Raw genomic sequence first — 43,663 nt, 5'->3', positions numbered from 1 at the left:
ATAGCTCTTTAAAAATGACGAAGCTTGCGCTTCATTCAAAAATTGTAAAACTTATTTTTGCCTCATCGTTCAGTTTTCAAAGTTCGTCTATCGCTCATTGGCGACTCTTAAAATAATACAAGTCATCGACACAGTTGTCAACCACTTTTTTTATTCTTTTCCGCTGCCATCAGCGGCAACGTTTATTACTTTACCGCATCCCTAAATAGAACGCAAGACTTTTTGCAAAAGTTTTTCTAAAAAAGTTTTTAGCCTCTTTAAATCGGCAACATTCTCCATAGAAAAACCTCTCGCTCGTAAGAGCGAGAGGTTAAAACGATTCTTTACTGTTGGTGTCTCATCGTCGGGAACAATAGAACATCACGAATCGATGGTGCATTCGTCAACAACATGACGAGGCGATCGATTCCGATTCCAAGACCGCCCGTTGGTGGCATTCCGTATTCGAGCGCCTCAAGGAAATCGTTGTCCAATTCATGGGCTTCGTCATTCCCTGCTTCTTTCTCAAGAAGTTGAGCTTCGAAACGCTCACGCTGATCAATCGGATCATTCAATTCCGTGAAGGCGTTCGCATGTTCACGACGAACGATGAACAATTCGAATCGATCCGTGAAGCGTGGATCTGTATCGTTCTTTTTCGCCAATGGCGATACTTCGACAGGGTGACCTGTGACAAACGTCGGTTGTAACAATGTTTCTTCGACTTTCTGCTCAAAGAATTCATTGACGATGTGACCGAACGTCATATGGTCTTGAATCTCGACACCGTGCTCTTTTGCAAGTGCACGTGCATCTTCATCAGACATCTGTTGCCAGAAATCGACGCCTGTTTCTTCTTTAACCAAGTCGACCATGTGCGCACGTTTCCAACCGACAGCCAAATGAATCGTATCTTCTCCATATTGAACGTCCGTCGTGCCAAGAACTTCTTGGGCTACGTGAGCTACGAGTTCTTCCGTCAAATCCATGATGTCATTATAGTCCGCATACGCTTCATACAATTCAATCATCGTGAACTCTGGGTTATGACGTGTTGAGATCCCCTCATTACGGAAGACACGGCCAATCTCATACACGCGCTCGAGACCACCGACAATCAAGCGCTTCAAATGAAGCTCGATGGCGATTCGCATATATAATTCCATATCAAGTGCATTATGGTGCGTCAAGAACGGACGGGCCGCCGCTCCACCTGCGATTGTATGCAACATCGGCGTTTCGACTTCCAAGTAACCGCGATGGTTCAAGAAATTCCGAATTTCCGAGATGATGCGGCTACGCAGAATAAACGTTTGACGCGAATCGTTATTCGTAATCAAATCCAAGTAGCGCTGGCGATAGCGTTGCTCCACATCTTTTAAACCATGATATTTATCAGGAAGCGGACGAAGTGCTTTTGTTAAGAGTTCAAACTCTTCAACATGAATCGACAATTCGCCGACGTTCGTCTTGAACAACTTCCCTTTCACACCGACGATGTCACCAAGGTCAGATGATTTGAATAAATCGAACGGTTCGTCACCTACGTCATTTTTACGAACGTAAATTTGGATTTGTCCTGTGACGTCTTGGATGTGGGCAAAGAAGACTTTCCCTTTTCCACGTTTCGTCATGATTCGTCCGGCAAGCGTCACTTCGACGTCTTGTTCGGCCAAGGCTTCTTTTTCAATCGCCTCATATTGTTCATGTAATTCACCGGCGTGGGCAGAACGTTCGAACCGACGTCCGAACGGGTCAAGCCCTTGTTCACGCATCTCGGTCATTTTTTCAAACCGAACCTGCATTTGGTCATTCATTTCCAACTCGTGACTCACTACTCCATTCACTCCTCTATACGTATTGGGGATGTCTAATAAAAAACTGTCAGCCTCACGGCCAACAGCACAGCCTAAACCGTTTGCTTGTGTGGTTCACTTTTTCGCCAAACAAGCTTACCACAAATCAATTTTTTTCACTAGTTCACACTTCTTGCATTTGTCGCTCGAGCTGTTCCACAAAATGATACAACACGATGCCAAAAGCATCTCGCGATTCCGTTTCGTTGATTTGCTTCCGAACCGGGCCGCTGCCTTTCAACCCTTTCAAGTACCACGCCGCATGTTGACGCATCTCGCGAACGGCCGTCACTTCTCCTTTGATGGCAATCAATCGATCGAGGTGCAACATACAGATGTCGATTTTTTCACGCGCCGCTGGTTCTGGCGGAAGTTCACCCGTCTCCAAATACTGCACCGTTTGATACAGCATCCATGGGTTACCAAGTGCTGCCCGCCCGATCATGACGGCATCGACACCGTAGTGATCAATCGCATGTTTTGCTTCTTGAGGTGTCGAGATATCGCCGTTACCGATAATCGGAACCGTCGCAATCTTCTTGGCTTCGCCAATCCAATCCCAGTTTGCAGTTCCTTCATATTGTTGAGACCGCGTACGACCATGAATCGCAATCGCCGCCGCTCCTCCAGATTGAGCCGCCCGAACATTGTCGAGAATATAAATATGGTCTTCGTCCCAACCGAGGCGCATTTTGACCGTGACCGGCTTATCCACCGCTTGCGACACGGCGTTCACCATCTCGTAAACTTTGTCCGGGTCAAGCAACCATTTGGCACCCGCCTCACACTTCGTGACTTTCGGGACTGGGCAACCCATATTGATATCGATGATGTCCGCATTCGTGTTTTGATCCACGTACTGGGCCGCTCTGACGAGTGTGTCTTTCGAACCGCCAAAAATCTGAAGGCTGAGCGGCTTTTCCCGTTCATCGACGTACAGCATCCGGAGCGTTCTTGCGTTCTCCAATAAAATCCCTTTATCGCTGACCATTTCAGCACAGACGAGTCCCGCGCCAAATTCTTTAGCGATCAGACGAAACGCAGGGTTTGTCACTCCGGCCATCGGGGCAAGGACGGCGCGGTTCTTTATATCGATGTTACCAATTTTGAACCCTGACACTTCTCCACTTCCTTTGCTAACGTTAAACCGAGCTGACCAATGATTGTAACGGCCCGAGACGGAAGACATCTTGTCGTTCCGACGCAGGAAGGGCTTCTAGCAACGCCCGCACCGTCATTCCCTTTACCTCGACCGCCGGAGCAATCTCCGCGAACGGGGCAAGGACAAAAGCGCGTTCATGCATCCGTGGATGCGGAACAGTTAACTGCTTCGATTGTATATCTTCGCTGTTATAGACCAAGATGTCAAGGTCGATTGTACGCGGTCCATTCTTGAATAGTCGTTCTCTCCCTAGGTCCCGTTCAATCTGTTGGAGTTGAAGCAAGGCTGCTTCCGCAGAAAGGGACGGCTCGACTTCGACGACCATATTATAGAAGGATGGCTGATCTGTGTATCCGACCGGTGCCGTCTCATATACGGATGACTCTTTCGTCACCTGAAGACCGTTTACCGCCATCGCTTGAATCGCTTCTGCCAGATAGTTGGCACGCTCCCCAATGTTCGAGCCCAGCGCTACGTACATCATACGTTCCGTCTCCGTGTCATCTCAATTGCGACTGAGTCATAATGACCCGGGATGGGCGGGTCCGGCTTAATCACTTTGACGGTGACGCTTTGAATCTTGTCGCTGTGGGCCAAAACAGCCGTCGTGATGCGCTCGCCCAGCGCCTCAAGTAGATTGACTGGCTCCCCGGTGACGATGTCTTCCGTCAATTGATAGAGACCGGCGTAGCTGACCCCGTCTGATAAATCATCCGATTGTCCCGCCGGCGCCAAATCCAACTCACACATCAAATCGATGTTAAACCGTTGACCGAGTCGATTCTCTTCTTCAAACACACCGTGATAGCCATAGAAACGCATCCCATTCACAAACATCTTATCCAATTTGTCCGCCTCCCAGCATCGCGTCCATCATGAGTGACGCTCGTTTATTCTCTCGTACGTCATGGACCCGAATCCACGCACAGCCTTTCATGATGCCTAGACACGTCGTCGCCAGTGTCCCTTCCAGTCGTTCTTCGGTCGGTAAATCAAGCGCTTGCCCGATAAATGATTTCCGCGACGTTCCGAGTAACACCGGATAACCGAGGTTCGTGATCACGTCGAGTCGATTCATCAACTCCATGTTTTGCGCATAGTCTTTCGCAAAGCCGATTCCCGGGTCTAACCAAATCATCTCATCCGGCACACCGGCCGCTTGGGCGATTTCAATCGATTCGTACAAGTCACCGACGACCTCCTCAATGAAATGGCCATAATTTCGATTGTCGCGATTGTGCATCAAGATGATGGGAACGTTAAACGCCCGTGCCACTTGTGCCATCGATTGATCGCCCCACTTCGAGCCCCAGACGTCATTGATGATATCGGCCCCGGCTTCTAATGCCGCCTTTGCCACCACCGGTTTGTACGTATCGATCGAGATGAGCACGTCGAGCTCTTGCTTCAGTTGACGAATGACAGGAACGACTCGCTCGATTTCTTCTTCCGCCGAGACGAACCGGGCTCCCGGCCGTGTCGATTCCCCGCCGATATCAATCGCGTCCGCTCCGTCTTGAACGAGTTGCTTGGCGTGAGCGACCGCCTGTTCGAGCGCCGTATACCGTCCTCCGTCCGAAAACGAATCCGGTGTCACATTTAAAATTCCCATGATTTTTGTCATCGCGTTTCTTCCCTTTCAATCGCATGCAACAAGACAGACCAACATGCTTTAAATTTTGCCCCGTCTTTTCCTGGATAGCTGTTCCCGGCATAGTCTGTGACCGGAGCAATCTGTTGAACCGAATTGGTCAACCAAATCTCGTCTGCCTGTGTAAGTTCCGCAAACGTCACATCACGTTCCTTCACATCAAACGTATCCATCACCCAACGTCGCGTGACCCCAGCCAGAGGTCCCGTCGCGAGCGGCGTCGTCCAAAGTTGGTCAGCTTCGACCCAGAAGATATTCGAGACAAGCCCTTCTACGACATGTCCTGAGTCATCGGCGAACAGTCCTTCCGCCTCCCGATCAACAAGCATGCGCTTCCCTAATATATTGTTCATATAATGATGGGATTTTAAGCGGAATGCCGCTTCGGGCCGACTTCTTGGAAACGGGATGGCTTCCAGCCGTTTTTCCGTGGGCTGGATCGATTCCGGTAACGGCTTGACGAGCAGTGTCACGTTTGGACGAGTGTAGCGTCCGTCGTAGAGTCCAAGTGGCGCCACCCCCGCGGACACGTTCAAGCGCACATACAGGTTCGGGGTCCCGTTTTGACGAACGACGTCTTGAATCGCCTGCTCCATCTCTTGTTTCGTATACGGTAAATCAATCCATAGTTCCGCTAAGCTCTTTTCGAGACGTTCCCAGTGAAGGCCAAACAAGAACGGGGTGCCATTGAACGTTCGAAACGTCTCGAATAGGCCCATCCCATATAAAAATCCGTGATCTTCCACCGGAATCGTTACTTCAGAGCTGCCCCGCAGTTCGCCGTTATGCCAAAGCCACATGACGATACACCTCGACGAAATTACGAATCATGTCTTTGCCGTGTTCTGTCAAAATCGCTTCTGGATGAAACTGGACCCCTTCAATCGGTAACGTTTCATGCCGGAGTGCCATAATTTCTCCCAGGCTCGTCTCGGCCGTGACTTTCAAGCACGGCGGTAACGCATCTCGTTCGACCGCGAGCGAATGGTAGCGTGTCACGATTGTCTGTTGCGGGATGCCGTTAAACAGCGTGTTTCCGTCATGTTGAATCGCTGACGTCTTGCCATGCATGAGCCGCTCGGCATGGACGACTTTCCCGCCGAGCGCTTGAGCAATCGCTTGATGTCCGAGACAGACGCCAAGAATTGGGATGCGACCGGCAAACGCCTGAATCGCGTCGATGCTGATACCCGCCTCACTCGGTGTGCACGGACCAGGCGAAATGACGAGATAACTTGGGGCGAGCGCTTCAATTTCCTCGATCGTGATGTCATCGTTACGACGGACGACGAGTTGTTCACCGAGCTCCCCAAAGTATTGAACTAAATTGTATGTGAACGAGTCATAGTTATCGATGAGTAAAATCATACTGTCGCCTCCGTCATTTCTTTCGCCGTCCATAGCGCTTTCGCCTTGGAAAGTGATTCGGCGTACTCCGCTTCAGGATCCGAATCAATCACAATCCCGGCACCAGCCTGAACATGGGCGATTCCGTCCTTCACGACCATCGTCCGAATCGTGATGTTGAACACGAGGTCATCATCCCAACTAAGCCAGCCGTATGAGCCGGTGTAAATCCCACGCCGGACCGGTTCGAGTTCCTCGATGATTTCCATCGTCCGGATTTTCGGCGCCCCGGTGATGGTGCCGCCCGGGAACATCGCGCCGAGTGCTTCGGCTCCCGATACGCCGTCCCGCATCAGACCGCGCACGTTCGAGACGATATGTTGGACGTGCGAGTACTTCTCGATGACCATCAGTTCATCGACATGCACTGTCCCGTAAGCCGCGACTTTGCCCAAGTCGTTTCGTTCCAGGTCGACGAGCATGACATGTTCGGCCCGCTCTTTCTCATTGTCGAGCAGCGTCCGAGCCAGTTCCAGATCCTCTGCCTCATCCCGGCCTCGCGGTCTCGTTCCGGCGATCGGGCGGGTCGAGATGGCGGCGCCATGTTTTTCAATCAACAGTTCTGGTGAAGCCGACACCATCGTGAGCGAGTCGTCAACGAAATAACCCATATACGGTGAAGGGTTCACTTTCCGGAGCGTGTCGTAGATGTGACGCGGGTGTGCGACAAGCGGTTCCGACTGCCGGACGCTCAAGTTCACTTGGAACACATCGCCCTCGACGATGTAGTCTTGAATCTTTTGCACGGCCGCAACGAATTCATCCTGTGACAGCGAACGGGATCGCTCGACCGTTCCACTCGTAAGCGGCGGAAACGCATAATGTGTTTCTGTTCGCCAGAGGGCGGCAAAGCGCTCGAGCTTCGCCTCCGCTTGCTCATCGGCCGTGACCATCACGTATAAAAGCGATTCTTCTTCATCGAAGACCGCTACTTCATCGAACAACAAGAACGAGACGTCCGGTGTTGCCAAATCGTCTTCCGCTTGCCGTGGTAAACGTTCGAGGGTACGGGCTACATCATAGCTCACATAACCGATCATCCCGCCGAAAAATGGGGGAGCACCTGCTGGCCGCTCGGTGGCGTACCGGGTCCGAATTGTTTCGACGATGTCGAGCGGGGCACCGTAAAGTGTTTCCGTCGCCTCTGATGTCTCGAGCGTTCCGATCCCATCTTTCACGTGAAGCGAAGCGAACGGCTCAATCCCGGCCATCGTATAGCGGCCGGCGCGTCCGCTCTCTAACCACGCATAGTGCTTCTTCCCTTCAGTTAATGTCATATACGTGTCGTACATCTTCTCTTTTGTCATGCGCATGGTTTTGAACGCTGTTTGTCTCACGCCACATTCCCCCGTTCCACTGATTCATGCCTTTAATTGTACACAAGAAAAGGCAGTTACCGAAAGAAGTTGTCTCCCGGTAACTGCCGTTTGTTTACGAGCGTACGCTATCTGATTCTTCATCGAATTGATAGAGCGGTGTGCTGAGGTAGCGTTCTCCGTTTGACGGGATAATCGCCAACACGTTTTTTCCTTTACCGAGACGTTTCGCCGTATCGACAGCGGCTGCGATCGCCGCCCCAGATGAGATGCCTCCGAGCACGCCGTTCGTTTTGGCCGCAAGACGTGCGTATTCGAACGCCTGATCGGTCGTGATTTGAAGGACACCTTCATAAATCTCCGTATCGAGAATCGACGGGATGAACCCGGCCCCGATCCCTTGGATTTTATGCGGGCCTGGTTTACCACCCGACAAGACCGGTGAATCGACCGGTTCGACCGCTAAGATTTGAACGTTCGGATAGTGGGCTTTCAACACTTTACCCGCTCCCGTGATTGTTCCGCCTGTCCCGACGCCGGCGATGAACGCATCGACTTGAAGGCCTGACGCATCGAACGCGTCGACGATTTCAGGTCCCGTCGTCATCTCGTGCACGTTCGGGTTGGCTTCATTGTTAAACTGCTGCGGGAGGAAATAACCGTTTTGTTCAGCCTCTTCCGTCGCACGGCGAATCGCTCCGCCCATCCCTTCAGGACCCGGCGTCAAAATAAGTTCGGCGCCGTAGCCACGAAGCAAATTGCGACGTTCCATGCTCATCGTTTCCGGCATGACCAAAATCGCTTTATAGCCTTTGGCCGCACTGACCATGGCGAGACCGATTCCCGTGTTCCCACTGGTCGGTTCGATAATCGTATCTCCTGGTTTCAAGACCCCTTCTCGTTCCGCCGCTTCAATCATAGCGAGCGCAATCCGGTCTTTTACGCTAGAGCCCGGGTTCATATACTCCAATTTTAAGTAAACCGTGGCATCTTCAGCGCCAGTCAATCCATTCAACTTCACAATCGGTGTCTTTCCAATCAAGTCTGTTACTGAATCTACGATACGCATTTTATTTCCTCCTCCATAATTCCGACTATTCCGATATTGTAATCATACCCTATCAGATTCAAAATATGCAATTTGGAGCAAAGCGGTCAGCGTGCTTGTTGTTTCATCGTTTCTAATTGTTCCGCCGAGAAGTGGTATTTCTCGCCACAGAAGTGACAAACCGCTTCAGCGCCGCCATCCTCTTCAATCATGTGACGAATCTCTTCGGCACCGAGCCCGATAATCGCGCTTTCCATACGGTCGCGACCACATGTGCAATTGAATTGGACCGGCTTTTGATCCAACACTTCGAGGCTGTCGCCAAGGAGCATATGGAGCATCTCTTCCGGTGTCTTCTCTTCTCCGATGAGCACCGACACTGGCGGGAACGTTTTGAGCGCCTGCTCAAGCGCTTGAATCGTCTCTTCTGACGCATCCGGCATCAATTGAACGATAATGCCACCGGCCGCAAGAATCGATTCATCTTCCGGGAGGACGAGCACACCCGCACCGACGACTGACGGCACTTGTTCTGACGTCGCGAAGTAGTACGTGAAGTCTTCGCTAATCTCACCCGTTTGAATCTCAGACGAGCCGCCGACAAAATCTTTTAAACCGAGGTCTTTAATCACCGAAATCGTCCCGCGTCCGACGGCTTCGCCAACTTTTAGCTTCGTCAAACCGTGATCATTCACGAACGTGCCGCCTTCGACACGAGGATGTGATACGTAACCGCGCACGTCTCCCGCCGTATCAGCATCGACGATGATTTTCCCGATTGGTCCATCGCCTTCGACTTTGAGCGTCACGCGAGCGGCGCCTTTTTGCATCGCACCGATCATCGTCCCGATCGTCATCGTGCGCCCGAGCGCTGCTGAAGCGACCGGTGTCGTCTGGTGACGGAGTTGCGTTTCAAAGATCGTTTTCGTCGTCCGGACGGCAAACGCGCGGACTTCCCCGTTGAACCCGAGGGCACGGACGAGGTAATCGGCTTTCATTTGGTCAAGTAATGCTTGTTGTTCTGGTTGAATCATATTGAGTAACTCCTTTAAGTTTATTTCTGGTTGCGCTCATAGATGAGACGAAGCCCATCGAGCGTTAAAAATGAATCGACGACATCAATCGTCTCGGCATGCTCGCTAATCAAACGTGCGAGACCGCCTGTGGCAATCACGGTCGCTTCTCCGACTTCACGCTTCATGCGGCCGACAATGCCATCGACTTGTGCGACATAGCCGTAATACGTCCCGGACTGCATCGCTTGAATTGTATTTTTCCCAACGACCGTAGGTGGCGTCGCGAGCTCGATACGAGGTAATTTAGCCGCCCGTTGGTAGAGCGCCTCGACCGAGATCATGATCCCCGGCGAGATAATTCCTCCGTGATAGCGGCGATTCTCATCGATATAGCAGTATGTCGTCGCCGTACCGAAATCGACGATGATGAGCGGTCCATCATACTTGGCGATTCCAGCGACCGCGTTAACGATGCGGTCCGCTCCGACTTCGCGCGGATTGTCGACATGAATGTCGAGACCGGTTTTCACGCCGGGACCGACGACGATTGGCCGGACGTTGAAATAACGTTGCGACATCTGCTCGAGCGGAAAGATGACCGGTGGGACGACCGAAGATAGAATCACGCCGTCAATCTGATCGAACGAAACGTTCGAATGATCGAACAGCGATTTCACGAGCATGCCGTATTCATCGGTCGTTTTCGTGCGGTCGGTCGAGATGCGCCAATGATGGACGAGCGTCTCGCCGTCATACATCCCAAGGACAATATTTGTATTCCCAACATCAATCACTAAAATCATGATAGCGTTCCTCACTTTGTTGTCAATTACAGTTCGCTCGAATTATAACACGAAAAAAGACGAATGCCTTGTTTAGGGCATTCGTCTCTTACACTTAGCGTGATTCGTTGTTCGGGCGTTCCGTCGGCGTCGCTTCCGGCTTATCACCTTCAGGGACAACGTCCGGCTTCGCTTCTTGAACGACTCCAGGCTGATCGATGACTTGTCCGTGCTTGACGGCCGCCTCATCTTTCTTCGCTTCGTCGCTTGCATCATCTTTCGATGGTTCAGACGGCTCTTCCGGTTCGTGCGGAAGGTATTCGCGCGTCTTGATCAAGTGACGAATCTGTTTCGAATCGAGCGTCTCGACTTCGAGCAACGTCTTCGCGACGAGCTCAAGATCGTCTTTACGATCCGTCAATATTTGTTTCGCTTTGGCGTAACAACGGTTGATGATATCACGAATCTCGAGGTCGATGTCTTGTGCAATCGCATCCGAGTAGTTCTGTTCCGTTTGGAAGTCACGGCCGAGGAAGACTTGTCCACCATGGTTCGACCCAAGTTGGAGCGGCCCGAGCTTATCGCTCATCCCGTAATCCATGACCATCTTCCGGGCGATACCAGTCGCACGTTGGAAGTCATTACTTGCTCCTGTTGACACTTCACCGAAGATGACGTCTTCCGCCACGCGGCCCCCGAGGAGACCGACGATTTTATCTTCAAGCTCAGGTTTCGTCATGAAGTAGCGATCTTCTTTTGGAAGCATGACGACATAGCCGCCTGCGTTACCGCGAGGAACGATCGTCACTTTATGCACTTCATCTGCATTCTCAAGTTCAATCCCGATAATCGTATGACCCGCTTCATGATAGGCGACGATTTGTCGTTCTTTCTCCGAGATGACACGGCTCTTCTTAGAAGGACCGGCGATGACGCGGTCAATCGCTTCCTCAACATCCACGACTGATACCGCTGAACGGTCAGACCGGGCTGCGACGAGCGCTGCTTCGTTCAATAAGTTTTCAAGGTCAGCACCTGAGAATCCAGGTGTCCGCTGCGCAATCGACTTCAAGTCGACTGTCGAGTCAAGTGGCTTGTTGCGGGCGTGAACTTTGAGTACCGCTTCACGGCCTTTCACATCCGGACGATCAACCGTGATTTGACGGTCAAAACGGCCTGGGCGAAGAAGGGCCGGGTCAAGAATATCCGGACGGTTCGTCGCGGCAATCATGATGATGCCTTCGTTGTCACTGAATCCATCCATCTCGACAAGAAGTTGGTTAAGCGTTTGTTCACGCTCGTCATGGCCACCACCGAGGCCGGCGCCACGTTGACGTCCGACCGCATCGATTTCATCGATAAAGATGATACACGGTGCGTTCTTTTTCGCATTCTCGAACAAGTCACGTACACGTGACGCCCCGACACCGACGAACATTTCGACGAAGTCAGAACCTGAGATTGAGAAGAACGGTACACCGGCTTCTCCTGCAGCTGCACGAGCGAGCAATGTTTTACCTGTTCCCGGAGGACCGACAAGCAAGACACCTTTCGGAATCCGTGCCCCGAGTTTCGAGAACTTACGTGGGTCTTTCAAGAATTCAACGACTTCGATGAGCTCTTGCTTCTCTTCATCCGCTCCGGCAACGTCTTCAAACGTCACACGGCGCTTCTCTTGATCGTATAATTTCGCCTTCGATTTCCCGAAGTTCATCACACGACCACCACCACCGCCACCTTGGGCTTGGTTGAGCAAGAAGAAGAATAAGATGAAGATGATGATGAACGGTAAGATCGCGAATACGATGCTGAACCAGCTACCACTCGACTCTGCTTCTTCGATTTGGATGTCGGTATCCGCGCGAAGTGACGAGAGCACTTCGGCGTATTCGGCCTCGTTGGCCGGGATATTCGTTTCAAAACGCTGATCTTCGTCTCCTGTTAGATCTCCTGTAATTGAGATGGCTCCCGGAATTTCTTGTACGGTTGCCGTTTCAATCCGACCTTCTTCCACATATTCCAAGAACTTCGAATACGTAAGCGTCTCGCTCTGGCTATTCGGGTTTTGTAAATATTGAAGGAACAAGATCAAGGCTAGGAAAATCACACCGAAAACTAAGGTGTTTTTCACTGCACGATTCATTCTCTGCCTCCTATTCCGAGAAACGATGTTCTCGCCCATTCAGTATATGTGTATACTTTGGGTATTTCTTTTATCTTAACACGACGCATTTTCAAAAGAAAAACGTTAGCCCCCGTAAATGCTCGGCTTGAGCACACCGACGTACGGAAGGTTACGATATTTCTCTTCGTAATCGAGACCATAGCCGACAACAAACTCGTGCGGAATAACGAAACCGCTATAATCTGCCGACAATCCGTTCTTGCGGCCCGTCGGTTTATCGAGAAGCGTCACGATTTTAACCGATTTGGCTTTGCGGTACTTGAGCAAGTCGACGAGATAGCCGAGCGTGAGTCCACTATCAATGATATCTTCTACAATCAAGATGTCGCGTCCTTCTACAGATGTATTTAAATCTTTCTCAATTTTAACTTCACCCGTCGATGACGTTCCGCCATGGTACGTCGACACGTCCATGAAATCCATTTCTAAATGGATGTCCATTTCTTTGACGAGGTCTGACATGAATGGCATCGCACCTTTTAACACGCAGACGAGGAGTGGGAACTCTTCTTTATATTCTTCGCTAAGTGTTGTAGCGAGTTCTTTCACTTTACCTTGAATCTCTTCGCTTGAAATCAGTACTTTCTCCATATCGTTCATTAATGACATCTTAAAATCCTCCTCTTTCTTATCCGACACAATCATCATTTTACCATTAATCGTGGGCACATCGCACCCGACTTATCCGGAAAATCGGAAACTCTTACCCCTACTATAGCGATAATCCGTCCCGTTGCGTCAACTACCAATGGGACAAAAGGCCGTTTTTCTCGCGGAATCTTCGCGTCAATGAAGATGCGGGCGACTTTTTTCGTCCCGACGGACAGTTTCATTGCGTCTCCAGCCTCGACAGAACGGATGATCAACGGCAACTCGATCGCCTCGAGCGGGATGCCATGTGCCTCTTCGACGATTTCAAGTGAAAATCGACTCTCACCGAACGTTACGCATGCTGGGAACGTCGTCACCACTAGTTCAGTCGGGAGAGGCAGCGGTCGATCGGTTGTCTGCAATGACAAGTTTCCACCTTGTTTCCAAAGTTGCCACGGACCTTCTAAATCAAAGTGTCCTGACCCTCGTGGATTCTCAAGAAGACGTTCCATCGCTTCTCCTACCTCTACCCCATATCGAGTAGAGAGCAATCGCCCCACGACGTGTCGCTCAAACCGATCTAAACCGAGCACGTCGTCTAGTTTCACATGAAACGCTTTCATCTCAAAATGAACTGAGGTATCCATCCACATCTCCATCCGTCGATAACGAGCGTCCCATAGTTCGCGCTGACGCCTTGCCGTCTCGCTCACGACGTAAACGAGATCCGGTCGAGCGGCGAGGAGTTGCGGGACGAGCTGATGCCGCAGCTTGTTTCGTAAGTAATCCGCTTCGGCATTGCTCGCATCTTCTCGCCATTCGAGACGATGTCGATTGGCGTAGACAATCAGTTCTCGTTTCGTTTCCGATAGGAGCGGGCGGACGAGCTCCCCTCCTGCGAACGGACGACACTCGGGAATTCCTGTTACTTCGACGACGTTACGGTGTAGTTGAATGAGAACCGTCTCGAGTTGGTCGTCCGCATGATGAGCCGTCATCAGTTGTGTATATCCGAACGTACGCATGACTTCTTCAAAGAATGCATAACGTGCTGTCCGGTAAGCAGCTTGTGAACCACCGTTCGGGAAAGCGAGCCGTTTGCCATGAAACGGCACGTCGTACGAGTCGGCCAGACGTCGCACAAATTCATACTCTTCATCCGACTCGAGACGCAATCCGTGATGGACATGGACCACCCCGATCTCAAGACCGCTCTGGACAGCACGGTCTAACAAGACGACCGAATCGACTCCACCTGACACAGCAATCAATACTTTCGTCATCCGTCGCCCTCCTTGATATAACAAAAGAAGCCATCTCGAGTGAGATGGCTTCTTTTCGCTTAGGTAAGTGACCCGTACGGGATTCGAACCCGTGTTACCGCCGTGAAAGGGCGGTGTCTTAACCGCTTGACCAACGGGCCTAAATAAAATGGTAGCGGCGGAGGGAGTCGAACCCACGACCTCACGGGTATGAACCGTACGCTCTAGCCAGCTGAGCTACACCGCCATGTTATTGTTGTGTCCTAAGCACATTTTCTATAATAACCAGTACCCACGCCAGTGTCAATTCTTTTTTAAAAGTTTTTTTACAAAAAAATCGTGTATAGTGTCGTCTTATCCACTATACACGATTTTCAGTTCGTTGTGCATCACGCTTCTGACGTCGTCAGCCGATATTTTTTCTTCCAGGCAATGTGGAAATAACCCCAAAGCAAGAAGAAACAAATAGCCGATACAAACGCTAGATATACGATAGCTTGTTGCAAATAACTCCAACCGTCCGCTGACAAAATCTCTTTATAACCAGCAACCGTATACGTCATCGGCAACCAGGCGTTGAATGGTTGTAACGCGCTCGGAATGAGTTCGAGCGGGAACGTTCCGGCCGACGTCGTCAGTTGCAGGATCAATAGGACGATGGCCACGAAACGACCTGGGTTCCCGAGTGTCGTGACGAGCAGTTGTACGATCAACAAGAAAGTGATGCTGACGAGCCAACTGAATCCGAAGAACTGCAGCGGTGCCTCGACTTCAAGTCCGAGTAGCATGACCATCGCCACATCTAAGACAAGCGCTTGAACAAAGCCGACCACGAGTAGGACACCCGATTTCGAGACGAGCCACGACAGGCTGCGTTTCGGCTTACCAGCCGGATCGTACAGCGGGTAGACGATCGAGAGCAAGAGCGCCCCGACGAATAGACCGAGTGACATGAAATACGGTGCAAAGCCCGTTCCGTAGTTCGGCACCTTATGAATCGAGTCGTTGACGACTGTGACCGGTCCGGCCATCATGTCAACGTTATCGTCTCGAATGTCGATTGCGGCTGCTTCGGCCCCATCGGCGAGCGCGTCCCGTAACTTGCTGTTGCCAGCCGCAAGTTCGGACACTCCGTCTGCGAGCTGGTCGCTACCTGACTGAAGGTCTTTACCGCCCTCTGCCAAACGTACAGCGCCGTCCGCAAGTGTGTCCGTTCCGTCACCCGCACTCTTCGCTCCGTCCGCGAGTTTTGAACTTCCTTCTGAAAGAGCTCCTGTCGCTTCGGTCAGACGGTCACTACCGGTCGCAAGTTCGGACGTCCCGTCTTTCAACTCTCCGACCCCGGCATTTATTCGGTTGCTCGCGGCAGCCAGCTCTTTCGAACTCGTAGCGGCCGTTTGAGCCCCTTGTTCCACTTGTGTCGACCCATCCGCCAACGCCTGTGCCCCGCTTGCGAGCTCGGCTTGTCCGTCACGTAACGTCACCAGTCCCGAAGCAAGTTCATTGGCACCGGCCTCTGCTTGCGTCAATCCGTCACCGAGCGCGGCCTGTCCTTCTTTCACACGCGTCGCTCCCGCTGCCAGTTCATCGAACCCGGCTGCGGTCGCTGTTTGACCTTCCGCCAATTGGGCTACGATTGCCTGTAGCATCTCTGGTGAAGCAGGTTGCCCTGCCTCGGCGAGTGCTGCCAGCTGGGTGATCAACTGATCTTGGCTGGCCAACATCTCCGTCTTCATCTGACCGATTCCGGCCACGAGTTCCGCCTCACCTGCCAATAGAGCAGCATTGCCTTCTTTCGCCGCTGTCATCGCGGCCGCCAACTCATTCGAACCGGCGCTTAGTTGAACACTGCCGTCCTTCGAGCGCTGAATCCCGGCCGCGAGTTGTTGAACGCCTTGATTGAGAGAAGCCGTCCCGCTGTGCAATTCCTCCAACTTCGAAGCGAATGTATCTGTCCCTTCGACGAGTTGGTTCGTCCCGTCTTGAAGGGCGGACGCCCCGTCATTTACTTGACGAGCCCCGTCCGATAAGGCGGCACTGCCATCATGTACTTGTCGGCTTCCGTTCGCCAACTCGGTCGTCCCTGCCTCGAGTTGCGCGACACCTTTATTCAGTTGACTCGCTCCGTCGGCCAACTCCTGTTGTTTCGAAGCGAGCAGCGCAGTCCCGTCGGCCAACTCGGTCGCGCCGTTCTCGGCCGTCTTCGAACCGTCTGCTAGTTTCGCGGCCCCGGTTGCGGCGTCATCGAGCCCAGAAGCGGCATCTTGAATTCCGTCACGCATCGCGCTGACGTACTGTTTGGCGACCTCGGTCGATAGTTCGCCTTTCACTTGTTCCATCGCCGAACCTCCGATTTGAGCCGCTAAAAAGTTATACGACTCATTGGCGATGTATTTCAGTTCGAGCTTCTCCGGCTCTTTATCGAGCGCGGTCGTCGCTTTTTCCGAGAAATCCGCCGGGATCTCAATCGCCATGTAATAGTCATGGTCGTCCAATCCTGACTCAGCCTCTCGTTTTGTCGTCTCGACAAATTCGAACGCATCAGATGTCTTTAATTTCTCCACGAGTTCATCACCGATAGTCAGTTGTTCCCCATCGAACGTTGCACCCTGGTCCTCATTCACGAGTGCCACCGGCAAGTCTTCCATTTGTCCATACGGGTCCCAAAAAGCCCATAAAAACATCCCGGCATACATGAGTGGCACGAGCGTGACCGCGAGAATCGGAATCCATACCCGTCGATCTTTCCCGATACTGCGCCATTCTGCTGTCCACAGTTTCCATCCATTCATTTCAACTCTCACCTTTCAATTATAAAACATAACTATTTTTTCATGTTCCCTATTGTGCTCGCTTCCTTTCAAAAATGCAACCCTTTTTAGTTATTTTTCATAACAAAAAAATAGACGACAAAAAAACCACAGACTGTGACAGTCTGTGGTTCGTCGTCTTTATTGTTACGAGTAGAAGCTGATGGTTTACGAAGGGTTACCCGCGCTTGGCTCCACGTCCACCGCGTTTTGAGTCGGTTTGACGTTTTAACGTTGTCAAGCGCTCGTCGCTATCTTTCAAGAACTTGCTCATCAACGTATCGAACGTTTCTGGTTCACGGCGTACTTCACGACGTCCGCCGCCACCACGTGGACCGCCACCGCGAGGACCGCCGCCACCGCGTGGGCCACCTTGTCCTGGACCACCTGGGCGTGGGCCGCCTTGACCCGGGCCACCTGGGCGTGGGCCACGAGAGAAACGCTCGCCGGCTGGGCGCTCTGGGCGTTCACTGACAGGACGATCGACGGCCTTTTTGATAGACAACCCGATTTTGCCATCGTTTTCGACGTTCAAGATTTTGACCGTCACTTCTTGACCGACCGTTAGAACCTCATTGATGTCTTTGACGTAAGAATCTGCCACTTCACTGATGTGCACCAAACCCGTTTTGCCATTTGGAAGCTCTACGAACGCTCCGAAATGCGTAATCCCTGTAACCTTACCTTGTACCTTGCTTCCTACTTCAATTGACATAAAATAATGTACTCCTTTTTTGATTGATTCCCTACAATTATACGAGTCGATTCGTCAACGGTCAACGAACCCACTTATTCCTCTGGTGAGAAGTAAAAAATAATCTCGCCATCTTTCGAGAACAACAACTCGTTGCGCGCTAGATTGGCGATGTATTCTTCGTCTTGTAAACGCTCGACCTGCTCTTTTAGTTCTGACTGTTCGTCCTTCGTTTCCCGAAGTTCGACTTGCGCTTCATTTTGTTTCCGTTCTTGCTCGGACACATATCCGACTTTCGAGAAGTAACTCTGACCGATGAAGACAATCATCAACAAAAAGAGAAGCGAGGCTGCAGCCAGGCGGCGTCGAAGATGGATACGTTGCCGGTTCTGTTCTTTTTCCAGCTGTTCTCTTCGTTCATCAAGAGCCCGAATCCGCTGTTTGCGTTCCATCGGGTTACGTCCATTCATCGAATCACCTTCCTCCTGTCCTGTTACGTTCAGTATACCTTTTTTTTACGCTTCCGTACCACTGTTCACCTTTTCTTCTTTGAGCAAGCGGTACATTTCTTTCGCGTCCTCTTTTCGAGCATGCTCGGCAATCGAGTCGATGACAACCGTGACGAGCTTGTTTCCGAAGCGAATTTGCAACTCGTCACCGACTTTGACGTCCGTGCTCGCTTTCGCCACTTGTCCGTTCAACTGAATTCGGCCTTGGTCGGCAACTTCTTTCGCCAATGTGCGCCGTTTAATCAAACGGGATACTTTCAAAAACTTGTCTAATCTCATAATCCCTTCTCCTTCGCTTCATCCCAGAGCCGATCCATCTCGTCGAGCGTCATCTCGTCGAGGGAGCCGTTCGCTTCAATGTATTCGAATCGTCTCTTAAATTTTTGGTTGGTCCGTTCGAGCGCCTGCTCAGCGTTCAACTTGAAATAGCGCGCCACGTTGACGATTGAGAACAGGACATCGCCAAGTTCTCGTTCATCTTCCGGCTGACTTCTCCACTCGCGGAGTTCTTCTTCCAACTTCTCGAACGCACCTTGAACATCGTCCCATTCGAAACCGACTTGTGCAGCTTTTTTCTGCAACTGCTCGGCCCGCATCAACCCGGGTTGAGTCATGAGGACACCATCTAGCTGCGATTTTCTTTTTTCCCCTTTTTCCACTTGTTTAATCGCATTCCAATTCGTCACGACGTCATCGGCATCGTTTACTGTCACGTCACCGAACACGTGGGGGTGACGGCGGACCATCTTCTCGCTGACGGCGCCAATGACGTCCCGGATATCGAAATAGCCTTCGTCCGCCCCGATTTGGGCGTGGAGCATGACTTGGAGCAAAACGTCACCGAGCTCTTCTACAATCGCATCATCGTCTTCCGCATCGATCGCTTCAATCAACTCATATGCTTCTTCAAGCAAATATTTGCGGAGCGACTCGTGCGTCTGCTTCCGATCCCATGGGCACCCGTCCGGTTCACGGAGCGTCGCAATAATATGCTTCAACGTCGAAAACTCGCGCGCCAAATGCGTCTCATCCATGAGCGGCGGCACATAGAGCGTCGTCAAGTTGTCGACTTCTGCCACGCGGTCCATCTCGTAGAGCGGGATTTCACTGACCCGCTCGCGTTTCGTCCCGGCGGCCGTCACGAGTTTAACGATGTGCTCATCTGGATAACGTTCCATCAACTGGACTTTCACGTCTCCGGCCACGAACCCATCATACACTTGGCCAATCAACACATGTTGGGTCACTTGAATCCGTTCCACATCGAGCGCGGTCGCATCAAGCAATTGGAAGCCGTTAATCGGATCGATGCGCAGGGCTTGGAACATGGCGTCCAAAAAGCTCTGACCGCCGAGAAACGTGACGTCCGCACCTTGCTCGACGAGCAGTTCGACGGTCCGCTCCGCTACGAACGGATGACCTGGTACAGCATAGGTGATGGCCAACTCCTCACTCTTGTCGAGCAACGTCTCAACGATTTTGGCATACACTTCCTCAAACGTATCGCACGACTCGTAAATCGAGTCGAACGATTCAAAGTGGACCCCTTCCGTCTCCAGCTCTTGAACGACCGGATGTTCTTTCGTACGCAACCAAACGAGAGGTTGCTGTTTCAAATGACGATAGACACCGAGCGGCAATTGCTCGAGTTCGCCGGACCCGAGGCCGACGACCGTAATTCCGTAACTCATATCAGTTCTCCTTTTTCTCTAGCAGATTGATGAGACGACCTCCGAACGGGATCATTTCCCACTCGTCTATCGTCAAGATTTGTTCTTTCCATAACCGCCAGACATAACTGCCAGCCCCGACTACGAGCATAAAGCCGAGCCAAGCGAGAGCATCGAGACGATTTGGCAGCCAGTTCATTATGATGACATTCAAACCGAACAAGACACCCCCCATTGGCGCCACCGTTTTGATGAGACGCCCATAGTGTCGAAATCGGAGCATGCCAAGCGGAATGATTTGATCGAGCCGATTGAAATTGAAGGCGGCCATCGTTAAAAAGGCAAGGGATGTCCCGAGGGCAGCCCCTTCGATGCCATAGGGAGGGACGAGCCACAGATTGCTGACGAGTTTGACACCGATCGCGAGGATCATACCGACAGCGGCCGTCCGTTCCCGGTCAATCGCCTGTAGGCACGTCATACTCGCCACGGCAAGCGAAGCAGCAAACGTACTTGTCGCCAACAGAACGAGTGCCATTGTCCCAGCGGCATTTTCGAATAAGGCAATGTTTAATGGAAGCATGACACCCATCAAGCCGATGGTCGCCGCTGCGGCGACTGTCGTCGTCACACGGATCATCGAGCTGAGTCCGGATGACGTCGCCTCGACACGACCAGCCCGGTAATGGCGCACCAAATTTGGCACGTTCGCCATCCCGAGAGCCGTCGTGAAAAGAATCGCAAATTGAACGAGCGGATAACCTCGGTCAAATACCCCTTTCCCGACTTTCGCGGCGTAGTCTCCACCCATCAGATTGACAATCGTGAATGAGTCGACGAGCTGCATCCATAAAATCCCGAGCGAGGCGAAGCCAACGGCAAAGCCGGTCGTCAGCAAAATACGAAGGACAGACCGCAACGTCGCACGTTGGACCGGGACGACCCGCAGCTTCTTCGTCCACAACGATAAGATGATAATCGCAACCACACCTCCGACGAGCGTCGCCGCGTACGCGTACCGGCTCAGCGTATAGGCGTCTTGTCCAAAGCGGACACCAATCAACAGAGCGACGAGCAGAACTGTGACACGGACAAGGTTCTCGAGCACTTGCGAGATGGCGCTCGGCCTTAAGTCATCGACCGATTGGAACGAACCGCGGAGCACCGCCAACGCGGGCATAAGCAAATAGCTGAGGCTGATCACGCGTAACGTCGGTGCGAGCTGCATGTCACCGAGAAGACGGGCAATCGCCGGTGCGAGCATCCACATCGCGACGACAAGGGCGAAGCCGAGGCCGAGTAAGACATAAAAACTCCCCCACAACACCTCGAGCTTGCGTCTCGGCCCTTGGGCCCCGACACCAATTTTCGCAATCACGACCGGCATCGCATACATGCCGAGCGAGGCGACGATCGCAGCAAACGGGTATACCGTCTGATAGGCGTATAAGCCAAAGTCTCCCGCGATGTTTTGGTACGGGACCCGATAAGCGAAGCTGATGAATTTTGAAAGATAGCCCGCAAGCGCAAATAAGATGACCCCGGTCGCAAATTTACTTGGCGACCGCATGGGCCAACCTCTTCACAAGCTCCTCAAGTACCGTATCGGCATCGTTCAACAGTTCGATGACCGGCATCCTGCCGCTAAGCGACAACTTGAGAGCACCGTTGTCTTGACCGACGCCAAGTTTCCGACCGAGCGGCATCGTCCACTCCATGAACGACGGCACGTCGAGCGCTGTCGTCGATTCGAGCGACAATACCATCTCAATGCGACCCGGCGTCTGTTTGATGCGGGCCACTTTCGCCATTTCCCCATAAATGCGCAGACGCGTCAGTTGGATGAGGAGGGCGACAGGCTCCGGGAATTCCCCGAACCGTTCGATCAACTCGTCTTGGAGGGCGAACAGCGCCTCTGGTGTATCGACATATTTGAAGCGTTTGTACATCTCGATTTTCAATTCGCTGTCTGACAAATACTCGTCCGGGATATACGCGTCCGCTTGGAACGCAATCTCCGGTTTGAAGACGACATGTTTCGCCTGGCCGCGCATCCGGTCTTTCCGTTCTTCGATGGCTTCGGACAACATTTGCGAGTATAAGTCGAATCCGACCGAATCGATGAACCCGGACTGTTGGGCCCCGAGCAGATTGCCGGCACCGCGAATCGATAAGTCGCGCATCGCAATCTTGAACCCGCTCCCGAGCTCCGTGAACTCCTTGATGGCCTGTAGCCGGCTCTCCGCGACCTCGGTTAAGCGTTTATCTTTCCGATACGTGAAGTAGGCGTAGGCGATTCGGTTGGAACGACCGACACGACCGCGCAACTGGTACAACTGTGACAGCCCCATCTTGTCCGCATCGTGGACGATGAGCGTGTTCACGTTCGGAATATCGATGCCGGTCTCGATGATCGTCGTCGAGACGAGCACGTCGGCCTCTCCTTCGAGGAAGCTGATAAGCTGGCTCTCGAGTTCAGTCTCGGTCATCCGACCGTGTGCCGTCGCAATGCGTGCTTCCGGTAACAAAGCGCGAATCTCTTCAGCCTTCCGCTCGATTCCTTCGACCCGGTTATAGAGGAAGAACGCCTGCCCGCCTCGCGCGAGTTCACGCTCGAGTGCCTCACGCAAGACGATACCGTCGTATTCCATGACGTACGTCTGCACCGGGTAGCGGTTCTCCGGCGGTGTCTCAAGCACTGACAAGTCCCGAATCCCAATCATCGACATGTGGAGCGTCCGCGGGATTGGTGTCGCCGTCAGCGTCAAGACGTCGATATTTGTCTTCAACTGTTTGAGCCGTTCTTTATGCTTAACCCCGAAACGTTGCTCTTCATCGATGATGACGAGTCCGAGGTCGGCGAACGTCACATCTTTCGACAAGACGCGGTGCGTCCCGACGACGACGTCAATCGTCCCTTCTTTCAAGCCTTTTTTCGTCGCCGCCATCTCGCTTTTCGAGCGGAAGCGGCTCATGACGGAGACGTTGATTGGAAACTCACTGAACCGTTCGAGCATCGTCTCGTAGTGCTGTTGTGCGAGTACGGTCGTCGGCACGAGGAACGCGACTTGCTTCCCAGCGAGCACAGCTTTGAACGCGGCTCGAATCGCCACTTCCGTCTTTCCGTAACCGACATCGCCACAAAGGAGACGGTCCATTGGCCGTGATCGTTCCATATCGGCTTTGATTTCGGCGATGGAACGGACCTGGTCTTCTGTCTCCGCATACGGGAACGAGCTTTCAAACTGACTCATCTCTTCGTCATCACCTGGGAACGCATAACCGACGGACGCTTCCCGCGCCGCATACAACTTGATCAGCTCGTCGGCGATATCTTCGACCGATTTGGCGACTTTCGATTTGACCTTCTTCCACTCGGTCCCACCGAGTTTATAAATCTTAGGCTCTTTACCTTCGGCCCCGACGTACTTTTGGACGAGATCGATTTGGTCGACCGGGACGTAGAGCGCATCGTCACCGGCATAGACGAGATGTAAGTAGTCTTGATGAATGCCGCCGACTTCAATCGTTTTGATGCCTAGGTATTTCCCGATCCCGTGATGGATGTGGACGACGTGGTCGTTCGGCTTCAACTCTTGATAACTTTTAATCCGTTCGGCGTTCGTCAAATTCTTCGTCTGTCGTTTCCGCTTCGTGACGCGTTTGAACAGCTCTTCTTCGGAGACGACGACGAGGCGACTCGTCGAGAGCTCGAATCCGCCCTCGATTTGTCCAATCATGATGTGGACGTGACGCGGCAACAACTCGCCGTCCACATTTGTGAACGTTGACGAGATGCCATAGTCTTCAAGCAATGCTACCACCTTGTCGGCCCGCGTTTGATCCCCTGCTAAGAAGACGAGACGATGGTCACCTTGTTGCCAACGTTCGACTTCTTGCTTCAGCAAGTGCATCTGCCCGTGAAACGCCGGGAGCGGACGGCAACTGAGGTGGACCGTGTTCGTTTCCGGAATCCCCGACCGTCTCGACGGGAGGAGCGAGAACGCCACTTGCTTCAAATCACGAAACACTTTATGCATCGGAACGGCAAGCGTATAGTTGCTGACGGATTCCCCGCGTTCGATGAGCGACGAGAACCATTCGGCTTCCTCGCGATCTTGCACATCGGCGGCGTCTTCAATCCGGGCCACTTCATCTAAAATCAAGACAGCATCCGGTCCGACATAGTCGAGGAGTGTCGAGCTATATAGCAGCGGCGTGTACTTTCCAACTTTTTCGGGCGCCTCACCTCGACCGAACTGTTCGATGTCCCGGGCAATCCCGTCCTCAAGTGCTTGACGAATCGTCTCCGTCTCAATCAACGAGAGCGTCCGATCATATTGACGTTCGAGTGCCTGTCCAGCTTTTTTCAATTGTTCTGTCGAAGCGATAAACTCGGTCGCCGGGGGAATGACCGCTTCGGCGACGACCCCTAGTGAGCGTTGTGTCTCAGCATCAAACGTAAAAATCGAATCGACCTCGGTGTCGAACAAATCGATGCGATACGGACGCGCCTCCGTGAGCGGATAGACATCTAAAATGCTGCCGCGGACGGAGAATTCACCCGGTGCGGTGACGGTAGCCGTTCGTTCATATCCGAGCGTGATCAGCGTCTCAGCAAACGGCTTCAAATCAAGCTCTTGACCTGGTTTGATGACTCGATGGCTTGTCCGCCAGTCCGTCGGGCTCGGGATAAAGCGACGTAACCCACCGAGTGGCACGACAAGGACGCCTCCCGTTTCGTCAAGGAGACGTGTTCGAGCTTCAATCCGTGCGGCAAGAAGTTCTGGGCTCGATGTGAGTGACAGTTCTCCAGCGAGCGTCTCATCGATCGGATAAAGCAATGTTTGACTCGGGCCGACGAGCGACTCGAGCTGATCGTACATTTTTTGGGCTTGGTACATGTTATGTGTGACGACCACGAGACGTCGGGGCGAATTTTTCGCCAAACCTGCCAACACGAGCGCTTTGGCACTCGTCGTCAATCCGGTGACGAGTTGACGATCAACTTTTGGCAACCGCTCCCGAATCACATTCGTCTCAGGCAATGCCAACATGAATTTCTCTAAAGCATTCATTTTGATTTCCTCCACCTCATACGACAAAAAAGGGTACGTTGACCCTTTAGTTATATCGATTCATGAGCGCGATCCATTCCGTGTCCACAAAATCAGTCGCGGCGGACACCGCTTGATCGAGCGTATCATTCAATTCTGGCATATCTTCTTTCCGGTAGTTCATGAGCACCCAATCGACGACTTTAATCGGATGCGGCGGACGACCGATGCCGAGTTTCAGACGTTTGAAATCTTGGGTTCCCAGGTGTTGAATCAGCGACTTGATGCCGTTATGTCCACCGGCACTGCCTTTCGGACGGAATCGCAGTTTCCCTGGCACCATGTCCAAGTCGTCATAAATGACGAGCAAGTCATCAATCTCAATCTTATAATAATCTAAAATCGGACGTACCGACTCCCCTGATAGATTCATGTAGGTGAGCGGTTTGACGAGGACGACACGTTCTCCATTGATTCTTCCCGTTCCGATCAATGCTTTAAACTTGGCTTCATCAAGTTGAATCCCATGTTTGTCAGCTAAGCGATCAATCGCTAAAAAACCGACGTTGTGACGGGTCATCTCATACTTTTTGCCTGGATTCCCGAGGCCGACGATACATTTCATCTTATTCCTCCTGAACAAAAAAGCCCAAAGGCGAACGCCTTCGGGCCTCGTTTTTTTAATCGAACAGCGTGCTCACCGATTTGTGCTCGTGGACACGCATGATCGCTTCCCCAAGCAAACGGGCAACCGACATCTGCTTGATTTTGCTCGAACATTCGCGACCTTCTAAATCGATCGTGTTCAAAACGACGAGTTCTTTGATTGACGAGTTGTCGATCCGTTCCATCGCCGGTCCAGATAAGACTGGGTGTGTACACGAGGCGTACACTTCTTTTGCACCAGCTTGGACGATGGCATCGGCCGCGAGCGTGATTGTTCCAGCTGTATCGATGATGTCATCGATCAAGATGGCCGTCTTGCCTTCAACGCTGCCGACGATGTTCATGACTTCAGCCACGTTCGCTTCAGGACGACGCTTGTCGATGATGGCGATTGGAGCCTTCAAGCGTTCGGCAAGCTTACGGGCACGCGTGACGCCACCGTGGTCCGGTGAGACGACGACAATGTCTTTCGCTTTAAATTCATCTGTCTCAAAATACGTCGAGATGAGTGGAACACCTAATAATTGGTCTACTGGGATATTGAAGAAACCTTGGATTTGAGCAGCATGCAAGTCCATCGTGATTAAACGCGTGGCACCTGCAACCGTCAATAAATCAGCGACAAGTTTCGCTGTGATTGGCTCACGTGAGCGCGCCTTGCGGTCTTGGCGAGCGTAACCATAGTATGGCATGACCACGTTAATCGTCCGAACCGATGCTCGTTTCAACGCATCAATCATGACGAGTAACTCCATGAGCGTTTCGTTCACCGGTGAGCTCGTCGATTGAATGATGTACACATCATCGCCTCGCACGCTCTCCTCGATGTTGATGTAAAGTTCTCCGTCGCTAAACCGCTTCACTTGGCAATCGCTGAGCGGGATGCCAATTTCCTTGGCAATCTCTTCGGCGAGTGGGCGGTTTGAGTTTAAGCTAAATAGGCGAATTTCACGTTCATATACAGTAGACATGTTTAGGATTCTCCTCCATCGTTTTCCATAATAATAGGCAGCAACTTATCGTTTCGTGTAACCTTCTTTATTCGTTTGGCGTTCGCGTGCAATCGCAAGCGCCTCTTCAGGAACGTCATCCGTGATCGTCGAACCGGCTGCTACGATTGAGCCTTTTCCGACTTTCACCGGAGCAATCAAGTTCACATTGCAGCCGACGAAGGCATCGGCTTCGACGACCGTTTCGAACTTGTTCTTGCCGTCATAGTTGACCGTGATCGAGCCACAGCCGAGGTTGACGCGTTCCCCGATCGAAGCATCTCCGATATAGCTGAGATGTGATGCTTTCGCACCGTCTCCGAACGTTGATTTTTTGATTTCCACGAAGTTACCGACGCGCGTATTCGCGCCGAGGACTGCTTGTTGACGAAGGTGGGCGAACGGCCCGACCTGTGCTTCAGTTCCGACACGGCTGTCACTCACGACCGATTGACGAACCGTCGCACCGTCTTTGATGACGCTATTGCGGATATCTGAATTAGGACCAATCACGCACTCTGAACCGATAATCGTTTTCCCGAGAATGACCGTCCCTGGATAGATGATCGTATCCGAACCGATGACGGCATCTGGTGAGATGTATGTCGAAGCTGCATCCATGAATGTGACACCTTCACGCATGAGGCGTTCGTTCGTCCGCTTGCGCATGACCGCTTCAGCTTGTGAAAGAGCGACACGGTCGTTGACGCCGATCGTTTCATCGAATGTCGGCGCCGTGTGTGCTGCCACGACTTCGCCTGCTTCTTTCGCAATCGAGATGACGTCCGGCAAGTAGTACTCACCTTGGGCGTTGTTGTTCCCGACTTGCTTCAATGCATCAAACAAGAGCTCGTTATCGAACACGTACGTGCCTGTGTTGATTTCACGGATTTCTAGTTCAGTGTCAGACGCATCTTTATGCTCGACGACTTTTGTGACGTTTCCGTCTTCCCCACGGATGACGCGACCATATCCTGTCGCATCGTCAGCGATGGCTGTCAGCACTGTCACTTTCGCTTGCTGGGCTTCATGATGAGCCAACAGCGCCTCGAGCGTTTCCGCTGTCAACAGTGGCGTGTCGCCGCAAACGACGAGCGTTGCGCCCGGTTTACCCGCGAGTTCGCTTTCTGCCATCTGCACTGCATGACCTGTCCCGAGCTGTTCTTCTTGGACCGCATATTCCACGCGTGAGCCCAACGTCTCTTGTACCGCTTCAGCCCCATGGCCGACGATGACGATTTGACGACTGACCCCGATTTTGTCGAGTTGATCGACGACGTGTTCGACCATCGGTTTTCCGAGGACCGGATGAAGCACTTTATATAGCTTCGACTTCATGCGGGTCCCTTTACCTGCTGCCAAAATGACTGCAAAACGATCCATTCTTGATTCGCTCCTATCTCATATCGACTGTAATGTACTCAATTGTTCGGTTTTCTTCTACATTCAAATCTTATTTACACCGTATCTACTATATCGAAACCGTGACGTGGTTTCAACCGTTGTAACCATTCGTAACCAATGAAACGTAAAAAGGCAGCGGAAGGGTCCCCATCCGCTGTCAAAGATTACTCATTCATGGCATTGTATCGTGCTTGCGTCTCGGCAATAGCGACGTCCTCTTGGCCGTACGCCTCTAGAACAGCCGCCTCGACTTTTTGACGCATATCTCCATTAATCGGGTGAGCGATATCGCGGAAAATCCCTTCTGGCGTCCGCTTGCTCGGCATCGCTACGAAAAGACCGGTACTCCCTTCAATGATTCGAAGATCGTGTACCACAAATTCATGGTCGAGTGTAATGGAGGCCAGTGCCTTCATTCTACCTTCCGTCGCGACTTTGCGAATTTTTACGTCTGTGATCTGCATGTTTCGCATCCCCTTTTCATCGTTGTCTAGACCGTGGTGTACCTTCTAAAAGGTTGAGATGATTCCAAGCGAACCGATTGACTTCGTACGAATCTTATACCCTTTCATCATAAAACGAAATCAAATTTTTGCCAATCACTTTAAGAACTGTTCGACGTTTCCTCGCGAAATGGTGACGAGTCCTTCATCCGAATCGACGTTCGTCAATTTCATCAAACTGACGTATTCGCTTACCATTTTCTTCTCGGCGCCTTCCGCTTCCATGAGGACACCGACACCCGCGAGGTTCGCCTCGAACTCATTCAAGAGACTCATCATCCCGCGAATCGTACCGCCCGCTTTCATGAAATCGTCAATCAACAAGACGTTCGCGCCACGCGGCAAGCTGCGACGAGCGAGCGCCATCGTGCGAATCGCCTTTGATGAGCCTGATACGTAGTTGATGCTGACCGTCGAACCTTCGGTGACACGACTGTCAGAACGAACGATAACGAACGGGACACCAAGTTGCTCGGCGACAGCGTACGCGAGCGGAATCCCTTTTGTTGCGATCGTCATGACGACGTCAACTTTACGATCGGCGAACACAGAGGCGAAGACTTGCCCCATCGGCTTCACTTGACGCGGGTTCCCGAGGACATCTGTCAAATAGAGATAGCCTCCCGGAAGCAACCGTTCCGGTTTCGACAATTGCTCACATAGGCCGTCGATCATCGAGAGCGACTTTTCCTTGCTCCAGCCTGGAATGAACATGACGCCGCCGGCTGCCCCTGGCACTGTGACGAGTTTTCCCGTGCCATCATGCGAAAGCATTTCACTGACGATGACCAAATCTTCACTGATGGATGATTTGGCTGCTTTATAACGACTCGAAAACATCGATAATGAGACGAGCTGGTGTGGATGGTCCAGCAAATAACGGGTCATATCGACAAGACGACCACTTCTACGAATTTTCATACGGATTCCCCTTCACTTCTTCAATAATAGACGAATGTTCTAAACAGAATATATCATTCTCATTCGTCTTTGTTCAATGTTTTTTGCCGAGAATCCGAACGACGAACACTTCAGGACAAAATCCCTTCAGTCCATTATAGACACGATGTGCTTTTTGCTCGTGCTCAATCAATGCGAATACCGTTGGACCGCTGCCGCTCATGAGGACACCATCCGCTCCGCAGTGCAGCATCGTCTCTTTGATTTGGCGAACTTCCGGATGAAGTTCGAGCGTGACCGCCTCGAGGGCGTTCCCTAAGTTTACACAGATGCCATCAAAATCCCGATCCCGAATCGCCGTGACCATCGCCTCGGTGTTTGGATGCACAATCTTCTCCATCTGCACGGCACGATAGACGTCAGCCGTCGACACTCCGATTTTCGGCTTCGCCAATACGACGTAGCACGGCGGCGGTGACGGAATCGTCTCCAGCTGTTCGCCGCGTCCGCGCGCGATGGCTGTTCCTCCCATGACACAAAACGATACGTCCGATCCGACGGCGGCTCCGAGTTCGGCCAACTCTTCTAACGACAGGCCAAGGTCGAACAATTCGTTCATACCCCGAAGTGTCGCCGCCGCATCGCTCGAGCCGCCAGCTAACCCTGCCGCCACTGGGATTTGCTTATCTAATACAATTTCGACACCCTGTTTGATATTGAATCGCTTCCGTAACAGCTCAGCCGCACGATAAGCCAAATTTCGATGGTCGTTCGGCACGTAGGCATGCTCGGACTGAATCCGAATCTCATCTGTATCGAGCACAGTCAATTCTAACCGGTCCGATAAGTCTACTGTCGTCATTACCATTTCCACTTCATGATAGCCATCTGTCCGCTTCCCAAGGACATCGAGCGTCAAGTTGATTTTTGCCGGCGCTTTCACACTGATCGTGCGCATATCGTTCACCCTTCCCATGTATCTCCTGTTCGCCATTGTACCGTAAACGAGCGCACAAAAAAAGAAGCAGCTGCCAATGCATCCGCCCCTCATTTATCGTTCAATTACTGAATTCAATTTTAACTGTATCCGTTAGGACATCAGCGTAGCTATATGAGACACGTTCCACGTTATGATGGTCTTCATCCAATTTGACGACGAACACCGCGGGATACGTCTCAACGAGCGTTCCAAACCGAGTAACGACTTTCTTACGACCGCCGTTTGCTTTCAACGTCAATCGTTCTCCAACATGCGATTCGAGTTTCTGTCTGATTTCTTGCAACGTCTTTGGCATACGCTTCACCTCACTGTTACAAGTATAACACATTCAAAAACAAAAATAAAGATTAATATTATATCGATTCGTTATCCGGTCGTCAACTGTTTTTAAGTGGTAAAATTGTGTCAGCTAACCGTGCAAACTCCTCAAGCGAAAGCGTTTCGCCTCGCCGTTTCGGATCGATTCCAGCTTCACTTAAAAACTGTTCGATTTCCATTTTTTTGTCTTTCCCGAGGTGATTCGTCAAGTTATTTAAGATCGTTTTTCGACGTTGTGCGAAACTGGCCCGGGCAAGCTCGAAGAAGAAGGCTTCATCTTTCACGTCGACCGCCGGTTTGGGACGCATCTTCAACGTGATGACCGCTGAATCGACGTTCGGGGCCGGCATGAACACGCTTTTTGGAACAATAAAGCTCACGTTCGCCTCCGCGTAATATTGGATCGCAATCGAGAGAGAGCCGTATGCTTTCGTCCCAGGCTTCGCTCCAATGCGCTCGGCAACTTCTTTTTGAATCATCATGACGAGTGAACGGAACTTGATTTGGCTTTCCAGTAAGCGCATGATAATCGGCGTCGTCACATAATACGGCAAGTTCGCCACAACCGAGATGTCTTCGATTCCTTGACTGAAAAACTCACGCTCGACGATGTCTTGAATATCGAGCTCGAGGGCATCGCCGTGGATGACATGCACATGTGGATAAGGAGACATCGTATCTTCCAGAATCGGAAGCAGACGTTGGTCGATTTCGAGGGCGACGACCTTTTTAGCCCGCTTGGCAGACTGTTCCGTCAATGACCCGATGCCGGGACCGATTTCAAGAACCCCGCTCGCTTCGCCCAACTCAGCTGCATCCACAATCTTGTTCAAAATATTTAAATCAATTAAAAAGTTCTGCCCAAGCGACTTTTTGAAAGAGAAGCCGTGACGTTCTAGAATTGATTTCGTGCGTTGGATTGTTGCAATGTCTTTCAATGATTTTCCTCCTCTAACTGAGCCAGTGCCCGTTCCCATTCCTCAATCGTGACCCGTAACGCTTCCACGCGCTTTACAAACTGTTTGGCGTTCGGTTCACCGATTCGGAGTAACACGCCGAGCCGTTTACGACGGCGCGCAGCGTCCGCTCCGCCAATCAAATCGGCTTCGAGCACCATCTGGCGGGTGACGAGCGGCATGTCAGTCTCAACTCGCTGTTCATACACCGCTTCGAGTACACGGCGAATCGTTGCCGGTGAAGCATGCTCGACCCCAATCTTGCCACGTTTATCTTTCGCTTCGGCCCGAGGTAAATAGGCATGCTTACATCCTTTAACCTGCTCCTCGACGATGGCCCGGATTCGGTCACCCGGGTAGTCTGGGTCCGTCAAAATGATAACGCCGCGCGTTTCTTGGGCGCGTTTGATTCGTTCGATCGTCTGTTTCGAGACGGCAGATCCGTTCGTTTCAATCGTATCGACGTCATATACTTCTTGAAGCCGCGTCGTGTCATCTCGACCTTCGACGACAATCACCTCTTGTATTTTTTCACCCATCATCGTTTCCTTCTTTCTCTTCTTGCTTCGGGATAACCCAAATCGTGAGCGGCTGACGCCCAAACGTTACCGCTTCTTCTTTCGTGTCCATCATCAAGTCAATTTTATGACCTTTGATCGCACTGCCTGTATCTAAAGCAATCGCCATGCCAAACCCTTCAACGTACACACGTGTGCCAAGAGGAATAATAGCGGGGTCGACAGCAATGATTCGCATCCCTTCATACAAAATCGTATCCGTCACATCATAACCACTACGGGTCAGAACCCTGTCATCAAATGTGACCGTGTCTTCTGCATTGTTCGTATACGCGGTCGCTTCGACGAGAAGTTGTTTCGCGGAAGTGAAGTCCAGCGCATCCTCGGCACGAGGTGTCTCTTCAATCTTAATCTCCGCCTCGTCTCGAAACGGACTCGACGGTTCGGTCGTGGCGGTCGTTTCTTGATTCGTTGCCGGTTCGATCTCCGGTTTGGCCACGACTTTCGTCCCACGTTTAATGATTTGAGGGCGTACGCTTTGTAGCGTTTCCACGCTCGTTTCGGTCCGATTTGTAATTGTACCATTTTCCACTGTCAGTGCATACCGCGTCCGTTCGAGTCCCGGGATGCCGACTTGCACAACTTCGGTCTCTCCAAGTTCGAGCGTATCGTCCTCTTCCATGACGATTTCAAATGGGATGAGACGACTCTCATATTGTACGACGTCTCGACTCACATTGACGCTGATGGTCATTCCATCCCGTACCGGTGTCGTGAGAGCCGGGACGACCGTATCTTGGTCAGAAACCGCCACATTCGCCTCCAGTAACGCCTGTTCGACAGTTTGAGCCATCGTATACAAGGTCTTCGCCTCGTCCCCGACGATGACATCGAGGGCGACGACAGGCTGGTAGCGAATCGTCATCCCTGATGTGACCGGTGCACGTACGCCCGGGTACACGTCGTCTCCTTCGCGTACACTCACTCCATAACGAAGCAACACGTCTTTGACGGTCCGTTCACGCGTCTCGATCGTCTCGACCTGGCCATAACCGATTTGAAGCGAGACGGTACGAGCTCGTTCGATATGAATCACTCGATCCGTCGGGACGTCGGCACTTAAAGCGGGAGTCACCATATCCGCCTCGTCGATCACGATACCGGTCTCGTCAAGCACTTCTAGCACCGAATCGCCGCGGCTTTCATGCACGGTTGTCACGCCGTCGTCGACGATGGTGATCGGTTCAGGCTGCATCGCCATATAGGCGAACACTGCCGTCGCTACGACACCAATACTCAAGATGATGCGCCTGAACATCATGGGAGACGGAATAGGCGCTTCGCATTGGCTGTCGTTGCTTCAGCGAGCGCGTCGTAGGACATGTCACGTAGCGATGCAATCTCTTCGGCGACGTACGTGACGTAAGCGGGTTCGTTCCGTTTACCACGGAACGGCGTCGGCGTTAAATACGGGCAGTCCGTCTCGACAAGGAGCCGATCGAGCGGGACTTGTTGCGCCACCGCCTTCGGGACTTTAGCGTTTTTGAACGTCACCGGTCCTCCGAGAGAGATGTAGAAGTTCAAGCGCAGACAGCGTTCCAACAATTCGACAGACATGCTGTAACTATGGAACACGCCGCCTACCTCTTCGGCATGTTCTTCCTCTAAAATATCGAGCACGTCGGCTGTCGCTTCCCGATTATGAATCACGATGGGCATGTTCGTCCGCTTCGCGATAGCGATCTGCTGCCGGAACACGCGTTGTTGGACATCTTTCTCCGACTTGTCCCAATGGTAATCGAGACCGATTTCCCCGAGCGCCATCACTTTCGGATGAGCCATTAACGTCTCGATTCTCTTCAAATCAGCCGCCGTACAATCGACGGCATCAACCGGATGCCACCCAACGATGGCATAGATATCCTCATACGTTTCCGCGAGCTCGATTGCCCGCGTGATGGTCGGGTTATCGAATCCGACGACGAGCATCGGGGAAACGCCCGCGGCACGAGCCCGCTCGATCGTCGCCTCGACATCCTCATTGAACTGCTCGGCATTGATATGGGTATGCGTATCAATCAACATGGTGCTTCCTCCTTATATAGACAAAGAGGGAGACCGAAGTCTCCCCCAAACGATTATTTGACGACGGCCCCGTTCGGCATATTCTCAGATACGGTCGCAAGCTCAAGCTTACCGTCTTTATCAGCCGCTAAAATCATCCCTTGTGACAACTCGCCACGTAGTTTGACCGGCTTCAAATTGGCGACGACGATGACTTTCTTCCCGACCAAGTCTTCTGGCGCATACCATTCGGCAATGCCTGAGACGATTTGACGTGTCTCGCTACCAAGGTCGACTTGAAGCTTCAACAGCTTCTTCGCCTTCTTGATTTTATCGGCCTCGACGATTTGACCGACACGGAACTCGACTTGGTCAAAGACGTCAATCGTGATTTCTGGACGGACGTCCTCATCCTCAGCATCGCTCGCCTCCACTTCGGCTTCCTCGACACGTGCTTTCGATGCTTGACGCATCATTTCCTGAATTGCATCGATCTCTTCTTTTACATCACGACGTGGGAAAATCGGTGTCCCGTCGGTGACGACCGCTCCATCGAAGGCCGCAAACGTATCGAGCGCTTCCCATGACATGTCTTTCCCTTCAAGACCGAGCTGGCGGAACATCTCTTTTGGTGCCCGTGTCATGAACGGTTGAATCATGACCGCCACATGGCGAAGTACGCCGGCCAGATGCGTCATCACGGATGCGAGTTCACCACGCTTCGCTTCGTCCTTCGCAAGGACCCACGGTTGCGTCTCATCGATATATTTATTGGCACGGCTCACGAGTTGCCAAATGCTTGTGAGCGCGACGGAAAACTCCATGTGTTCCATGGCCGCTTCCGTCTTCTCTGTCGTCTCGTTGACGACTTGAAGCAACGAGGCATCGAACGCTGTTACATTGCCCGCATAAGCAGGAATTTCGCCATCAAAATACTTCTTAATCATGGCCACGGTCCGGTTGAGCAGGTTTCCGAGGTCATTGGCAAGGTCAAAATTCAAGCGATCCACAAACGCTTCCGGTGTGAACGTGCCGTCCGCTCCGAATGGAACTTCACGAAGAAGATAGTAGCGGAGTGAGTCGAGTCCGTAGCGATCGATGAGTGGAATCGGATCGACGACATTGCCTTTCGATTTCGACATTTTGCCGTCTTTCATGAGCAACCAACCATGGGCGAAAACTTGTTTCGGTAATGGAAGGTCAAGCGCCATGAGCAACGCCGGCCAAATGATCGTATGGAACCGGACGATTTCTTTTCCGACCAAGTGCACGTCGGCTGGCCAATAGCGGTTGAACAACTCGTCGTTGTCCGACCCATAGCCGAGGGCAGAGATGTAATTCGTGAGAGCATCGACCCATACATACACGACGTGTTTCGGGTTCGATGGCACTTGGACACCCCAGTCAAACGTCGTCCGTGAGACGGCCAAGTCTTGGAGGCCCGGTTTCAAGAAGTTGTTGATCATCTCGGTTTTGCGCGATTCTGGCAAGATGAAGTCAGGGTGCGACTCGAAGTACTCGATTAAACGATCGGCGTACTTGCTGAGACGGAAGAAATAGCACTCTTCGCGTACAAGCTCGACCGGGTGACCGCTGTCAGGGCTCTTCCCATCAACGAGCTGTGACTCCGTGTAATACGTTTCATCAGGGATCGAATACCACCCTTCGTATTCACCGAGATAGATGTCATCGTTTTTCAGAAGCGTCTCGAATACGTGCTCGACGACGGCCTTGTGGCGGGCATCGGTCGTACGAATATAATCATCGTACGAGATTTCAAGACGGTCCCATAACACCTTGATGTCTTTAACGACTTCATCGACAAACGCTTGCGGCGTCACGCCAGCTTCTTTCGCTTTTTCCTGAATCTTTTGACCGTGCTCGTCTGTCCCCGTCAAATAACGGACGTCAAATCCTTTCAGACGCTTATAACGTGCGATTGCATCGCCAGCCACCGTCGTATAGGCGTGACCGATGTGTAGTTTGGCACTCGGATAGTAAATCGGAGTCGTAATATAAAAAGTAGGCTTCGCCATTGTATGTTCTCCATCCTTTCGACATTTGCAATTTCCATTATACACGGTTCGACAAAAGAATTTCCAAACCAATTGTTTGGAATTATTTTGTTATTACCTCATAAAAAATGTTCCAAAAAAACCCTTTCTTTGTTTCATGTCCTAACTTTCGGGGAATTTTAGGTATATATCGTTCTCATATTGCCAATTTTCGAAAATGTAGATTTCCAATAGTAAGCAGTTGACTGCAATTGGAAAGTTTAGTATGCTTTTTGCTGTAGTAACATTGTCGAATTTTGACGACTCATGTCACCAAGAGATTTCGACACCATTGGAGGAGGAAACACAAAATGAAATCTACAGGTATCGTACGGAAAGTTGATGAGCTCGGTCGTGTCGTCATTCCAATCGAATTGCGCCGCACACTCGGGATCGCTGAGAAAGACGCTCTTGAAATCTACGTCGACAACGATCAAATCGTGTTGAAAAAATACAAACCGAACATGACTTGCCAAGTGACGGGCGAAGTATCGGATGACAACTTCAAGTTGGCTGACGGTAAATTGATCCTTTCACCAGAAGGCGCACAACGCGTTCTCGTCGAGTTGAAAAACATGCTCGAAAACTACTACAGCGAAGAGTAAGCAAGGAATTCCTTGCTTACTCTTTTTTGTCGACTTGATGATAGGCGTCGTACACCTCGCCACGTGATAAACCGCGCTCTTTAGCGACTTGTTTGATAGCGGCGTTCGGCTTCAATCCGTCTTCGATATAACGATCGACGTGTTCGAGCGGCGATAACGCCTCCCACCAATCGTGTGTCGGTGCTATTTCCGTCGAACCAGCCACCATGACGACGAACTCACCACGTACCTCACCTTCACACCAAACAAGCGCTTCTTCTACCGTCCCGCGTAAAAACTCTTCAAACGTTTTCGTCAACTCTCGTCCGAGAACGAGTTGCCGATTGCCGAACGCGTCCTGAATCCCGGTCAGCATCTCTTTTAACCGATGTGGCGCTTCATAAAAAATGATGGTGCCCGGTTCATATTGCAAAGAAGATAACACATCGAGCCGCTCTTTCTTTTTACGTGGCAAGAATCCGTAATACAAAAACCGCTCGGTCGCAAGACCAGAGGCGACAAGAGCCGTCAACGCCGCGTTCGCTCCAGGGAGCACGACGACAGGGAGCTTCGCTTCAATGGCCAACCGCACGAGGTCACTCCCCGGGTCCGAAATCCCCGGCATGCCCGCGTCTGAGACGACGGCGACTGATTTGCCGGCCTCGATATCTTCGATTAAGCGCGGGCCACTCACGTGCTTATTGTGCTCATGGTAGCTGACTAGTTTCGTCTCAATGCCGAAATGGCGACAGAGCTTCATCGTTTGGCGTGTGTCTTCGGCCGCGATCAAATCGACTTCTCCTAGAATTCGAACCGCTCGATACGTCATGTCTTCTAGATTTCCAATCGGCGTCGGCACAACATAGAGCGTGGGCCCATCAGTCTGATAACTTTTCTGTGAGTTCATTACTCGTTCCCTCCATCAATTGCTGTTTTTGAGCCCGAGTGAGTTGTTTAATGGACCATTCGTACTGCATGGCTTCACGTTTGGTCGCAAACGACCTGACATATCGTAACGTCACCGGGAGACGCGCTCGCGTATATTTCGCACCTTTACCGCTGTTGTGCACGTCCATCCGCTTATCTACATCCGTCGTATATCCGGTATAGTATGTGCCATCGCTACACTCGAGAATATAGGCAAAGTGCTTACGCATCGAGGATGGCCCGCATGTCGCTCGTATACGTGTCATCTTCCTCATAAACGACAAACGGAGGTAAGATTGTGAGCCCTGCCTTTCCATCTTTCGACCCCTCTATTAAAAGTGTATTTGCGTCTCGGCCTTGTTTCGGGTAAACGAGTTGCATTCGTTTCGGTTCAATCCGATACGCCCGCATGAGCGTTAGAATATCGAGTAATCGCTCCGGTCGATGGACGAAGGCTACCTTCCCACCCGGTTTGACGAGTTGACTGGCTGAGCGGATACAGTCTTCTAACGTGCAAAGCACTTCATGACGTGCAATCGTATGATGTTCATTTTGATTACGGAGCGAAGTTTCGTTTGCTAAAAAATAAGGTGGGTTGCACGTGACAACGTCATAACGAGCATGCCCTAGTACGCTGGTCGCATGTTTCACATCGCCTTCAAGGATGTGCAGTCTGTCACTTAAATCGTTAACGGCAATGCTTCGATTCGCCATATCAACGAGACGGGGCTGGATTTCAAGTCCTGTCACCGTTCCTTTCGTCCGATACGATAAAAAGAGCGGAATAGCCCCCGTACCGGCGCATAAATCAACGAGTCTTCCTTTTTGAATCGGGACCCACACAAATTCAGCCAGCAACACCGCATCCAATGAAAACGAAAATACATCATCACTTTGAATGATTTTTCCGGGACGTCCTAACAAATCATCAAGACGTTCACCTTGTTTTACAGTCACGCCATTTCCCTCCTACATAACGTACAAAGGCGACGGACGAGTATATACCCGTCTATCGCCCCTTATTAATGTTTATTTAGCATTGACATACAGAAGAGACAATCCCCGTCTTTCCTGACTTGTCCATAGTGCAAATTGCAGATATGAAACCCTTCTTGGTATAACGCCGCCAAGTTATTTTGTCCTTTTCCAGACAAGGCAATTTGAGGATCTCCGTTAGGTGTCTCGACTTCTGCGAGTTGTTCTACTTTTTCGCGCAGATGATGGTTCTCGAGATACATGTGTTGGTTTTCTTCGAGCAAATAGGCGAGTTGCTCTTTGAGCACCCCTAAATGCTCCGTCAACAATTGCATCTGTTGCTCGATCGCATCGACCCGCATCATGACTTCCTTTTTATCCATTCTTTCCACTGCTCAGCACCCCATCACTGTTTCGACGGTTTTCGTTTGACTGCACCGACTTCGACGAGTTCGTCGATTGTATACGTCACAACACGGGTCCGATCATTCAACTCGACTTGAATCAATTGATCCAAGATGTTGAGACCGATGACACGTCCGTCACCTTCTGGAATTTTGATTCGTTTTCCGACGTCTGGCAAATCCCGCTTTAATTCTTCATACGTATCGTTCTCGTATTTTAGACAGCACATGAGACGACCGCATACACCGGAGATCTTGTTCGGGTTCAAGGATAGGTTCTGATCCTTGGCCATCTTAATGGATACCGGTTCAAATTCCCCTAAGAACGAGGAGCAACACAACACACGGCCACAAGGTCCGATTCCGCTCAGCAGTTTCGCTTCATCTCGAACCCCGATTTGGCGAAGCTCGATTCGAGTCCGAAACACACTCGCTAAATCTTTAACGAGCTCACGGAAATCAACACGGCCTTCTGCCGTGAAATAAAAGATGACTTTATTACGATCGAATGTATACTCAACATCTACTAACTTCATCTCAAGTCGATGTTCACGAATTTTTTCTTCACAGACGGCGTGAGCGTCAAAAGCGGCCAATCGATTATCTTGCACGATTTCGGCATCTTTTTGATCAGCGACACGAAGGATTGTCTTTAGCGGTAAAACCACTTCGTCTTCACCTAGTTGTTTACCAACTTGGACGATTTCACCGTACTCGATGCCTCGTACCGTCTCTACGATGACATGGTCCCCACGTTCAAGCGTTGCTTCGCCTGGTGAAAAGTAATAGATTTTTCCCGCTTCTTTAAAACGGACTCCGACTACTTCAAGCACGCTCTCCTATCCTTTCTGCAAATCGAACGTTAACCGTTCGAACGTTAATTGAGGATTGACGTTTGCCTCTAGTCGTCGAATCGCCTCATGGACAGATTCAATAGCATGGACGATTTTATGAACCGGACGATCTTTTACAAACGCGGTATATAGCGCTTGTTCTTTCGTAAACAACTCCGGGACATAGTCTGTTCGCACTTTGAAGTGGAGCGCTTGCTCCAACCAATTTCCGAACAGCTCGAGACCGACTCGCAATTCATTCCGCCCTTTAAAATGACCGAGCCATTTTTCTTGGGCGAATAAAAGCAATTCTTGCGGGCGTTTTGTCAATACTTCAACTAATTGTACCACTAGCCCATACGCCTGTACAAACCAGTCGTTGTGAAGCGCCTCACGCGCGTCTTCGAATTTCGGATATGTCTCTAAAGCAAGACGCGCTAAATCGCTCGTACATTGCACGTCTGCGACCAACGTTTCCACAAGCCGTTCTCGATCAATCGGTCGGAATACTAAATGCTGAGCTCGCGAACGAATCGTCGGTAAGAGAAGTTGTGGCTGAGTTGTTACCAAGATGGCTAGTTTCCCTACACCTGGCTCTTCAAAGAACTTCAATAGGCTGTTGGCGGCTTGTGGCGTCATCTTATGGGCTTGGTGAATCACATACACTTGACGGTCACCTTCTGCACCACGTAAAGACAAGTCACTCAATAACTGTTGCACCTGTTCTTTCTTAATGCTGGCTCCATCCGGTTCGACTTCCATGTAGTCGACAAGGTTTCCCGAATCCATTCGTCTACAGTTTCGACAGTTACCGCAGGGTTCTACCCCGTCAGGCGACTCGCAAAAAAGGGATTTCGCAAACAGCTGTGCCGTTTCAATCAAGTACGGTTCATAGTCACCTGAAAAGATATATGCATGACCGACCTTTTGAGCAACGATCGAGTTTTCAATCACTTTCGCAATAACCGTTTGAGATTTTGATAACTCCTGAAAACTCATGTCCGTGACCGTCCCCATTAAAACTGATGAAATCCTTCAATCGGCAAGACAAACACAGTCGCTCCGCCAACTTGGACTTCTACAGGATAAGGAATGTATGAATCAGCGTGTCCACCCATCGGTGAAATCGGCGTGATCATTTGATCCCTGCTCGAGCAGTTTGATTTGATTAACGCAAGTAGGTCATCTAACCGCTCTTTCGGTACACCAATCATAAACGTGGTGTTTCCTTCTTTCAAAAAACCTCCCGTTGTGGCTAATTTCGTTGCACGGAAGTCCTCTTCAATCAAAGCATCTGATAAGCGGGCACTGTCCTTATCATGTACAATCGCGATTACCATCTTCATCATTGCATCACTCCTCTTTCTTTTAATCGTTCTAACGTAATATCTAACACTTCATCCTGAATGGTTTCAATCGAGGCGTTCGCATCAATACGTACCATTCGTTCTGGATGTTGCTCTAATAATATTTGAAATCCTTCGTATACGCGTTGATGGAAAGACTCATCACGGCTCTCGATTCGATCTAATTGGCCTCTATCTTTCATGCGATGGCTCGCTTGATCCGGGGTCAAGTCAAAGAGAAACGTCAAATCTGGTTTGATCCCAGCAGTCGCCCAGTCGTTTAACGACAAAATTTGTGACAAATCATATTGGAGCCCATAGCCTTGATACGCAATCGAGGCATCCACAAATCGATCACATACGACAACTGCTCCACGGTGGAGAGCCGGTCGAATCACTTGATCAATGTTTTGAGCTCGGGATGCGGCATAGAGCATCATTTCGACTCGAGGCGTCATCTCATCATGTTCTGGCGAGAGCAAGACTTCTCGAATACTGTTTCCGACCTTCGTTCCCCCTGGCTCTCGGGTGACGACCACTTCATACCCTTGTTCAGTCAATGACTGAACTAACAATTGTAGCTGTGTTGTTTTCCCAGAACCATCTGGTCCTTCCACAGTAATAAACATACCTTTCACGCTTAAAACTCCTCTACGATAACATCAATTTGTTTCATCATAACATGTCTACTTGCCTGCAGGTTCCGTCCTAATGAAATCCATTCATTCAAAACTCGGATTTTCTCGTCTGTGATGACTTCTCCTCTTAGAATCCAAGGAATCCCAGGCGGATACGGAATAACGGTCTCTGCCGCAACAGAACCAATCGCTTGCTCAAACGGTAGACGTTCAATATCAGCGTCGTCCGATATAGAACGCAACAACGAAACGCGTTCAGTCATCGGGTAAGGATAGATTGTCTCATCTTCAACAATGAGCGGGACGTGCTGCGATGCATTTTTAATCAGTTTGACCCAATGTTGAATCTCTTGGCTTTTTAATTCCCTTAACGGCAAGCAGAATAACACGTGATCTTCTGCAGCCAGTTCCACGTCAATACCGATTGACGCTAAATGCTGGCTAAAGATCAGACCATTTTTAGGGTATGTTAACACAGTCATCTTGGTGAAGTCATCGCCCACTTTGATTGAAAACCCAGCACGTCTCATTTCCATGATGAATGAAAAATGACTCGTTTGAATATGAGTCCAATCTCGGTCACTCAAGTTTTCGAGGTACTCTCGGGCGTAATCAAGCGAGGCCATAATCAAGTAAGATGGGCTAGATGTTTGGAAAGATGAAAGCGCATGAAAGAGACGCTTTTCATCGATTTCTTCTTTATAGTGAATCCATGCCCCCATCGTGAGAGCGGGCAATGTTTTGTGGGCTGATTGTACGACTGCGCTAGCCCCCTCGAAGATAGCTGATCGCTTTGGAAATGTAGGATGAATCAAATGAGCGCCGTGTGCTTCATCTACTAATAGGGGAATATTTAACGGACGCAAGTAAGCACTGATTTGCTGAATGTTTGCCATGTCTCCGTAATAAGTGGGAGACGTTAGGAGAAGCGCTTTTCCTCCTGGATACTGCAAGACAGCATCCTGAATTGTTTCTAGTGAAATGACAGTAGGCAAACTACTTCCTCTGTCTAATTCCGGTGTGAGTAAAATCGGTTCTAGACCAAGCCACTCAATGGCGTTCCAAACCGATTTGTGGGAATTACGTTGTACATACACTCGTTCTCCACGCTTTACGGTTGCTGCTAATAGACTCCAATTCCCTGCAGTAGAGCCATTTACCAACCATTTACTTTTACTCTGGTAAAGGGATCCTAATGCCTTTTCACCTTCTAAAATAATACCTTCCGCATGGTGTAAATCATCCAAGTGACCAAGCTCTGTTAAGTCATATGGCATAATTTTTTGGAAGGCCGTCGGAAGCTTTTCATCTCTCACCGTTCCATTGTGATGGCCAGGTACATGAAAAGAAACCCGTCCTTCTCGCACATGTTGCTCAAGCGTCTCCATAAATGTAAAAGGATTATGTTTAGGTTTTCGAGTCATTTAGACACCTTCCCATCCGAATTAAATACGACATATATATACAAAAAGAGACGACCAAGCGGATGCTTGATCGTCTTTCGCGTTGGCCTGGCAACGTCCTATCCTCACAGGGGGAGACCCCCAACTACTTTCGGCGCTGAAGCGCTTAACTTCCGTGTTCGGCAT

At 51.0% G+C, this 43,663-nt stretch carries 43 protein-coding genes, 2 tRNA genes and 1 rRNA gene; 1 reads left to right on the top strand and 45 read right to left on the bottom strand.

The annotated features are described in order from the left end of the window. Positions 1-323: 323 nt before the first annotated feature. The 35 genes from lysS to metG form a co-directional block, all read right to left on the bottom strand. Positions 324-1,814 (bottom strand): lysine--tRNA ligase, encoded by a 1,491-nt coding sequence (gene lysS, locus KNP78_RS14575; protein ID WP_021068200.1) that lies wholly within the window; start codon positions 1,812-1,814, stop codon positions 324-326. A gap of 145 nt (positions 1,815-1,959) precedes the next feature. Then, positions 1,960-2,898: a tRNA dihydrouridine synthase DusB gene (dusB, locus tag KNP78_RS14570; protein WP_233005531.1), complete on the bottom strand. Its 939-nt coding sequence runs from the start codon at positions 2,896-2,898 to the stop codon at positions 1,960-1,962. A 79-nt stretch (positions 2,899-2,977) separates the two neighbouring features. Continuing rightward, positions 2,978-3,481, bottom strand: coding sequence for a 2-amino-4-hydroxy-6-hydroxymethyldihydropteridine diphosphokinase (gene folK, locus KNP78_RS14565; protein WP_034781818.1), 504 nt, complete (start codon positions 3,479-3,481; stop codon positions 2,978-2,980). Further along, positions 3,478-3,843 (bottom strand): dihydroneopterin aldolase, encoded by a 366-nt coding sequence (folB, locus tag KNP78_RS14560; protein ID WP_034781816.1) that lies wholly within the window; start codon positions 3,841-3,843, stop codon positions 3,478-3,480. Before folB ends, folK begins: the two co-directional genes overlap by 4 nt. Continuing rightward, positions 3,836-4,621, bottom strand: coding sequence for a dihydropteroate synthase (folP, locus tag KNP78_RS14555; RefSeq protein WP_021068196.1), 786 nt, complete (start codon positions 4,619-4,621; stop codon positions 3,836-3,838). Before folP ends, folB begins: the two co-directional genes overlap by 8 nt. Beyond that, entirely contained in the window at positions 4,618-5,448 is an 831-nt protein-coding gene (locus KNP78_RS14550; RefSeq protein WP_214825186.1) for an aminotransferase class IV, read from the bottom strand. The genes folP and KNP78_RS14550 overlap by 4 nt, the downstream gene beginning before the upstream one ends. Beyond that, positions 5,432-6,016 (bottom strand): aminodeoxychorismate/anthranilate synthase component II, encoded by a 585-nt coding sequence (gene pabA / locus KNP78_RS14545; protein ID WP_214755085.1) that lies wholly within the window; start codon positions 6,014-6,016, stop codon positions 5,432-5,434. The genes KNP78_RS14550 and pabA overlap by 17 nt, the downstream gene beginning before the upstream one ends. Beyond that, positions 6,013-7,392: an anthranilate synthase component I family protein gene (locus KNP78_RS14540; RefSeq protein ID WP_214755086.1), complete on the bottom strand. Its 1,380-nt coding sequence runs from the start codon at positions 7,390-7,392 to the stop codon at positions 6,013-6,015. The genes pabA and KNP78_RS14540 overlap by 4 nt, the downstream gene beginning before the upstream one ends. A gap of 94 nt (positions 7,393-7,486) precedes the next feature. After that, positions 7,487-8,440, bottom strand: a complete 954-nt coding sequence (gene cysK / locus KNP78_RS14535; protein ID WP_021068192.1) for a cysteine synthase A — start codon at positions 8,438-8,440, stop codon at positions 7,487-7,489. A gap of 86 nt (positions 8,441-8,526) precedes the next feature. Then, entirely contained in the window at positions 8,527-9,453 is a 927-nt protein-coding gene (hslO, locus tag KNP78_RS14530) for an Hsp33 family molecular chaperone HslO (protein WP_051627654.1), read from the bottom strand. A gap of 20 nt (positions 9,454-9,473) precedes the next feature. Next, positions 9,474-10,238: a type III pantothenate kinase gene (locus KNP78_RS14525; RefSeq protein WP_021068190.1), complete on the bottom strand. Its 765-nt coding sequence runs from the start codon at positions 10,236-10,238 to the stop codon at positions 9,474-9,476. Positions 10,239-10,332: 94 nt separating this feature from the next. Beyond that, the gene (gene ftsH / locus KNP78_RS14520) at positions 10,333-12,360 is read right to left on the bottom strand and encodes an ATP-dependent zinc metalloprotease FtsH (RefSeq protein ID WP_034781808.1); all 2,028 of its coding nucleotides are present in this window, start codon (positions 12,358-12,360) and stop codon (positions 10,333-10,335) included. A 105-nt stretch (positions 12,361-12,465) separates the two neighbouring features. Further along, positions 12,466-13,011 carry a hypoxanthine phosphoribosyltransferase gene (hpt, locus tag KNP78_RS14515; RefSeq protein WP_021068188.1) on the bottom strand — a complete coding sequence of 182 codons (546 nt, stop codon included), beginning with the start codon at positions 13,009-13,011 and terminating at the stop codon, positions 12,466-12,468. A 35-nt stretch (positions 13,012-13,046) separates the two neighbouring features. Beyond that, a complete protein-coding gene (gene tilS / locus KNP78_RS14510) occupies positions 13,047-14,276 on the bottom strand; it encodes a tRNA lysidine(34) synthetase TilS (RefSeq protein ID WP_214825184.1) in 1,230 nt (409 codons plus the stop codon). Between the two features lie 68 nt (positions 14,277-14,344). Continuing rightward, positions 14,345-14,416, bottom strand: a tRNA-Glu gene (locus KNP78_RS14505). 9 nt (positions 14,417-14,425) lie between these two features. Then, positions 14,426-14,502: transfer RNA gene (locus KNP78_RS14500), tRNA-Met, on the bottom strand. Between the two features lie 142 nt (positions 14,503-14,644). After that, positions 14,645-17,047 (bottom strand): YhgE/Pip domain-containing protein, encoded by a 2,403-nt coding sequence (locus KNP78_RS14495; protein ID WP_214825182.1) that lies wholly within the window; start codon positions 17,045-17,047, stop codon positions 14,645-14,647. Between the two features lie 196 nt (positions 17,048-17,243). Next, positions 17,244-17,780, bottom strand: a complete 537-nt coding sequence (locus KNP78_RS14490; protein ID WP_034781804.1) for a S1 domain-containing RNA-binding protein — start codon at positions 17,778-17,780, stop codon at positions 17,244-17,246. A 74-nt stretch (positions 17,781-17,854) separates the two neighbouring features. Beyond that, the gene (locus tag KNP78_RS14485) at positions 17,855-18,229 is read right to left on the bottom strand and encodes an FtsB family cell division protein (protein WP_034781803.1); all 375 of its coding nucleotides are present in this window, start codon (positions 18,227-18,229) and stop codon (positions 17,855-17,857) included. 45 nt (positions 18,230-18,274) lie between these two features. Next, the gene (locus KNP78_RS14480) at positions 18,275-18,547 is read right to left on the bottom strand and encodes an RNA-binding S4 domain-containing protein (RefSeq protein ID WP_021065741.1); all 273 of its coding nucleotides are present in this window, start codon (positions 18,545-18,547) and stop codon (positions 18,275-18,277) included. Continuing rightward, a complete protein-coding gene (gene yabN / locus KNP78_RS14475; protein WP_214825179.1) occupies positions 18,544-19,959 on the bottom strand; it encodes a bifunctional methyltransferase/pyrophosphohydrolase YabN in 1,416 nt (471 codons plus the stop codon). The genes KNP78_RS14480 and yabN overlap by 4 nt, the downstream gene beginning before the upstream one ends. A 1-nt stretch (position 19,960) precedes the next feature. Further along, entirely contained in the window at positions 19,961-21,508 is a 1,548-nt protein-coding gene (locus KNP78_RS14470) for a polysaccharide biosynthesis protein (protein WP_214825176.1), read from the bottom strand. Further along, on the bottom strand, positions 21,492-25,016 hold the full coding sequence (mfd, locus tag KNP78_RS14465; protein WP_214825173.1) for a transcription-repair coupling factor: 3,525 nt from the start codon (positions 25,014-25,016) through the stop codon (positions 21,492-21,494). The genes KNP78_RS14470 and mfd overlap by 17 nt, the downstream gene beginning before the upstream one ends. 46 nt (positions 25,017-25,062) lie before the next feature. Continuing rightward, positions 25,063-25,620, bottom strand: a complete 558-nt coding sequence (gene pth / locus KNP78_RS14460; protein WP_034781796.1) for an aminoacyl-tRNA hydrolase — start codon at positions 25,618-25,620, stop codon at positions 25,063-25,065. A 55-nt stretch (positions 25,621-25,675) separates the two neighbouring features. Continuing rightward, entirely contained in the window at positions 25,676-26,632 is a 957-nt protein-coding gene (locus KNP78_RS14455; RefSeq protein ID WP_021065746.1) for a ribose-phosphate diphosphokinase, read from the bottom strand. Between the two features lie 45 nt (positions 26,633-26,677). Beyond that, positions 26,678-28,033: a bifunctional UDP-N-acetylglucosamine diphosphorylase/glucosamine-1-phosphate N-acetyltransferase GlmU gene (gene glmU / locus KNP78_RS14450; RefSeq protein ID WP_214825170.1), complete on the bottom strand. Its 1,356-nt coding sequence runs from the start codon at positions 28,031-28,033 to the stop codon at positions 26,678-26,680. A gap of 185 nt (positions 28,034-28,218) precedes the next feature. Beyond that, positions 28,219-28,518, bottom strand: a complete 300-nt coding sequence (spoVG, locus tag KNP78_RS14445) for a septation regulator SpoVG (protein WP_034781793.1) — start codon at positions 28,516-28,518, stop codon at positions 28,219-28,221. Positions 28,519-28,653: 135 nt separating this feature from the next. Then, positions 28,654-29,478 (bottom strand): pur operon repressor, encoded by an 825-nt coding sequence (gene purR, locus KNP78_RS14440; RefSeq protein ID WP_114165389.1) that lies wholly within the window; start codon positions 29,476-29,478, stop codon positions 28,654-28,656. A 73-nt stretch (positions 29,479-29,551) separates the two neighbouring features. Further along, complete coding sequence (ispE, locus tag KNP78_RS14435) at positions 29,552-30,415, bottom strand: 4-(cytidine 5'-diphospho)-2-C-methyl-D-erythritol kinase (protein WP_214825168.1); 864 nt, start codon at positions 30,413-30,415, stop codon at positions 29,552-29,554. Positions 30,416-30,515: 100 nt separating this feature from the next. Beyond that, complete coding sequence (locus tag KNP78_RS14430; RefSeq protein WP_021065751.1) at positions 30,516-30,752, bottom strand: Veg family protein; 237 nt, start codon at positions 30,750-30,752, stop codon at positions 30,516-30,518. 82 nt (positions 30,753-30,834) lie between these two features. Continuing rightward, entirely contained in the window at positions 30,835-31,713 is an 879-nt protein-coding gene (gene rsmA / locus KNP78_RS14425; RefSeq protein WP_214755102.1) for a 16S rRNA (adenine(1518)-N(6)/adenine(1519)-N(6))-dimethyltransferase RsmA, read from the bottom strand. Beyond that, positions 31,710-32,270, bottom strand: coding sequence for a ribonuclease M5 (gene rnmV, locus KNP78_RS14420; protein WP_131438088.1), 561 nt, complete (start codon positions 32,268-32,270; stop codon positions 31,710-31,712). Before rnmV ends, rsmA begins: the two co-directional genes overlap by 4 nt. After that, positions 32,263-33,549: a 3D domain-containing protein gene (locus KNP78_RS14415; protein ID WP_251128574.1), complete on the bottom strand. Its 1,287-nt coding sequence runs from the start codon at positions 33,547-33,549 to the stop codon at positions 32,263-32,265. The genes rnmV and KNP78_RS14415 overlap by 8 nt, the downstream gene beginning before the upstream one ends. A gap of 17 nt (positions 33,550-33,566) precedes the next feature. Continuing rightward, entirely contained in the window at positions 33,567-34,334 is a 768-nt protein-coding gene (locus tag KNP78_RS14410) for a TatD family hydrolase (RefSeq protein ID WP_214825162.1), read from the bottom strand. Positions 34,335-34,387: 53 nt separating this feature from the next. Next, entirely contained in the window at positions 34,388-36,349 is a 1,962-nt protein-coding gene (metG, locus tag KNP78_RS14405; RefSeq protein WP_214825159.1) for a methionine--tRNA ligase, read from the bottom strand. A 329-nt stretch (positions 36,350-36,678) separates the two neighbouring features. Between metG and KNP78_RS14400 the strand changes: the two genes are divergently transcribed. Next, entirely contained in the window at positions 36,679-36,972 is a 294-nt protein-coding gene (locus KNP78_RS14400) for a transition state genes transcriptional regulator AbrB (RefSeq protein WP_012727742.1), read from the top strand. A 16-nt stretch (positions 36,973-36,988) separates the two neighbouring features. Here the strand turns inward: KNP78_RS14400 and rsmI are convergent, their stop codons facing one another. The 10 genes from rsmI to rrf all read right to left on the bottom strand — a co-directional run. Beyond that, positions 36,989-37,858, bottom strand: a complete 870-nt coding sequence (gene rsmI, locus KNP78_RS14395) for a 16S rRNA (cytidine(1402)-2'-O)-methyltransferase (RefSeq protein ID WP_214709874.1) — start codon at positions 37,856-37,858, stop codon at positions 36,989-36,991. Continuing rightward, positions 37,830-38,108 carry a GIY-YIG nuclease family protein gene (locus KNP78_RS14390; protein WP_034781773.1) on the bottom strand — a complete coding sequence of 93 codons (279 nt, stop codon included), beginning with the start codon at positions 38,106-38,108 and terminating at the stop codon, positions 37,830-37,832. Before KNP78_RS14390 ends, rsmI begins: the two co-directional genes overlap by 29 nt. Then, positions 38,101-38,835 (bottom strand): tRNA1(Val) (adenine(37)-N6)-methyltransferase, encoded by a 735-nt coding sequence (locus tag KNP78_RS14385; protein WP_034781771.1) that lies wholly within the window; start codon positions 38,833-38,835, stop codon positions 38,101-38,103. Before KNP78_RS14385 ends, KNP78_RS14390 begins: the two co-directional genes overlap by 8 nt. Positions 38,836-38,900: 65 nt before the next feature. Then, the gene (yabA, locus tag KNP78_RS14380; RefSeq protein WP_034781768.1) at positions 38,901-39,236 is read right to left on the bottom strand and encodes a DNA replication initiation control protein YabA; all 336 of its coding nucleotides are present in this window, start codon (positions 39,234-39,236) and stop codon (positions 38,901-38,903) included. Positions 39,237-39,259: 23 nt separating this feature from the next. Further along, positions 39,260-40,090, bottom strand: coding sequence for a PSP1 domain-containing protein (locus KNP78_RS14375; RefSeq protein ID WP_034781766.1), 831 nt, complete (start codon positions 40,088-40,090; stop codon positions 39,260-39,262). A 6-nt stretch (positions 40,091-40,096) separates the two neighbouring features. After that, on the bottom strand, positions 40,097-41,089 hold the full coding sequence (locus KNP78_RS14370) for a DNA polymerase III subunit delta' (protein WP_214825156.1): 993 nt from the start codon (positions 41,087-41,089) through the stop codon (positions 40,097-40,099). A 17-nt stretch (positions 41,090-41,106) separates the two neighbouring features. After that, a complete protein-coding gene (locus KNP78_RS14365; protein ID WP_029594397.1) occupies positions 41,107-41,436 on the bottom strand; it encodes a cyclic-di-AMP receptor in 330 nt (109 codons plus the stop codon). Then, positions 41,436-42,074, bottom strand: coding sequence for a dTMP kinase (gene tmk / locus KNP78_RS14360; RefSeq protein WP_034781763.1), 639 nt, complete (start codon positions 42,072-42,074; stop codon positions 41,436-41,438). Before tmk ends, KNP78_RS14365 begins: the two co-directional genes overlap by 1 nt. Before the next feature lie 2 nt (positions 42,075-42,076). Then, positions 42,077-43,498, bottom strand: a complete 1,422-nt coding sequence (locus KNP78_RS14355) for an aminotransferase class I/II-fold pyridoxal phosphate-dependent enzyme (RefSeq protein WP_233005511.1) — start codon at positions 43,496-43,498, stop codon at positions 42,077-42,079. A gap of 85 nt (positions 43,499-43,583) precedes the next feature. After that, positions 43,584-43,663: ribosomal RNA gene (gene rrf / locus KNP78_RS15855) — 5S ribosomal RNA — on the bottom strand; the annotation flags it as partial.

It is taken from the genome of Exiguobacterium sp. s28, assembly GCF_018618135.1.
GTDB lineage: Bacteria > Bacillota > Bacilli > Exiguobacteriales > Exiguobacteriaceae > Exiguobacterium > Exiguobacterium mexicanum_A.
This window is presented reverse-complemented; position numbering and strand designations above follow the sequence as displayed.

What these genes read in the sequence shown, in the direction of transcription:
- dusB (WP_233005531.1), bottom strand. Translation starts at nt 2,898, where the DNA reads ATGGCCGGAGTGACAAACCCTGCGTTTCGTCTGATCGCTAAAGAATTT.
- folK (WP_034781818.1), bottom strand. Translation starts at nt 3,481, where the DNA reads ATGATGTACGTAGCGCTGGGCTCGAACATTGGGGAGCGTGCCAACTAT.
- folP (WP_021068196.1), bottom strand. Translation starts at nt 4,621, where the DNA reads ATGACAAAAATCATGGGAATTTTAAATGTGACACCGGATTCGTTTTCG.
- KNP78_RS14550 (WP_214825186.1), bottom strand. Translation starts at nt 5,448, where the DNA reads ATGTGGCTTTGGCATAACGGCGAACTGCGGGGCAGCTCTGAAGTAACG.
- pabA (WP_214755085.1), bottom strand. Translation starts at nt 6,016, where the DNA reads ATGATTTTACTCATCGATAACTATGACTCGTTCACATACAATTTAGTT.
- cysK (WP_021068192.1), bottom strand. Translation starts at nt 8,440, where the DNA reads ATGCGTATCGTAGATTCAGTAACAGACTTGATTGGAAAGACACCGATT.
- hslO (WP_051627654.1), bottom strand. Translation starts at nt 9,453, where the DNA reads ATGATTCAACCAGAACAACAAGCATTACTTGACCAAATGAAAGCCGAT.
- KNP78_RS14525 (WP_021068190.1), bottom strand. Translation starts at nt 10,238, where the DNA reads ATGATTTTAGTGATTGATGTTGGGAATACAAATATTGTCCTTGGGATG.
- ftsH (WP_034781808.1), bottom strand. Translation starts at nt 12,360, where the DNA reads ATGAATCGTGCAGTGAAAAACACCTTAGTTTTCGGTGTGATTTTCCTA.
- hpt (WP_021068188.1), bottom strand. Translation starts at nt 13,011, where the DNA reads ATGTCATTAATGAACGATATGGAGAAAGTACTGATTTCAAGCGAAGAG.
- tilS (WP_214825184.1), bottom strand. Translation starts at nt 14,276, where the DNA reads ATGACGAAAGTATTGATTGCTGTGTCAGGTGGAGTCGATTCGGTCGTC.
- KNP78_RS14495 (WP_214825182.1), bottom strand. Translation starts at nt 17,047, where the DNA reads ATGAATGGATGGAAACTGTGGACAGCAGAATGGCGCAGTATCGGGAAA.
- KNP78_RS14490 (WP_034781804.1), bottom strand. Translation starts at nt 17,780, where the DNA reads ATGTCAATTGAAGTAGGAAGCAAGGTACAAGGTAAGGTTACAGGGATT.
- KNP78_RS14485 (WP_034781803.1), bottom strand. Translation starts at nt 18,229, where the DNA reads ATGAATGGACGTAACCCGATGGAACGCAAACAGCGGATTCGGGCTCTT.
- KNP78_RS14480 (WP_021065741.1), bottom strand. Translation starts at nt 18,547, where the DNA reads ATGAGATTAGACAAGTTTTTGAAAGTATCCCGTTTGATTAAACGGCGC.
- yabN (WP_214825179.1), bottom strand. Translation starts at nt 19,959, where the DNA reads ATGAGTTACGGAATTACGGTCGTCGGCCTCGGGTCCGGCGAACTCGAG.
- KNP78_RS14470 (WP_214825176.1), bottom strand. Translation starts at nt 21,508, where the DNA reads ATGCGGTCGCCAAGTAAATTTGCGACCGGGGTCATCTTATTTGCGCTT.
- mfd (WP_214825173.1), bottom strand. Translation starts at nt 25,016, where the DNA reads ATGAATGCTTTAGAGAAATTCATGTTGGCATTGCCTGAGACGAATGTG.
- pth (WP_034781796.1), bottom strand. Translation starts at nt 25,620, where the DNA reads ATGAAATGTATCGTCGGCCTCGGGAATCCAGGCAAAAAGTATGAGATG.
- KNP78_RS14455 (WP_021065746.1), bottom strand. Translation starts at nt 26,632, where the DNA reads ATGTCTACTGTATATGAACGTGAAATTCGCCTATTTAGCTTAAACTCA.
- glmU (WP_214825170.1), bottom strand. Translation starts at nt 28,033, where the DNA reads ATGGATCGTTTTGCAGTCATTTTGGCAGCAGGTAAAGGGACCCGCATG.
- spoVG (WP_034781793.1), bottom strand. Translation starts at nt 28,518, where the DNA reads ATGCAGATCACAGACGTAAAAATTCGCAAAGTCGCGACGGAAGGTAGA.
- purR (WP_114165389.1), bottom strand. Translation starts at nt 29,478, where the DNA reads ATGAAAATTCGTAGAAGTGGTCGTCTTGTCGATATGACCCGTTATTTG.
- ispE (WP_214825168.1), bottom strand. Translation starts at nt 30,415, where the DNA reads ATGCGCACGATCAGTGTGAAAGCGCCGGCAAAAATCAACTTGACGCTC.
- KNP78_RS14430 (WP_021065751.1), bottom strand. Translation starts at nt 30,752, where the DNA reads ATGCCAAAGACGTTGCAAGAAATCAGACAGAAACTCGAATCGCATGTT.
- rnmV (WP_131438088.1), bottom strand. Translation starts at nt 32,270, where the DNA reads ATGGGTGAAAAAATACAAGAGGTGATTGTCGTCGAAGGTCGAGATGAC.
- KNP78_RS14410 (WP_214825162.1), bottom strand. Translation starts at nt 34,334, where the DNA reads ATGTTGATTGATACGCATACCCATATCAATGCCGAGCAGTTCAATGAG.
- metG (WP_214825159.1), bottom strand. Translation starts at nt 36,349, where the DNA reads ATGGCGAAGCCTACTTTTTATATTACGACTCCGATTTACTATCCGAGT.
- KNP78_RS14400 (WP_012727742.1), top strand. Translation starts at nt 36,679, where the DNA reads ATGAAATCTACAGGTATCGTACGGAAAGTTGATGAGCTCGGTCGTGTC.
- rsmI (WP_214709874.1), bottom strand. Translation starts at nt 37,858, where the DNA reads ATGAACTCACAGAAAAGTTATCAGACTGATGGGCCCACGCTCTATGTT.
- KNP78_RS14390 (WP_034781773.1), bottom strand. Translation starts at nt 38,108, where the DNA reads ATGCGTAAGCACTTTGCCTATATTCTCGAGTGTAGCGATGGCACATAC.
- yabA (WP_034781768.1), bottom strand. Translation starts at nt 39,236, where the DNA reads ATGGATAAAAAGGAAGTCATGATGCGGGTCGATGCGATCGAGCAACAG.
- KNP78_RS14370 (WP_214825156.1), bottom strand. Translation starts at nt 41,089, where the DNA reads ATGAGTTTTCAGGAGTTATCAAAATCTCAAACGGTTATTGCGAAAGTG.
- KNP78_RS14365 (WP_029594397.1), bottom strand. Translation starts at nt 41,436, where the DNA reads ATGAAGATGGTAATCGCGATTGTACATGATAAGGACAGTGCCCGCTTA.
- KNP78_RS14355 (WP_233005511.1), bottom strand. Translation starts at nt 43,498, where the DNA reads ATGACTCGAAAACCTAAACATAATCCTTTTACATTTATGGAGACGCTT.